At 72.5% G+C, this 56,285-nt stretch carries 51 protein-coding genes, 3 tRNA genes and 1 pseudogene (2 of these 55 cut by a window edge); 29 read left to right on the top strand and 26 right to left on the bottom strand.

All coding sequences use genetic code 11. The features are described from left to right. Positions 1-82 carry the start of a fused MFS/spermidine synthase gene (locus AB0927_RS01020; RefSeq protein WP_366665324.1) on the bottom strand. 788 nt of this gene lie to the left of the window's left edge, so the window shows 82 of its 870 coding nt (coding positions 1-82); the start codon lies at positions 80-82; its stop codon lies beyond the left edge, outside the window. Positions 83-116: 34 nt separating this feature from the next. Continuing rightward, complete coding sequence (locus AB0927_RS01015) at positions 117-524, bottom strand: hypothetical protein (protein WP_366665323.1); 408 nt, start codon at positions 522-524, stop codon at positions 117-119. A 267-nt stretch (positions 525-791) separates the two neighbouring features. Here AB0927_RS01015 and AB0927_RS01010 point away from each other — a divergent pair, with 267 nt between their 5' ends. Beyond that, positions 792-2,270: a hypothetical protein gene (locus AB0927_RS01010; protein WP_366665322.1), complete on the top strand. Its 1,479-nt coding sequence runs from the start codon at positions 792-794 to the stop codon at positions 2,268-2,270. 34 nt (positions 2,271-2,304) lie between these two features. Here the strand turns inward: AB0927_RS01010 and AB0927_RS01005 are convergent, their stop codons facing one another. Continuing rightward, entirely contained in the window at positions 2,305-2,901 is a 597-nt protein-coding gene (locus tag AB0927_RS01005; protein ID WP_366665321.1) for a histidine phosphatase family protein, read from the bottom strand. Positions 2,902-3,139: 238 nt separating this feature from the next. On the opposite strand from AB0927_RS01005, the gene AB0927_RS01000 reads away from it, so the two are divergent. The 7 genes from AB0927_RS01000 (at position 3,140) to AB0927_RS00970 (ending at position 9,493) form a co-directional block, all read left to right on the top strand. Then, entirely contained in the window at positions 3,140-4,084 is a 945-nt protein-coding gene (locus AB0927_RS01000; protein ID WP_366665320.1) for a phosphatase PAP2 family protein, read from the top strand. Position 4,085: 1 nt separating this feature from the next. Next, entirely contained in the window at positions 4,086-5,177 is a 1,092-nt protein-coding gene (locus tag AB0927_RS00995; protein ID WP_366665529.1) for a hypothetical protein, read from the top strand. Continuing rightward, positions 5,168-6,757, top strand: coding sequence for a hypothetical protein (locus AB0927_RS00990; protein ID WP_366665319.1), 1,590 nt, complete (start codon positions 5,168-5,170; stop codon positions 6,755-6,757). Before AB0927_RS00995 ends, AB0927_RS00990 begins: the two co-directional genes overlap by 10 nt. Continuing rightward, positions 6,754-8,091 carry an AAA domain-containing protein gene (locus tag AB0927_RS00985; RefSeq protein WP_366665318.1) on the top strand — a complete coding sequence of 446 codons (1,338 nt, stop codon included), beginning with the start codon at positions 6,754-6,756 and terminating at the stop codon, positions 8,089-8,091. Before AB0927_RS00990 ends, AB0927_RS00985 begins: the two co-directional genes overlap by 4 nt. A 277-nt stretch (positions 8,092-8,368) precedes the next feature. After that, the gene (locus AB0927_RS00980; RefSeq protein ID WP_366665317.1) at positions 8,369-8,737 is read left to right on the top strand and encodes a hypothetical protein; all 369 of its coding nucleotides are present in this window, start codon (positions 8,369-8,371) and stop codon (positions 8,735-8,737) included. A 149-nt stretch (positions 8,738-8,886) separates the two neighbouring features. Beyond that, positions 8,887-9,429 carry a hypothetical protein gene (locus AB0927_RS00975; protein WP_366665316.1) on the top strand — a complete coding sequence of 181 codons (543 nt, stop codon included), beginning with the start codon at positions 8,887-8,889 and terminating at the stop codon, positions 9,427-9,429. Further along, a tRNA-Lys gene (locus AB0927_RS00970) sits at positions 9,420-9,493 on the top strand. The genes AB0927_RS00975 and AB0927_RS00970 overlap by 10 nt, the downstream gene beginning before the upstream one ends. A 213-nt stretch (positions 9,494-9,706) precedes the next feature. Here the strand turns inward: AB0927_RS00970 and AB0927_RS00965 are convergent. Then, positions 9,707-10,966 (bottom strand): M6 family metalloprotease domain-containing protein, encoded by a 1,260-nt coding sequence (locus tag AB0927_RS00965; RefSeq protein WP_366665315.1) that lies wholly within the window; start codon positions 10,964-10,966, stop codon positions 9,707-9,709. Between the two features lie 322 nt (positions 10,967-11,288). Between AB0927_RS00965 and AB0927_RS00960 the strand changes: the two genes are divergently transcribed. Further along, the gene (locus tag AB0927_RS00960) at positions 11,289-13,100 is read left to right on the top strand and encodes a bifunctional diguanylate cyclase/phosphodiesterase (RefSeq protein WP_366665314.1); all 1,812 of its coding nucleotides are present in this window, start codon (positions 11,289-11,291) and stop codon (positions 13,098-13,100) included. Here the strand turns inward: AB0927_RS00960 and AB0927_RS00955 are convergent. Next, positions 13,073-14,173, bottom strand: coding sequence for an LLM class flavin-dependent oxidoreductase (locus AB0927_RS00955; RefSeq protein WP_366665528.1), 1,101 nt, complete (start codon positions 14,171-14,173; stop codon positions 13,073-13,075). The genes AB0927_RS00960 and AB0927_RS00955 overlap by 28 nt on opposite strands. 169 nt (positions 14,174-14,342) lie before the next feature. Next, on the bottom strand, positions 14,343-15,074 hold the full coding sequence (locus tag AB0927_RS00950) for an aspartate/glutamate racemase family protein (protein WP_366665313.1): 732 nt from the start codon (positions 15,072-15,074) through the stop codon (positions 14,343-14,345). 253 nt (positions 15,075-15,327) lie between these two features. On the opposite strand from AB0927_RS00950, the gene AB0927_RS00945 reads away from it, so the two are divergent. After that, a complete protein-coding gene (locus tag AB0927_RS00945) occupies positions 15,328-16,326 on the top strand; it encodes a D-2-hydroxyacid dehydrogenase (protein ID WP_366665312.1) in 999 nt (332 codons plus the stop codon). A gap of 21 nt (positions 16,327-16,347) precedes the next feature. On the opposite strand, the pseudogene AB0927_RS00940 reads toward AB0927_RS00945, so the two are convergent. Beyond that, positions 16,348-16,623: pseudogene (locus tag AB0927_RS00940) on the bottom strand (DUF3830 family protein); the annotation flags it as partial. Here AB0927_RS00940 and ehuB point away from each other — a divergent pair. From ehuB to AB0927_RS00910, 6 genes are all read left to right on the top strand, one after another. Further along, entirely contained in the window at positions 16,614-17,528 is a 915-nt protein-coding gene (ehuB, locus tag AB0927_RS00935) for an ectoine/hydroxyectoine ABC transporter substrate-binding protein EhuB (RefSeq protein ID WP_366665311.1), read from the top strand. The pseudogene AB0927_RS00940 and the gene ehuB sit on opposite strands and share 10 nt — an antisense overlap. Continuing rightward, the gene (gene ehuC / locus AB0927_RS00930; RefSeq protein WP_366665310.1) at positions 17,525-18,244 is read left to right on the top strand and encodes an ectoine/hydroxyectoine ABC transporter permease subunit EhuC; all 720 of its coding nucleotides are present in this window, start codon (positions 17,525-17,527) and stop codon (positions 18,242-18,244) included. The genes ehuB and ehuC overlap by 4 nt, the downstream gene beginning before the upstream one ends. Continuing rightward, positions 18,241-18,891, top strand: coding sequence for an ectoine/hydroxyectoine ABC transporter permease subunit EhuD (gene ehuD, locus AB0927_RS00925; protein ID WP_366665309.1), 651 nt, complete (start codon positions 18,241-18,243; stop codon positions 18,889-18,891). Before ehuC ends, ehuD begins: the two co-directional genes overlap by 4 nt. Next, a complete protein-coding gene (gene ehuA, locus AB0927_RS00920; protein WP_366665308.1) occupies positions 18,881-19,663 on the top strand; it encodes an ectoine/hydroxyectoine ABC transporter ATP-binding protein EhuA in 783 nt (260 codons plus the stop codon). The genes ehuD and ehuA overlap by 11 nt, the downstream gene beginning before the upstream one ends. A gap of 212 nt (positions 19,664-19,875) precedes the next feature. After that, positions 19,876-20,634: an IclR family transcriptional regulator C-terminal domain-containing protein gene (locus tag AB0927_RS00915; protein ID WP_366665307.1), complete on the top strand. Its 759-nt coding sequence runs from the start codon at positions 19,876-19,878 to the stop codon at positions 20,632-20,634. Between the two features lie 86 nt (positions 20,635-20,720). Then, positions 20,721-20,794, top strand: a tRNA-Lys gene (locus tag AB0927_RS00910). Between the two features lie 165 nt (positions 20,795-20,959). Here AB0927_RS00910 and AB0927_RS00905 read toward each other — a convergent pair. The 3 genes from AB0927_RS00905 to AB0927_RS00895 all read right to left on the bottom strand — a co-directional run bounded on the left by AB0927_RS00905 (position 20,960) and on the right by AB0927_RS00895 (position 24,303). After that, positions 20,960-21,565 (bottom strand): lytic polysaccharide monooxygenase, encoded by a 606-nt coding sequence (locus AB0927_RS00905; protein ID WP_366665306.1) that lies wholly within the window; start codon positions 21,563-21,565, stop codon positions 20,960-20,962. A gap of 70 nt (positions 21,566-21,635) precedes the next feature. Next, complete coding sequence (locus AB0927_RS00900; protein ID WP_366665305.1) at positions 21,636-22,859, bottom strand: SPFH domain-containing protein; 1,224 nt, start codon at positions 22,857-22,859, stop codon at positions 21,636-21,638. 154 nt (positions 22,860-23,013) lie between these two features. After that, complete coding sequence (locus AB0927_RS00895; RefSeq protein WP_366665304.1) at positions 23,014-24,303, bottom strand: peptidoglycan-binding protein; 1,290 nt, start codon at positions 24,301-24,303, stop codon at positions 23,014-23,016. A 195-nt stretch (positions 24,304-24,498) separates the two neighbouring features. On the opposite strand from AB0927_RS00895, the gene AB0927_RS00890 reads away from it, so the two are divergent. Then, positions 24,499-24,572: transfer RNA gene (locus AB0927_RS00890), tRNA-Lys, on the top strand. 70 nt (positions 24,573-24,642) lie between these two features. Here AB0927_RS00890 and AB0927_RS00885 read toward each other — a convergent pair. The 7 genes from AB0927_RS00885 to AB0927_RS00855 form a co-directional block, all read right to left on the bottom strand. Next, complete coding sequence (locus AB0927_RS00885) at positions 24,643-25,194, bottom strand: hypothetical protein (protein WP_366665303.1); 552 nt, start codon at positions 25,192-25,194, stop codon at positions 24,643-24,645. Positions 25,195-25,281: 87 nt separating this feature from the next. Further along, a complete protein-coding gene (locus tag AB0927_RS00880; RefSeq protein WP_366665302.1) occupies positions 25,282-26,061 on the bottom strand; it encodes an HAD-IIA family hydrolase in 780 nt (259 codons plus the stop codon). Positions 26,062-26,167: 106 nt separating this feature from the next. Then, positions 26,168-26,989 (bottom strand): alkaline phosphatase family protein, encoded by an 822-nt coding sequence (locus tag AB0927_RS00875; RefSeq protein WP_366665301.1) that lies wholly within the window; start codon positions 26,987-26,989, stop codon positions 26,168-26,170. Positions 26,990-27,178: 189 nt separating this feature from the next. Next, on the bottom strand, positions 27,179-28,207 hold the full coding sequence (locus tag AB0927_RS00870) for a hypothetical protein (protein ID WP_366665300.1): 1,029 nt from the start codon (positions 28,205-28,207) through the stop codon (positions 27,179-27,181). Positions 28,208-28,321: 114 nt separating this feature from the next. Further along, positions 28,322-28,594: a hypothetical protein gene (locus AB0927_RS00865; RefSeq protein WP_366665299.1), complete on the bottom strand. Its 273-nt coding sequence runs from the start codon at positions 28,592-28,594 to the stop codon at positions 28,322-28,324. 87 nt (positions 28,595-28,681) lie between these two features. Then, positions 28,682-29,020, bottom strand: a complete 339-nt coding sequence (locus AB0927_RS00860; protein ID WP_366665298.1) for a hypothetical protein — start codon at positions 29,018-29,020, stop codon at positions 28,682-28,684. 71 nt (positions 29,021-29,091) lie between these two features. Further along, the gene (locus AB0927_RS00855) at positions 29,092-30,225 is read right to left on the bottom strand and encodes an ROK family transcriptional regulator (protein ID WP_366665297.1); all 1,134 of its coding nucleotides are present in this window, start codon (positions 30,223-30,225) and stop codon (positions 29,092-29,094) included. Between the two features lie 56 nt (positions 30,226-30,281). Between AB0927_RS00855 and AB0927_RS00850 the strand changes: the two genes are divergently transcribed. The 4 genes from AB0927_RS00850 (at position 30,282) to AB0927_RS00835 (ending at position 33,340) form a co-directional block, all read left to right on the top strand. Next, positions 30,282-31,346 (top strand): Gfo/Idh/MocA family oxidoreductase, encoded by a 1,065-nt coding sequence (locus AB0927_RS00850; RefSeq protein ID WP_366665296.1) that lies wholly within the window; start codon positions 30,282-30,284, stop codon positions 31,344-31,346. Then, positions 31,346-31,852, top strand: a complete 507-nt coding sequence (locus AB0927_RS00845) for a heme-degrading domain-containing protein (protein ID WP_366665295.1) — start codon at positions 31,346-31,348, stop codon at positions 31,850-31,852. The genes AB0927_RS00850 and AB0927_RS00845 overlap by 1 nt, the downstream gene beginning before the upstream one ends. A gap of 119 nt (positions 31,853-31,971) precedes the next feature. Then, complete coding sequence (locus AB0927_RS00840; protein ID WP_366665294.1) at positions 31,972-32,847, top strand: LLM class F420-dependent oxidoreductase; 876 nt, start codon at positions 31,972-31,974, stop codon at positions 32,845-32,847. Between the two features lie 139 nt (positions 32,848-32,986). Next, the gene (locus AB0927_RS00835; RefSeq protein ID WP_366665293.1) at positions 32,987-33,340 is read left to right on the top strand and encodes a beta/gamma crystallin domain-containing protein; all 354 of its coding nucleotides are present in this window, start codon (positions 32,987-32,989) and stop codon (positions 33,338-33,340) included. Positions 33,341-33,495: 155 nt separating this feature from the next. Here AB0927_RS00835 and AB0927_RS00830 read toward each other — a convergent pair whose 3' ends face one another. The 4 genes from AB0927_RS00830 to AB0927_RS00815 all read right to left on the bottom strand — a co-directional run bounded on the left by AB0927_RS00830 (position 33,496) and on the right by AB0927_RS00815 (position 36,187). Beyond that, positions 33,496-34,353, bottom strand: a complete 858-nt coding sequence (locus AB0927_RS00830) for a fumarylacetoacetate hydrolase family protein (protein ID WP_366665292.1) — start codon at positions 34,351-34,353, stop codon at positions 33,496-33,498. Between the two features lie 136 nt (positions 34,354-34,489). Beyond that, positions 34,490-35,209, bottom strand: coding sequence for a membrane protein insertase YidC (gene yidC / locus AB0927_RS00825; RefSeq protein WP_366665291.1), 720 nt, complete (start codon positions 35,207-35,209; stop codon positions 34,490-34,492). A 95-nt stretch (positions 35,210-35,304) separates the two neighbouring features. Then, positions 35,305-35,619 carry a DUF6412 domain-containing protein gene (locus AB0927_RS00820; protein WP_366665290.1) on the bottom strand — a complete coding sequence of 105 codons (315 nt, stop codon included), beginning with the start codon at positions 35,617-35,619 and terminating at the stop codon, positions 35,305-35,307. A gap of 40 nt (positions 35,620-35,659) precedes the next feature. Further along, complete coding sequence (locus tag AB0927_RS00815) at positions 35,660-36,187, bottom strand: helix-turn-helix domain-containing protein (protein ID WP_366665289.1); 528 nt, start codon at positions 36,185-36,187, stop codon at positions 35,660-35,662. A 101-nt stretch (positions 36,188-36,288) separates the two neighbouring features. Here AB0927_RS00815 and AB0927_RS00810 point away from each other — a divergent pair, with 101 nt between their 5' ends. After that, complete coding sequence (locus AB0927_RS00810; protein ID WP_366665288.1) at positions 36,289-37,782, top strand: MFS transporter; 1,494 nt, start codon at positions 36,289-36,291, stop codon at positions 37,780-37,782. 3 nt (positions 37,783-37,785) lie between these two features. On the opposite strand, the gene AB0927_RS00805 is transcribed toward AB0927_RS00810, so the two are convergent. Then, positions 37,786-38,520: a TIGR03943 family protein gene (locus tag AB0927_RS00805; protein WP_366665287.1), complete on the bottom strand. Its 735-nt coding sequence runs from the start codon at positions 38,518-38,520 to the stop codon at positions 37,786-37,788. Continuing rightward, complete coding sequence (locus AB0927_RS00800) at positions 38,517-39,560, bottom strand: permease (RefSeq protein WP_366665286.1); 1,044 nt, start codon at positions 39,558-39,560, stop codon at positions 38,517-38,519. The genes AB0927_RS00805 and AB0927_RS00800 overlap by 4 nt, the downstream gene beginning before the upstream one ends. Positions 39,561-39,767: 207 nt before the next feature. On the opposite strand from AB0927_RS00800, the gene AB0927_RS00795 reads away from it, so the two are divergent. The 4 genes from AB0927_RS00795 to AB0927_RS00780 all read left to right on the top strand — a co-directional run bounded on the left by AB0927_RS00795 (position 39,768) and on the right by AB0927_RS00780 (position 43,850). Further along, positions 39,768-40,778, top strand: coding sequence for an SEC-C domain-containing protein (locus AB0927_RS00795; protein ID WP_366665285.1), 1,011 nt, complete (start codon positions 39,768-39,770; stop codon positions 40,776-40,778). Positions 40,779-40,876: 98 nt separating this feature from the next. Then, a complete protein-coding gene (locus AB0927_RS00790) occupies positions 40,877-41,290 on the top strand; it encodes a very short patch repair endonuclease (RefSeq protein ID WP_366665527.1) in 414 nt (137 codons plus the stop codon). Then, on the top strand, positions 41,287-42,291 hold the full coding sequence (locus AB0927_RS00785) for a DNA cytosine methyltransferase (RefSeq protein ID WP_366665284.1): 1,005 nt from the start codon (positions 41,287-41,289) through the stop codon (positions 42,289-42,291). Before AB0927_RS00790 ends, AB0927_RS00785 begins: the two co-directional genes overlap by 4 nt. Further along, on the top strand, positions 42,288-43,850 hold the full coding sequence (locus AB0927_RS00780; RefSeq protein WP_366665283.1) for a DNA cytosine methyltransferase: 1,563 nt from the start codon (positions 42,288-42,290) through the stop codon (positions 43,848-43,850). The genes AB0927_RS00785 and AB0927_RS00780 overlap by 4 nt, the downstream gene beginning before the upstream one ends. On the opposite strand, the gene AB0927_RS00775 is transcribed toward AB0927_RS00780, so the two are convergent. Genes AB0927_RS00775 through AB0927_RS00765 form a run of 3 tightly spaced genes read right to left on the bottom strand, consistent with a single transcriptional unit; the run spans position 43,841 to position 47,855 of the window. Further along, a complete protein-coding gene (locus tag AB0927_RS00775) occupies positions 43,841-44,722 on the bottom strand; it encodes a DUF6339 family protein (protein WP_366665282.1) in 882 nt (293 codons plus the stop codon). The genes AB0927_RS00780 and AB0927_RS00775 overlap by 10 nt on opposite strands. Next, positions 44,719-45,714, bottom strand: a complete 996-nt coding sequence (locus tag AB0927_RS00770) for a hypothetical protein (protein WP_366665281.1) — start codon at positions 45,712-45,714, stop codon at positions 44,719-44,721. Before AB0927_RS00770 ends, AB0927_RS00775 begins: the two co-directional genes overlap by 4 nt. Then, positions 45,711-47,855, bottom strand: a complete 2,145-nt coding sequence (locus AB0927_RS00765) for a helix-turn-helix transcriptional regulator (protein ID WP_366665280.1) — start codon at positions 47,853-47,855, stop codon at positions 45,711-45,713. Before AB0927_RS00765 ends, AB0927_RS00770 begins: the two co-directional genes overlap by 4 nt. Positions 47,856-48,822: 967 nt before the next feature. Between AB0927_RS00765 and AB0927_RS00760 the strand changes: the two genes are divergently transcribed. The 3 genes in view from AB0927_RS00760 to AB0927_RS00750 are tightly spaced (each overlapping or abutting the next) and all read left to right on the top strand, a layout consistent with a single transcriptional unit that may run on beyond the window. Then, a complete protein-coding gene (locus tag AB0927_RS00760; RefSeq protein WP_366665526.1) occupies positions 48,823-53,277 on the top strand; it encodes a DEAD/DEAH box helicase family protein in 4,455 nt (1,484 codons plus the stop codon). After that, on the top strand, positions 53,274-55,178 hold the full coding sequence (locus AB0927_RS00755; protein WP_366665279.1) for a UvrD-helicase domain-containing protein: 1,905 nt from the start codon (positions 53,274-53,276) through the stop codon (positions 55,176-55,178). The genes AB0927_RS00760 and AB0927_RS00755 overlap by 4 nt, the downstream gene beginning before the upstream one ends. Next, a protein-coding gene (locus AB0927_RS00750) for a helicase-related protein (protein ID WP_366665278.1) crosses the window boundary here: on the top strand, positions 55,175-56,285 show its start. Its footprint extends 2,135 nt past the window's final position; the window shows 1,111 of its 3,246 coding nt (coding positions 1-1,111); the start codon lies at positions 55,175-55,177; its stop codon lies off the right edge, out of view. The genes AB0927_RS00755 and AB0927_RS00750 overlap by 4 nt, the downstream gene beginning before the upstream one ends.

Genomic DNA, 56,285 nt, shown 5'->3' with positions numbered 1-56,285 from the left:
GTCGCGCGAGCCCGCCGTCGACGGCCTCCTCGACGGCGCTGACTGCGGTCGCTGCGCGCCGCGGGTTCCTGGACCTGCCCATCCGCCCATTTTCGCAGGTCCCCTGTGTGCCCTTGTCAGCGGCAGTTGTCGGCGACCTCGATCAGGCGCGCCGCCTCGCCGAGGGCCTCGCGCAGGACGGCCGGGTCGGTGGCGAAGTCGGCGTCGTCGCCGGGCGGCAGGAGCCAGTCGGCGCCCGCGACCGGGGGCTCGGGGGCGAGGCACAGGCCGCGCCCGTCGGTCTCCGTACAGGTGCTGCCCGGTACGTCCCAGCAGGCGGCTGTGCCGGCGGGCACCAGGAAGCCGAGGGTGTCGCGGTCGTCGTCGTGCAGCACGGGGCCGACCGCGTCCGCGGCGCCGCGGCGCAGGATGTCGACCGCTTCCAGGCCCTGCCGGGCCGGCACGGTCACCAGGTCGCACACCGTGTCGCCCGGCGCGGGCGGCAGCGGCGAGATACACGGTCCATTGCTCTGGCTGGTCTCCATGCCCGCCTCCACCACACGGCACTGTCGCGATCCACCCCGTCCAACGCGCGACCGCGTCAACGGCTACGGCACAAGTGCGCCGCAAAGGATGGCACTTCATGGCAGATCACGTAGGAGATATCCGCTTTTGTGGCCAAACACAGCGTGGCGGGTCCCTCACAGCGGGTACGTTCTTGCTCGCCGGAACCAGGGCATCCCCCGGGCGACGCGTCCCGGGCCCGCCCCGGTACCGGCATGGTTCGACGGTTCGCACGAGAGGACCCGGCCATGGCGTCGTCAACCGTGACCTCGTCACAGCCCGAGCGGCCACCACGGCCGAACCTCGCCTTCCGGCGGCTGCGCGGCCGGCGCTCACCGGCCGAGTTCGCGGCGCTGGTGCGGCGGGCCGCGCGGGAGATCGGTGAGCGGGTGAGCTGTGACGCGCGCTACGTGGGGCGGGTCGAGGCGGGTGAGATCCGCTGCCCGAACTACGCCTACGAGCGGGTGTTCCTCCATATGTTCCCCGGTCGCACACTCGCCGACCTGGGCTTCGCGCCCCGCTCGTCGGTCCGCGGCCGCGCGGCACGTACGGCGCCGCGGGCGCTCACCGGGCGGGAGGCCGCGGCGGCGGGCGAGGCGGTCGAGCCGCAGGACCAGCAGGACGCGCACGACCCGTATGACCCGCACGAGGTGTACGACCCCCCGGGGCCGTACCCGTACGACCATCCGAACCACGAGGAGAGCGACGTGCTGCGTCGCGCATTCATGACCGGCGGAGGCGCCACCGTGGCCGCCGCCGCGCTGGGCCCGCTGCGGCTCACCCCGGACGCCGTACCCGCCCCCCGGCGCCCGCGCCGGCCCGGGGGCAGCGAGGCGACCGTCCTGGAAGAGGCGGTCCGCCGGATCCGGCTGCTCGACGACCGGCACGGCGCGGACGGCCTCTACCGGCGCGCGGCGGCCCCGCTGCGCGCGGCGTACTCGCTGCTGGACGCCGGAGCGACCCGGCAGGCCACCGTCGAGCGGCTGCACGCGGGCGCGGGCGAACTGGCCATCTCCGTGGGCTGGCTGGCGCACGACTCCGGCCGCTTCGACGACGCGCGCTCGCACTACGCGGAGGCGCTGGCCACGGCCCGGATGACCGGGGACGAGGCGGTGGAGGCGCACGCCTTCTGCAACACCGCGTTCCTGGCGCGGGACGCGGGCCGGCCCCGGGAGGCGGTGCGGGCCGCGCAGGCCGCGCAGCGGGCGGCCCGGCCGCTCGGCTCCGACCGGCTGAACTCCCTGCTCGCGCTGCGCGAGGCGGGGGGCTGGGCGGGGCTGGCCGACCGCACCGGCTGCGCGCGGGCGCTCGCGCGGGCGCAGGCCCTGTTCGCGCGGGGGCGCTCCGACGACGACCCCGAGTGGATGAGCTTCTACGGCGAGGCCGAACTGGAGGGGCTGGAGGCGCAGTGCTGGTCCATGCTGGGCGACTGGCATCGGGCGTCCCGGCACGCCCGGCGGGCTGCGGACCTCCAGGATCCCCACTTCACTCGGAACATCGCCCTCTACACCGCCGAACTCGCCGACGACCTCGCGCGCGCGGGGCGGCCGGACGAGGCGGCGGAGGCGGGGGCGCGGGTGCTCTCGCTCCTGGACCAGGTCCAGTCGTCCCGCATCCAGACGATGCTGGCGGGGACGGCACGGGTGCTGCTGCCGCACCGGAGGGCGGCGGGGGTCTCGGACTTCCTCGACCGCCACACGGCGTACCCGAGGACCGCGAGGGCGTAGCGGCACCCGGCGGCGGGGCACGGGCCGTGGCGGTTCAGCCCGCCAGGTGGCCCACGTCGTTCCAGCTCTCCAGCGCCGGTTCGCCGTACGCCCAGCCGAGGACCGACAGGGACGTCGGGTTCAGGCGGACGCGGGCCGCGAAGTCCAGCGGGAAGCCCAGCCAGCGCGCGGCGAGGGAGCGCAGGATGTGGCCGTGGGCGAAGAGGAGCACGTCGCGGTCGGCGGAGCGGGCCCAGGCGACGACCTCGTCGGCCCGCGCGGTGACCTCGGCGACGCTCTCCCCGTCGGGGACGCCGTCGCGCCAGATCAGCCAGCCGGGGCGCAGGGCCTGGATCTCCGCGGGGGTCAGGCCCTCGTAGGCGCCGTAGTCCCACTCCATCAGCGCGTCCCAGGACTCGGCCCGTTCCCCGAACCCGGCCAGCGCGCAGGTCTCCGACGCGCGCGCCAGCGGGCTGGTGCGCACCACGGCGTCCGGCAGCCCGTCCAGCGGCGCCCGGTGCAGGCGTTCGCCGAGCAGCTTCGCGCCGTGCCGTCCCTCCTCCAGGAGGGGCACATCGGTCCTGCCGGTGTGCTTGCCGGACAGCGACCAAGCCGTCTGTCCGTGCCGGGCCAGCAGGATGCGCGGTGCCATGGGGGACCTTTCCGGGAGGCGGGCGCCGAGAAAACGCCACAGGAACAACAAAAGTCGGCCCCTCCATCATCGCTCACCCCTTCGGGGGCAACCCCACGCCCTGTCCCGGCGTCTTCGTGGGCCGGAGCCGCCCGCACCGGACGACTCCGGAGCACCCGCATGGGCCGCAAAAGGACACCGTAAAGTGGCACGGTCGCCCGCCGGGCGGCCGTACCGCGGACAGGGGGAGGGCGATCGGATGGCGCAGACCGAGACACCGGGCACCGAGGTGGCGCCCCGCACCCGGCTGCGCTGGTGGACGGAACTGCCGCTGCTCGTCCTCGTCTACGGCTGTTACTCGGCCGGCCGCCTCCTGGTACGCGGAGACGTCGACGACGCCGTGGACCACGGCCTGGCCCTGCTGCGCGCCGAAAAGCTGCTCCACCTGAACGCCGAGCACCCCCTCAACCGCCTGTTCACCCACGAACCCTGGCTCGGGATACCCGCCGACTTCTGGTACGCCTCGCTGCACTACCTGGTCACGCCCGCGGTCCTCGTCTGGCTGTTCCGGTCCCACGCCGAGCACTACCGGCGGGCCCGCGCCTGGCTGATGACGTCCACGTTCATCGGCCTGATCGGCTTCACCCTGCTGCCGACCTGCCCGCCCCGGCTGCTCACCGCCGACCACGGCTTCGTGGACACCATGGCCCACTACAGCTCGTACGGCTGGTGGGGCGGCGACGCCAGCGCGCCGCGGGGGCTGGGCGGGATGACCAACCAGTACGCGGCGATGCCGAGCCTGCACGTCGGCTGGGCGCTGTGGTGCGGGCTGATGCTGTGGCGGCACGGCCGCACCCGGCTCACCAGGGTGCTGGCCGTGCTCTATCCGCTGGGCACCGCGCTGGTCGTCATGGGCACGGCCAACCACTACCTCCTGGACGCGCTCGCCGGCATGGCCGTGATGGGCGTCGGCTACCTGTGCGCGCCGCGCGTGCTGCGGGTCGCCGACCTGGTCCGCGCCCGGCTGTTCAAGGGCTTCGCGGCCGTCAAGGGGACCGGGGCCGCCCCGGTTGTCAGTGGCGGATGCCAGACTTCCGCGGGTGAGCGAATTCCACGGCAGCGCGAGTCGCGGCCCGGCACCGCGGCCGAGCCGGACCCCTCCCCCACCGACGCGGGCGACGGGGCTCCGGCACCGGCTCGCTGAGCTGCGCGGCCCCGACGTACCGGCGAAGGCCCTGGACGCGCGCGCCCTGGCGGCGCTGGCCGCGAACCCCGGGTGCCGCAGACGGGCGATCCTGGACGGCGCCGGGGTGGACAAGGCCCGGCTGGCGAGCGCGCTCGGCGCGCCCTCCGGCTTCGGCCAGTCTCAGTTCGCGCTGACCCGGGGCAACGCGTTCGAGGCGAAGGTGAAGGCGGACGGCGGCGCCGAGCTGCTGCGCCTCGCGCACACCTGCCTCGACCCGGGCGCCGAGGCCCCGGAGCCGGCCGCCGTGCCCGACCTGACCGCGCAGGGTCCGGAGGGGCGTACGGCGCGTACGGCCCTCGCGCTGCGGGAGGCCACCCGCGCGGGCGGCTGGACACTGCTCGACCATCCGATGCTCGCCCTGGACGTGGCGGGCTCGCTCGCGTTCCTGGAGCCGGACGCGGTGGTGGTGCACCCGGACGGCAGCTGGTCCGTGGTGGAGATCAAGTCCTTCCCGATGCTGGACGGGTCGGCGGACCCGGCGAAGGTGGGCGCGGCCGCCCGGCAGGCCGCGGTGTACGTGCTCGCCCTGGAGGACGTCGCCGCCCGGCTGGACCCCGCCCCGCGGGTGCGCCACCGGGTGCTGCTGGTGTGCCCCAAGGACTTCTCCAACCTGCCGGCCGGCTCCGCCGTCGACGTGCGCAGACAGCGGGCGGTCACCGCGCGGCAGCTCGCCCGGCTCACCCGCATCGAGGAGATCGCCGACGAGCTGCCCGAGGGCACCTGCTTCGCGCCCGACCGCGGCCCGGAGGAGCTGACGGCCGCCGTGGCGGCGGTCCCCGCGGCGTACGCGCCCGAGTGCCTGTCCACCTGCGAACTGGCCTTCCACTGCCGGGACCGCGCCCGTGCGGCCGGCGCGGTCACCCGCCTCGGCCGGCCGCTGCGCGCCGAACTGGGCGGCCTGACCACGGTGGCGGAGGTCCTCGCGGCGGCCCACGGCGAGCTGGGCGATCCGGACGATCCGGCGGTCGCGGCCCTGCGCCGGGCGGCCGCCCTGCGCGCGGAGGCGCTCCAGGAGGCCCGGGGCCGGGAGGTGACGGCCGTATGTCGCTGATCGACACCCTCGCCCGGCTGGAGGCCGTCGGCAGCGGGCGGGCGCAGCCCGCCGCGACCGTACGGCACCGGCATCTGTCCGGCCGTCCGCTGGTGTTCGTGCCGCTCACCACCGCGGGCGAGGCCGGCGCCCCGCTCGGCGCGCTGGTCGGCACCGACCGGGACGCGCCCCGGCTGCTGGTCGTACCGCAGCCCCGCGACCGCGATCTGCGCTTCACGTTCCTCGCCGAGCTGGCGGACGTGATCCTGCCGTACATCGACTCCTACGCCGCCGCCGTGGAGGCCGCCGAGCGCACCGACACCGACCCGGAGACCGGCAAGCGGGTCAAGGTCGAGGTGGAGCTGTGCACGGACGCGCCCCAGCTCATCGTGCCGAGCCGCGCGGGCCTCGGGTTCGTCCGGCTGCTCGGCCGCTCCATGCGGTTCCGCCGCACCGCCGAACAGGACCCGGAGGCGCCCTATCCGGCGCCGCCCCGGGTGCCGCTGCTCGGCCGCTGGCTCACGCACTACGGGGAGCGGTCCCGGGTCCCCGGCTCCGCGCTGCTGCTCGCCCTCACCGATGTGCTCTCCCGGCACTGGGCGACCGGCCAGTCCGGTCTGGAGGACCAGCACCTGGGCGCGCTGCTGGCCTGGATCGACCCCCCGGAGGGGACGAGCGGCGCCGAGGCCGCGCGGGAGGCCGAGCTGGCCCGGGACCCGGCCGGGCAGCTGCGGTGTCCGCCGGCCGGACCGGCCACCGATCCGGCGTTCGACAACAAGCTGCTGGCCCCGGCGATCGAGCGGTACGACCGGGCGCGCACCGCCCTCGCCGCCGCCGAGGACCCGCTGGACGCCGACGACCGGCTGGCCGCGCTCACCCGGGCCGAGCGGGAGATCCGCGACCTGGTCGAGAGCCAGGTCCGGCCCGCCTGGGACGCGGTGTGGCGGGGCCTGGACCTGCTGCGGGCGCTGCCGGAGGGCGGGCATGTCGAGGAGCGCTGGACGCGGGACCGCTGGTCGTTCACCGGGCACCGGGACCGGGTGCTGGCCGGGGAGCCCCCGCAGCCGCGCCGGGACGACGCGGTGACGGCGGCGAACAAACTGGCCGCGCGCGAGCGCGAACAGGCCCGCCTGGAGGCGCAGGAGGCGCTGGACGATCCGCTGGTGATGGCGGGGCGGCGGCTGGCCGGGGAGGCGTTCACGGGCGAGGTGACCGAGGTCGTCATGGCGTACAGCGAGGGCAGACGGCCGAGCCCGCGCCCCCTGGTGACGGTCCGCACCGACGACCGGCCGCAACTGGCGGAGCGCGCGAAGGTGTATCGCTCGCTGGGCGGCCGCCCGCAGTCGGCGGAGTTCGTCGAGCGGGCGTCCGAGGACGCCCTCGTGCTGCGCGTCCTCGACAAGATGGGCCGCGGCCGGGAGCCGGAGCCCGGCTCGGTGCCGGAGAAGGGTGACCGCGTCTGCTTCACCCTCTTCGAACACGAGCAGCGCGGCGGGGCGAAGCTGCCCGGCCCCGAGGAGACCCCGTGGACGCACGGCGGGCCGCCCGGCGAGGCCGTGGCGGAGGCCGCCGATCCGATCACCGAGGAGGACGTGCTGTGACGACCGTCGACGCCGACCCCGGGGCCGCCGCCGCCCGCGCCACGGACGCGATCCTCCACGACACGCTGAGCGCCACCGAGCGGGGCGTGGTGGTCGACTCGCCGCCCGGCGCGGGCAAGTCGACCCTGGTGGTGCGGGCGGCGCTCGAACTCGCGGACGCGGGGCGCCCGCTGATGGTGGTGGCGCAGACCAACGCCCAGGTGGACGACCTCGTGCTGCGCCTGGCCGGGAAGAACCCCGAGCTGCCCGTGGGCCGCCTGCACAGCAGCGACGCGGACGCGTACGACAAGGCGCTGGACGAGCTGCCCCAGGTGCGTACGTCGGCGAAGGCGGCCGACCTCGCCGGGCTGCCGGTGGTGCTGTCCACCGCCGCGAAGTGGGCGCATGTGAAGGTGGACGAGCCCTGGCGGCACGCGATCGTGGACGAGGCGTACCAGATGCGCTCGGACTCCCTGCTCGCGGTGGCCGGCCTGTTCGAACGGGCGCTGTTCGTGGGCGACCCCGGCCAGCTCGACCCGTTCGCGATCGTCGGCAGCGAGCAGTGGGCGGGGCTGTCGTACGACCCCTCGGCCTCCGCCGTCAGCACGCTGCTCGCCCACAACCCCGGGCTGCCGCAGCACCGGCTGCCGGTGTCCTGGCGGCTGCCCGCCTCGGCGGCGCCCCTGGTCTCGGACGCGTTCTACCCGTACACCCCGTTCCGCAGCGGCACCGGCCCCGGCGACCGGCGGCTGACCTTCGCCGTGCCCTCCGACGGCTCGGGCCCGGACCGGGTGATCGACGAGGCGGCCGACTCCGGCTGGGGCCTGCTGGAGCTGCCCGCCCGGCACACGCCGCGCACCGATCCGGAGGCCGTGCGGGCGGTGGCGGCGGTGGTGCGCCGGCTGCTGGACCGGGGCGGCGCTGCGGTCTCGGAGGGCACCCCCGACCCGGCCCCCCTCACCGCCGCCCGGATCGCCGTCGGCACCGCCCACCGCGACCAGGCGGCGGCGGTCCGCTCCGCGCTGGCGGACCTGGGCGTCGCCGAGGTGACGGTCGACACGGCGAACCGCCTCCAGGGCCGCGAGTACGACGTCACGGTCGTCCTGCACCCGCTCTCCGGCCGCCCCGACGCCACCGCCTTCCACCTGGAGACCGGCCGCCTGTGCGTCCTCGCCTCCCGGCACCGCCACGCCTGCATCGTGGTCTGCCGCGCCGGCGTGGGCGACCTGCTGGACGACTACCCCTCCACGGAACCGGTCCAACTGGGCACGCTGGTGAAGTTTCCGGACGGCTGGGAGGCGAACCACGCGGTACTGGCACACCTGGCGGAACACCGGGTGAGCTGGCGACCGTGACCGCCGCCCCGGCATCCCCCCCGGCAGACCCTCAGCGCGACACCGCCCACCCGCCGGACGGAGTCCGGCACGCCGCCGGAGGCGGCCGATGGACACAGCCCCGGACGGCTGGGAGGCGAACCACGCGGTACTCGCACACCTGGCGGAACACCGGGTGAGCCGGCGGCCGTGAGCGGTACCTCGGCCTCTTGCGGGCACGCGGGACAATGGACGGTGGCCCACCAGACAGGCGGTGCCCAGCGAGCCGTACGAAGGCCGTACGAGGAGGAGAGAAGACATGGCGGAGCCCACGCCGCGTCGGAACGAACCGCGGCTACGCCCCGCGCCCCTGATCTTCGAGCCCGCGGAAGCGGCCGGCGATCCCGAGCACTTCTTCCAGCTGGAGTCCATCGAGGATCCCCGCGCGCTGCTGACCCGGGCGACGGAGCTGACCCAGGCGTTCCGGGCGGCGGCCGACCGTGCCGTGGAGTTCCAGGCCATCGCCGCGGCCCAGCTCGCCGACCCGCGCCGGTTCGACCGGCTGACCGCCGCCGACATCGCCGAGCGCGCGGAGTGGACCGAGGACTATGCCAAGAAGATGGTCGAGTTCGGCCGCGATCTGATGCGCGGGAACAGCGAGGGCCGGACCACCGCCGATCCCGTGTGATCCCCGGTGTGATCCCACGGTGTGATCCCGCCAAGCGATCCACACCTGGCATATGCCAAGCGGGCAAGATACTCCCCTCCCTCGCCGCCTGTCCCGGTTTTCCGCAACTCAGCAGAACCGGTTGCTCACTGCCGGTAGACCTGGACGGCATGAGCGGTACACCGAACGTCACCCGAGCCACCTCCGACGGCGCCGCCTGGCTCGCCTCGGCCGGGGCGTACCCGCGGCACGCGTCCGCCCCGGCCGTCCTGCCCTGCGGCACCATCTTCGACGTGGTGAGCGCGCCGGCCGTCTTCGGGCGCCGGATGCTGGACCGGCTCTGGGACGGCGGCCCCGGCTCGGGCCCGGTCGCGATGTCCCGTGGCCGGATGCTGCTGTTCTGCGCCCCCGGCACCGCCCACCGGCTGCCCTCGCTGCTGGCCTGGGAGGAGTGGGGCTCGCACCGCACGGCCGCGGTACCGCCCCTGCTCTGCCATGGCACCGGCGACGCGGTGACCGTCCCGGCCCCGGACGGCGACACCACGGCCGACCTCCGCTGGCTGGTCGCCCCGGACTCCCGTCACCCCTGGTTACCGGGCCCGGAGGTGGTGCTGTGGGCGGCGGTACGGGCGGCACGGGCGGCGGTGCGGATATCGATTTTTCCTCCCCCCGACCAGGATGCTAAGGTCTACGACGTCAGCAGGCGCCGCTAGCTCAGTTGGTTAGAGCAGCTGACTCTTAATCAGCGGGTCCGGGGTTCGAGTCCCTGGCGGCGCACGCGATAGCGATGGCGAGTTCTGACCGCAATAAGCGCGGGACGACTCGCCATCGCTGTTTTCTGCGCGGCTTCGCCGCGCGGTTGTGGGGGCTCCGCCACCCACACCCCCGAGAGGCCGGTCCAGCGGCCGTCGGCCCAGCGACCCCCTGAGCGACGGCGAGGCCCGGAGGTCACCCCCGCCGGGTCGGACCCCGTGGCCGTCGGCCGAGAGGTCACCCCCTGATCCGCTGCGTGATCTTCACCGTCCACGCCCCCGAGGCCGTCCGGTCCTCCACCTCGATCCGCACGCCCTTTCCCGGGACGGTGAAGCTCTCGCCCAGCGCGACCGGGGCGTCGGCGAGTGGGGGGTAGACGGATTCGTCCGGGCAGGCCGAGGTGCCCGGGTGGGCGTCGACCACCTCGACGGGGCCGCCGCCGGACTCGGCCCCGCTGCGCACCCGGTAGACGAGGATGCCCTCGCGGCAGGTCGCGCGGTCGTTGCCGGCGGCGGTGCGGGCCTCGAAGGCGAGGGCGCTGTCCGGACCGGTGCGCACCACGGCCAGCTTCACCCCGTCGCCGAGCCCGAAGGCGGGTGCCCCGCCCGCGCCCCGCACCGGGACGCCGGGCCCGGCGGCCAGCGGTTCCAGGGTGATCCGGGTCGGTCCCGCGCCGCGCACGCACACCACCTGGCGTGGATCCAGCCACCCGAGCCGCCACTTGTGCCAGGCGAACAGATCGGGTGAGAGTCCGAACTGGCTGCCCATCAGGTCCCAGTCGCCGACGTATGTGTCCCAGTCGCCCTTGCCGTCGGTCGGGCGGTGGTAGAGGTCGGGCAGGTCGAAGACATGGCCGGTCTCATGGGCGAGAACCAGCCGGTCCGGCGGGTGCTTCTCGAACACCGTGACGACTCTGCGTACGTCCGTGCCGTCCACGTGGAGGGGGGTGTCGAGGTTGACGACCTTGGTGGCGTCGGAGTCCACGCCGGGCGCGTCCGGGTCGGCGACGAGATACACCACCTGGTAGCGGGCGAAGTCGACCTCCTTGTCGGCGACCGCGAAGGCGTCCGACAGATAGGCGGCCCGGTCCTCGGCGGCCCAGTCCCGCCGTATGGCGTACGCCGTCGAGGGACGGGGCATACGCAACCAGTGCGTCAGCGGATGCGGGCGCAGGGTGAATCTGCCGTAGGAGGCCCGCGCGAAGTAGCGGCTGGTCTCGGGGAAGTGGTCGGCGGTCAGTTCGGCCGGGGTGGTGCGCGGGGTGCCGTCCGGGAAGGACAGGAACACCATCACCGCGTCGAGTGCCCTGGTGGGGCGGGCGTAGTCGGTGTTCCAGGTGTCGACGCCCTCGGAGTGGTGGGCCTCGGTGCGGTGCAGGGCGCAGGGGGCGACGGAGAAGGGGTCGGCGACCGACGGGCCGGTGATGATCGAGGTCGCGGCCAGCGCCGACAGCGTGGTGCACACGGCGGCGGTGCTGCGCAGCAGGGGCACGGACATGACCTCCGGACGCGGTTCGACAGACCCGCACCCAGGTTGCTGGGATTCGCCACCGCATGCACTGTTTGTCTGCCCCAGAAGGGTGAGCGCTCCCCATTTGGGCGCCGGCGCACTACGGCGCTCGCCACTCCCGATTCACTCACGGAACGTCACAACTGATCGACGGCCTCAATAACCCGTCCAGGTGCGGGCAGAAACGATCTGTCAGAAAGTCCGTCCGGTCCGGGAGACTGGACGATGGCTGGAAGGGCTCGGGGCCAGCCTCTATGATCGGCACACTTTCCGGCACGGACAGAGATCGAGTGCACTGCGGGAGCGAGCGGTGAGCGGAACGTCCGAAGGGCCGACGCCCGCGGCAGACCTCGACCGGTCAGCCGTCACAGACAGTGATCACATCACCTACGACCGTGTCTTCGGGGCGGCGCCACTCGCCATGGCCGTCGTGGACCGCGAGGGACTCGTCCTGCGCGCCAACCCGGCCTTCGGCGAGCTGATCGGCGCCGACTGGGGCACTCTCACCGGCCGGGCCGCCGCCGATCTGGTGGACCTGACCGCCGACCCCCGTTCCTGGCACGCCTACCGGGAGGTGCTGTGCGGGCGGCAGGCCAGGCTGCGCTGCACCCGCCGGCTGAAGCGTCCCGAGGGGAACTCGGTGTGGGTGCAGCTCACCGTGGCCCCGCTGGCCGACGGCGGTGCCGGCGTGCTGCTGTCCGTCGCCGACATCAGCGCCCGCCGTGAACTCCAGGCGCGGCTGAGGCACTTGCAGATGCACGACCCGGTGACCCGGCTGCCCAACCGCACCCTGTTCTTCGAGCGGCTGTCGGCCGCGCTGGAGGCGGAGTCGTACGAGCGCAGCGGCACCGGCCGGATCGGGCTGTGCTATCTGGACCTCGACGGCTTCAAGGCGGTCAACGACACCCTCGGCCACCGCGTCGGCGACCGGCTGCTGGCGGCCGTGGCCGAGCGCCTGACCAGGGTCGCCGACGAGGCCGGGTACGCCCGTGCCGTGACTCCGCTGGTGGCCCGGCTCGGCGGGGACGAGTTCGCGCTGCTGGTGGAGGACTCCACCGGCACCGAACAGCTCGCCGACCTCGCCGAGTCCGCGCTGGCAGCGCTCCAGGAGCCCTTCGACCTGGCCGGGCAGCGGCTGTCGCTGACGGCGTCCATCGGCGTCGTGGAGCGCCACGCGGCGGGCACGACGGCGACCGGCCTGATGCAGGCGGCGGACACGACGCTCTACTGGGCGAAGGCCGACGGCAAGGGCCGCTGGACGCTGTTCGACCCCGAGCGCAACGCGCACCGGATGACCCGGCAGGCGCTGTCCTCCACCCTGCGGCCCGCCATCGAGCGGGGCGAATTCGTCCTGGACTACCAGCCGTTGGTGGGCATGGAGGACGGCCGGCTGTCCGGGGTCGAGGCGCTGGTGCGCTGGCACCACCCGCAGTTCGGCACCCTGACGCCGAATCGGTTCATCGGGCTGGCCGAGGAGGACGGCTCGATCGTGCAGCTCGGCCGCTGGGCGCTCGTCACCGCCTGCCGGCAGGCCCGCCGCTGGCAGCTCGCCCACCCCGGCGAGCCGCCGATCTTCGTGAGCGTGAACGTGGCGGTGCGCCAGGTGTGGGACTCCGACCTGGTGGCCGACGTGGCGGAGACGCTCGCGGACACCGGACTGGCCCCGCATCTCCTCCAGTTGGAGCTGACCGAGTCCGCGGTGATGGGCTCGGCGGGCCGCCCGCTCCAGGCGCTGCAGGCCCTCAGCGACATGGGGGTGCGCATCGCCATCGACGACTTCGGCACCGGCTACTCCAACCTCGCCTACCTCAGCCGGCTGCCGGTCTCGACGCTGAAGCTGGACGGCTCCTTCGTCCGCGGCTTCCAGTACGAGGAGGCGCCCAAGGGGATCCCGCCCAACCCCGCCGACGAGGTCATCGTGGAGGCGATGATCCAGCTGGCCCACCGGCTGGGCCTCACGGTCACCGCCGAGTGCGTGGAGACCTCGGCCCAGGCCACCCGGCTGCGCCGGATCGGCTGCGACACCGGCCAGGGCTGGCTGTACTCCCGGCCGGTGCCGCCGGACCGCATCTCCGAGCTGCTGGGGGCGCAGGCCTACACGGCCGGCGTCGGCAACCCGTAGGCGTCCGCGATGAGTTCGTACGAGCGCACCCGCGTCTCGCCCCGGTGGGCATGCGTGGTGAGCATCAACTCGTCGGCGCCGGTGCGCTTTTGGAGGTCGTTCAGTCCGGAGCGCACCTCGTCGGCGGTGCCGTAGACCACGTTGGACGACCAGGAGGCGATGAACTCCTCCTCCATGGCGCCCAGTTCCTGCCGCTCGGCCTCCTCCGGGTCGGGGAAGAGGCCGGGGCGGCCGGTGCGCAGGCGGAGCATGTTGAGACCCATCGCGCGGGTCTGGCGGCGGGCCTCGCGCTCGTCGTCGGTGGCGAGGGCGGAGACGCCGATGAGGGCGTACGGCTCGGCGAGCACCGGGGAGGGGCGGAAGGTCCCCCGGTAGAGGTCGAGCGCGGGGATCGTGTTCTGCGCCGAGAAGTGGTGCGCGAAGGCGAACGGCAGACCGAGCATTCCGGCCAGCTGGGCGCTGAAGCCGGAGGAGCCGAGCAGCCAGACCGGCGGGCGGTGCGGGGACTGGACCCCGCCCGGGGTGCTGCCCTGCACCGGACCGGGGATCGCGTGGATGCGCCGGTAGGGGTGGCCGTCGGGGAAGTCGTCGTCCAGGAAGCGGATCAGCTCGGCGAGCTGCTCGGGGAAGTCGTCGGCGCCCTCGCGCAGGGTGTCGGAGCGGCGCAGGGCGGCGGCCGTGGCGCCGTCGGTGCCGGGGGCGCGGCCGAGGCCGAGGTCGATCCGGCCGGGGGCCAGCGCCTCCAGCGTGCCGAACTGCTCGGCGATCACCAGCGGGGCGTGGTTGGGCAGCATGACGCCGCCGGAACCGAGCCGGATGCGGTCGGTGTGGGCGGCGAGGTGGGCGAGGATCACGGCCGGCGAGGAGGAGGCGACGCCCGGCATGGAGTGGTGCTCGGCGACCCAGTACCGGTGGAAACCGCGGGCCTCGGCGAGGCGGGACAGCTCGACGCTGGTGCGCAGGGCGTCGGTGGCGGTGCGGCCCGCGCCGACGGTCACCAGGTCCAGGACGGAGAGGGGGACGGGGGCGGTGCCGTACGCCGTGGCCCGGATGCCGTCCGCCGCCGTGCGGATCTCGTCTGCCTGATCTGCCTCGTCTGCCGCCACGATGGGGCCTCCCGTTTCCGGCGTGAACTGTGCCGGAGGGTGGTAACAGGGGGATCGCCCCGCTTATTCCAGCGCCTGGCCCGCCGTCTGTCCCGCCGCTCGTCCCACCGGGCTCCCGGCCCGGCCCGGCCGCCCCTCAGACCTGGACGATCGGCTCCCGGGTGAACAGCGCGCCCAGCTCCGGCGCGTTCACCCGCCGGTCGGCGAGCCGCAGCCCCTCCCACACCGTGACCTGGTTCGCGGTGAGGACCGGCTTGGCCAGGGACTTCTCCAGGAGGCCGAGGTACGCGACGGTGTGCAGGGCGGTGTCCGGCAGCAGCAGCGCCTCCGCGCCCGCGTCGTCCGCCGCCCGCGCCAGCGTCAGCACCTCCTCCTCGCCCCAGGCGCCGGCCTCGGCGGCCGAGCCGACCCCCGAGGAGCGCACCCGCGTCACCTCCAGGCCCCCGGCCCGCAGGAACTCCGCGAACAGCGCGGTGACGTCCTCGGGGTAGGTGGCGCCGACGGCGACCCGTCGAACCCCCAGCTCGCGGGCCGCGTGCACGAAGGCGAAGGACGTCGAGGAGGCCGGCATCCCGGCCAGCCGGGCCAGCGCGCGCACCTGGTCCTGGGCGCCCTGCCAGCCGTGCACGAAGCCGGCGCTGGTGCACGCCCACACCACCGTCTCGACACCGGAGAGCCGCAGCCGCTCCATCCCCTCGCCGAGCTGCTCGGCGGAACCCAGCTCGCGCGGCGCCGGGAGGCGGTGCGCGTCCTCGCCGAGGCCGGTGTGGACCAGGTCCACCCGGATGTCGCTGCCCAGGAGCTGCTCGATGCGCGGATAGTCGTCCTCGGCGGAGTGGCCCGGGTAGAGGAATCCGAGTGAGGTCATGTCCAGCCTTCCTGCGTCCGGTCGGGCAGTACGGGACGGCCCGCGCGCCCCCCTCGTCGGACAGCGCCCGGTACGGCCCCACGGTCCGGGTACCCAGCCTCGGCGACGCAGCCCACATCGTGAGAGGCGGTCCACGCCCGTGTTGACGGCGGTGGGTTCGGGTGCGAGCGTGGTCGGTCCGTGCGTCCCAGGCGTCGGCGGAGCCTTGCCGGGGCGCCTGGGCGAGCACCCCTACGGACGCCGGGAGCCGCGCATGCCGGACGCCGGGAACCGTCCCGCCGGACACCGGGAGCCGACCCGCGCTCCGGCCGTCCCCACCCTGCTCGTGCTGGACGCCGAGCCGCCGCCCCGGCTCGGCGCCCTGACCGGGCGGGCCCGGATCGTGCACACCGACGCGGCGCACCTGGCCGAGCGGCTGCCGACCGCGGATGTGCTGCTGGTCTGGGACTTCACCTCGCACGCGGTGCGCGAGGCATGGCCCGGCGAGGGGCCCCGGCCGCGCTGGGTGCACACCGCGAGCGCGGGCGTGGACCATCTGCTGTGCCCGGAGCTGGCCGCGTCCGGCACGGTGGTGACCAACGCGCGCGGGATCTTCGACCAGCCGATCGCCGAGTACGTGGCGGCGCTGGTGCTGGCGGCGGCCAAGGATCTGCCGCGCACCCTGGAGCAGCAGCGGGAGCGGGTGTGGCGGCACCGGGAGACCCGGCGGGTGGCGGGTACCCGGGCCTGCGTGGTCGGCTCGGGGCCCATCGGGCGGGCGATCGTGCGGATGCTGAAGGCGCTCGGGGTGACGACGGCGCTGGTCGGGCGGGTGCCGCGGACGGGGGTGTACGGCCCGGCCGACCTGGACCGGCTGATCTCCCGCGCGGACTGGGTGATCGCGGCGGCGCCGCTGACGGAGGCGACGTACCGCATGTTCGACGCCCACCGGTTCGGGGTGATGCAGCCCTCGGCGTTCTTCGTCAACGTGGGGCGCGGCGCCCTCGTGGACGAGGAGGCCCTCGCCCGGGCCCTGACCCGGCGCTGGATCGCGGGCGCCGCCCTGGACGTGTTCGCCGCCGAGCCGCTGCCGGGCGACAGCCCGCTGTGGCGGCTTCCGGGGCTGATCGTGTCCCCGCACATGAGCGGGGACACGATCGGCTGGCGGGATGAACTCGGGCGGCAGTTCGTGGCGTTGTACGAGCGGTGGGCGGCGGGCAGACCCCTGGTGAACGTGGTCGACAAGACGCGCGGCTACGTGCCCGGCCACTGAGCGGCGGCCGCCGGGAATCGGGGTGGCCGCCGGGTTCTCCCGTGGGGGTTCTGTGGAGGCGAGGGGCGGGAAGAGGGCGTAGACCTCGTCACACGCGCACCTGGCGTTGTGGACGGCGGCGCGCGGCGGCGGCGCGTTCCCCGCGGCCGCGCAGGTCAGGGGCGCGCGACCGGCCGACAGGGGCGCCCGGCGCCGCGCATCGCGCCCGTCCGGCGAGCCGGTGACGCGTCGTTCGGGCCGAAAAACCAGGGTGCATACCCCGGTTCGGCTTGGGTAGCCGCGCCGCCATGGCTCCACCACATGGGAACGACGCACACACTTTCCGGTCGGCACACAGACCCAGCCGGCGGACACTGCTCGGCGGGATCGCGGCGCTCGGGGCACTGGGCGCCGCGGGCTGTGCCCGGGTGGCCGCCGCGGGCGAGAACGGCGGCGAACTGCTCGACCGGCTCCGCGCGCAGGGCGTCGTACGGCTCGGGATCGCGGGTGAGATCCCCTTCGGGTACATCGACCGGGACGGCCATCTCACCGGTGAGGCGCCCGAGTTGGCGAAGGCGGTCTTCAAGCGGCTCGGCGTCGACCGGGTGCAGCCGGTGCCGACCGAGTTCGGCTCGCTGATACCCGGCCTGAACTCGCAGCAGTTCGACGTCGTCGCGGCCGGCATGTACGTCAACGCCGACCGCTGCGCCCAGGTGATCTTCGCGGATCCCGACTACCAGATGCTGGATTCGTTCATCGTCCGCAAGGGGAACCCGAAGGGGTTGCGCTCCTACAAGGACGTCGTCGCGAAGAAGGCGAAGTTCGCGACCGGCACCGGGTACGCCGAGATCCAGTACGCGGTCGAGGCGGGCTACAAGGAGAGCGACATCCTGATCGTGCCGGACCAGGTGGCCGGGCTGAACGCCGTCGAGGCGGGCCGGGTCGACGTCTTCGCCGGTACGGCGCTCACCACGCGCGAGGTGGTGAAGAAGTCCGCCAAGGCGGAGGCGACCGCGCCGTTCGCGCCGCTGGTCAAGGGCAAGCCGCACGTCGACGGCGGGGCGTTCGCGTTCCGGCCGACCGAGACCCGGCTGCGGGACGCGTTCAACGTGGAGCTGCGCGCGCTGAAGCGCAGCGGTGAGCTGTTCCGGATCCTGCGGCCGTTCGGCTTCACCAAGGCCGAGATGACCGACCTGACGGCGAAGGAGCTGTGCGGGCAATGACCTCGGGGCTCTGGGAACTGGTACTCAAGGGCGTCTGGACCACCGTCCAGCTACTGGTGTTCAGCGCGCTGCTGGCCGCCGCGGTGTCCTTCGTGGTCGGCATGGCGCGCACCCACCACCGGTGGCTCGTGCGCTTCGTGGCCGGCGTCTACACCGAGATCTTCCGCGGCACCTCGGCGCTGGTGATGATCTTCTGGGTGTTCTTCGTGCTGCCGATCGCCTTCGGCTGGCAGCTCGTGCCGATGTGGGCGGGCACGCTGGCGCTCGGCCTGACGTACGGCGCGTACGGCTCGGAGATCGTGCGCGGCGCGCTGAACTCGGTCGACCCGGCGCAGAAGGAGGGCGGGGTCGCGCTGAGCTTCACGCCGGCGCAGCGGATGCGGCTGATCACGCTGCCGCAGGCGGTGCCGGAGATGATCCCCTCCTTCTGCAACCTGCTGATCGAGCTGCTCAAGGGCACCGCGCTGGTGTCGGTCATGGGCATGGGCGATCTGACGTTCAGCGCCAACCTGGTGCGCCTCGCGCTCCAGCAGAGCGCGGAGATCTACACGTACGTGCTGGTCATCTACTTCGTGATCGCCTTCGTGCTGACCCGGCTGATGCGCGGCCTGGAGAAGCGGCTGAAGGCCGGGGTCGGCAGGGGCGCCGGTCCGGCGGAGGCGGGGCACGAGCCGAAGCGGGCACAGACGACCGGGGTGGGCGGTGGTGTCGTATGAAGTGGGACTGGCACGCGGTGAGCGGGTTCATGCCGCACTTCTGGGACGGCCTGCTGGTCACCCTGGAGGCGCTGGCGCTGGGTTCGCTGCTGTCCTTCACCCTCGGCCTGGTGTGGACGCTGCTGATGCGGACGCCCACCAGGTGGGTGCGCTGGCCGGTCGGGGTGGTCACGGAGTTCGTGCGCAACACCCCGCTGCTGGTGCAGCTGTTCTTCCTCTTCTACGTGCTGCCGGAGTGGGGCCTGACCTTCTCCGCGCTGTCCACCGGCGTCTTCGCGATCGGGCTGCACTACTCGACGTACACCATGCAGGTCTACCGGGCCGGCATCGAGGCAGTGCCCGTCGGCCAGTGGGAGGCGGCGACCGCGCTGAACCTGCCCCGGCGGCGGACCTGGACCGCGGTGATCCTGCCGCAGGCGATCCGCCGGGTGGTACCGGCGCTCGGCAACTACGTGATCTCCATGCTCAAGGACACACCGATGCTGATGGTGATCACCGTGCTGGAGATGCTGGGGCAGGCCCGGCTCTTCTCCCAGCAGCACTTCCAGTTCACCGAGCCGCTCACCGTGATCGGCGTGGCCTTCATCCTCATCTCCTACCTGGCCTCCCTTCTCCTGCGAGCCCTGGAGCGACGCCTTGTCCGTTGAGACCCGTACCCAGCCCGCCGCCACCGCGGCCCAGCCCGCCGATCTGATCCGCCTGGAGCGGGTCACCAAGCGCTTCGGCGCGAACACCGTGCTCGACCACCTGGACTTCGCCGTCCAGCCCGGCAAGCACGTGACCCTGATCGGGCCGTCCGGCTCCGGCAAGACCACGATCCTCAGACTTCTGATGACCCTCGCCAAACCGGACGAGGGGACCATCACCGTCGACGGCGAGGCGCTGTTCCCGGCGCCGGAGAAGCAGGTCCGGGAGGTGCGCAAGAAGATCGGGATGGTGTTCCAGCAGTTCAACCTGTTCCCGAACATGTCGGTGCTGCGCAACCTCACCGAGGCGCCGGTGCAGGTCCTCGGCCTGTCCAAGGACGAGGCGGAGGAGCGGGCGCGGGAACTGCTGGACCTGGTGGGCCTCGCCGACAAGTGCGGGGCGCGCCCGACCCAGCTCTCCGGCGGGCAGCAGCAGCGGGTGGCGATCGCGCGGGCGCTGGCGATGCGGCCGCGGGTGCTGCTGCTGGACGAGGTGACCTCCGCGCTCGACCCCGAGCTGGTCGCGGGCGTGCTCGACCTGCTGCGGGACATCGCGCACAGCACCGACATCACGATGCTGTGCGTGACCCACGAGATGGGCTTCGCCCGGGACATCTCCGACCAGGTACTGATGTTCGACGGCGGGCGGGTGATCGAGTCGGGCTCCCCGGAGAAGATCTTCAGCGAACCCGAGCGGGAGCGCACCCGGGAATTCCTCGGCGCGGTGCTGTGAGCTCGGCGGGCAACGACCGAGGTCCGGCCACTGGGTCATGACCATGGCATATGCCATCGGGTCTTTGCCCCCGTCGGGGCCGCCGCCGGGGCGGGGGTGACGAGCCCGAATCTTGTCAACGCCCTCTCCCCGGCGGCCGTTTGCCCGTTATCGTGGAATCGCCGCACCGTCCGGACCGCACGGCCCAGTAAGCGAGCGCAGGGGGAACCACCGTGGCGCTGATGCACGAGCCGACCGCCCCGTACCACTCCGCCCAGGACGCGCTGCGCGTGCTGGAGTCCGTGGCGCGCACCGCCGCCGGGGTCACCGAGACCGAGCTGGCCCGGCACACCGGCCTCGGCCCCGAGCGGCTCACCCTGCTGCTGCGGATGCTGCGCCGCGAGGGGTACGTGGAGCAGATCGGCGGCGGGGCGTACGTCACCGGCGACACGCTGCGCCGGCTGACCTCGGCCCAGGACCGCGAGCGGGCCCTCGCCGACAAGCTCCAGCGCATGCTGGACCGGCTGCGCGACTCGGTCGGCGCGGCGGTCTACATCAGCCGGTACGTCGACGGCGAGGTCAGGGTCACCCAGTACGCCGCCGGGCCCGCCGCCCCCGCGGTCAACGAGTGGGTGGACTTCCGCTACTCGGCCCACGCCACCGCGGTCGGCAAGAGCCTGCTGACCCAGCTCGACCACAACGCGCGCCGCGACCACCTCGCCCGGCACAAGATGGCCCGGCTGACCTCGCGCACCATCACCAGCGACAAGCTGCTCCTGTCCCGCTTGGAGTCCCAGCCGCCGACGGTGCCGGTGCTCGACCTACAGGAGTACGCGGTGGGCACCGTCTGCGCGGCCGTCCCGATCACCGCGGGCTCCTCGGTGGGCTGCCTGGCCGTGTCCCTCCCGGTGGAGCACGCCCACCGGCTGAAGCAGGCCGCGGACACGCTGAACCGGAACGCGGCGCCGGTGCTGCTGTCACTGGCCCTGTAGCCGTCCCCGGGGTGTCACGAGCACCCGTCGGCACCAGGTATTATTTTCTCTGTCGCCAGCCGCGGAAAGCGGAGGGCGGGAGTCATGCGCCGCTAGCTCAGTTGGTTAGAGCAGCTGACTCTTAATCAGCGGGTCCGGGGTTCGAGTCCCTGGCGGCGCACGATGACGATGGCGGTCCATGTCCGCGCTTTTTGCGGACATGGACCGCCATCTCTGTTGTTCCGCGGCTTCGCCGCGCGGTGGGGGCTTCGCCACCCACACCCCCAGAACCAAGGTCAGGCCCCCCGCAGCGGCGAGGGGCCCTTCGGCGTTCCCGTGGGGGACCTCAGAACGTGACGTCCGAGCAGGCGTAGAACGCGTTGCCCGTGTCGGCGATCGTCCACACCGCGAGGATCACGTGGTGCCCGGACAGGCCGGTCGGCAGGGTGCCGCTGTGGCTCAGCGTCGCCGGCGGCTGCTGGCCGTTGTAGGGCACCGTGAGGAACGGCGTGAGGTTGAGGTCCGAGCGGGACAGCGGGTGGTTCTGGTTCCAGCCCTGCTTGGTGACGTAGTACTTGAAGTCCGTCGTGGCGTGCATGGCCGTGAACTGCCAGCGGAAGGTGTACGACTGCCCGCCGGTCACGTGGGTGGTGGGCCAGGCGGCACCGGACGGGGTGGTCGGCGAGCTGAGCTGGGCGAACCGGGCCACGCTGCCGTTGCAGAGCTGGCCGTCGGCGGGCCCGGTGGCCGGGAAGCCCTTGGGGCCCTCGACGCTCTGCGGCTCGTACTGGATGTCGCCGCAGCCCGTGACCGTGCCGTTGGCACAGAGCTTCTGCCTGCTGATGGGAAGGTCGGTGTAGCCGTGCCCGCTGGCGCCGCCGGCGGAGAGCGCGAACGCTCCGGCGGTCACCACTCCGAGCACGACTGCGGACATCTTGGTCTTGGTGCGCATGCTGCCGCTCCTGGAGAACGTGGGGAGTTCAGTGAGCCGTGCAGAGGGAAGGTCTAGACCAAGTCCCAGATTATTGCCGCCACTTGAGCATGTCCATACCAGTGGCGAAGGCGGCTTCGCCCGGTTGCCCCCGCTCCCCGCGCCCCGCGCAGAACGCCACCGCGAGGTCCCGCACCAGCACCTTGCGCTCACCGTCGTCGAGATCGACCAGGCCGCGCCTGGTCAGCCGGGTCACCGTGTCCTCCACGGAGTCCACGACCGAGCTGAGCACGCTGGCCCGCTGCCGGGCGTCCAGCGCGGCGATCCGGCGGCGCTCCATCGCGGCCGCGACCTCCGGGGCGTACTCCACCCGCAGCGGCTGCACGGAGAACACCTCAAGCCCGGCCGGGCCGGCCTCCGCCGCCACCAGCCGGGTCAGCGTCTCCCCCGCCGCCGCGAGCCCGCCCCGCCCGCCACCCGCCGGCTCCACCGGCACCCGGGCCAGCGCCGCCTCCACGCACTCGCGCAGGTACCGCTCGTGGTCCTCCAGGCCGAGCACCGCCCGCGCGGTGTCCCGCACCCGCCACACCACCAGCACCACCACCCGCAGCGGTGTGCCGCCCGGATCGGCCGCGGGGATCGCCTCGCTGCGCCAGTGCCGCAGCCGCACGTCGACCCCCCGGCGGCGCAGCAGCGGGTTGACCCAGAGCAGGCCAGTGCGCCGTACCGTCCCCCGGTAGCGGCCGAACAGGCCCACCACCCAGGCCCGTCCGGTGCGCCCCCGGGCCAGCCCGCCGAACCCGGCCGCGCCGAGCAGTCCCGCCCCGGCGTACGCCGCCCACTGCGCCGGGCCGAGACCCGCGCCCGCGGGCTCCGGCAGCCGCAGCGCCTGGGCGGCGAGCGGGGGCAGCACCCCCGCCCACCAGGAGGCGGCCAGACAGCCGGTGACCCCGCAGGCCCCGGCGAGCACCCCGGCCGCTCCGGGCAGCACCCGCGCCGGACGTTCCGTCAGCTCCGGGTCGATCCGGGGCAGCGGGCGCCGCCGCACCGGCGCCGGGCGGCTCGCGCGCGGCAGTTCGCCGGTGCCCTGCCGGCGCCCCACCACGGCGGGCTTGGGCGGCGCGCACACCGGGTCGCGGTCGGCGTGCTCGTTCCGGTCGCCGGGGTCGCCCGGCTCGTCGCGGAAGAGCAGGTGGACGGGGATCTCGGTGGTGGACTCGTTCTGGATCAGCCGGGCCGGGCGGGTGCCGGTGGCCGTGGCCCCCTGGGGCCACCCCTCGGATCCGGACGGTGTGTGCGAGGTGGTCGTACTCATGCGTGCCTCCAGCCTCCGCGCCAGATGCGTCATGAAACGTGAACAGACATGAACAGACATGAACAGGTAAGACAGGTACGGCGGTTGGGTCGGTTACGTCGGTTGTGTGCGTGGCGTCGGTGACGTCGGCGGCTAGCGCTTCCCAAAACACGGCCTAGGCGAACAGGCGGCGCCAGGTCTCCGGGCCCGGGGAGCCGTCGGCCGCGCCGCCCCGCCAGCCCTGGCTGCGCTGGAAGGCCGCCACGGCCTGCCGGTCCGCCTCGCCCCACCGCGGACCCGGCCCGTCGCCGTAGAACCGGCCGAACCCCTTGCGCGCCAGCTGGATCCCGAGCCGGGTGACGTGGTCGTTGCTCTGCCCCGGGCGGAAGTAGCCCTTGCCGGGGTAGCCGGGCACGCCGTGCGAGGCGGGGCCGTCCGCGCCCGGGGTGATGTCCCGGCCGCCGCCGGAGGTGAGCAGCTCCCAGGTGCGCGGGCCCGGCCGCCCGTCGGCCTCCTCGCCGCTCCAGCCCTGCGCCCGCTGGAACGCCTCGGTGGCCCGCCGGTCCGCCTCGCTCCAGGCCGGACCGGGGCCCTTGGGGTAGTACGGTCCCGCGCCCCGGGCCACCAGCATCCGGCCCAGCTCGGTGACGTACGCGTTGACCGCGCCGGGCCCGAAGGCGGCCGCGCCCGGGAAGGCGGTCGAGGACTTGCCGCCGGTCGCCTCGGCGCCCGCGCTGCCGGCGGCCAGGCCCTTGTAGCGGTAGGGGACGTACTTGCTGCCGTGACTCCAGTAGGGGTAGGGCGTGGTCTGGGTGCGGGTGTGCGGGGGTGTCTGCTCGTAGACCTTGTAATAGGTGTGCGTGTAGTCCGTCCAGCCGCCGAAGATCACCACGTGGGAGCCGTTCTGGGGGTCGGCGGTGTTGTGGTAGAGCAGGATGTCGCCGGGCTGGAGCTGGGACTTGGTGATCTTCACGCCGTACTTGGCGAGGCTGCCCGTCCACTGGTTGCTGCTCAGGCCCCAGGCCATGGAGACGTAGCCCGAGCAGTCCTGCCGGTAGCCGTCGGTCCAGTAGCGGCTCATGCTGTAGGGCACCTTCGCGGTCACCCAGGCCTTGGCCCGCTTGATGATGGCGCTGCGGGAGGTGCGCGGGGAGGGGCTGCCACCGGGCGGGGCGGTGCCGCCGCCGGAACCGTGCAGCGGGGCCTCGGCGCCCTGGGGGGTGTCGGGCTCGCCGTCGCCGGGGACGGCCTGGCGGTGCGGGGAGTGGCCGGCGGGGAGGGCCGCCGCCGGGTTCACCGCGCCGAGGGCGGCGGACACGGCGGCCACGACGACCATCCCCCGGGTCGCGGGGAGTCGGGCGAGGCGGCCGGGCAGCGGGCGGCGTCGGGTCCGCCGCCGGTGGACACAGCCGGGACAACCACAGTCGCGCGCGGGTTCGAACTCCTCGAACGCCGGAGCGGTCATGCGATCTGCCTCACATTCTTGGTGTTTTTGTCCGCTTGTGTGCACGTTGATCAGTTTCCCAACTGTCCACGGAACGCGCACTTTGACGGTCCGAATGATGTACGGCCCCTCGCGGACCCCTCTCGATCCCTCCCGACCCCCCTCCCGGTGGTCGGTAGCACCCCCACTGGTCAGGTAGAGTTCTCTTGTCAGCAGGCGCCGCTAGCTCAGTTGGTTAGAGCAGCTGACTCTTAATCAGCGGGTCCGGGGTTCGAGTCCCTGGCGGCGCACCGACGGAAAAAGCCCCTCGCAGCAGCGAGGGGCTTTTTCGTCTCTTCGTCTCTTCGTACGAAGCTGATCTCAGCGGGGGCGGCGGGCGCGGAGGCCCACGGCGACGGCGGCGATCGAGGCCAGCGCGAGACCGGTCACGGCCTGGGCGGTGCCCGGTCCTGAGCCGCTGGTCGCCACGGTGGCGAAGTGCGCGGCGTCGTCGGCGGGGACAGCGGAGACGCCTTTGCCTTCGGCCACCACTTTGTCTCCGGCTACGGCTTTGTCTCCGGCCGCCACTTTGTCTCCGGCCGCGACCGTGAGCACGCCCTCGACCACCCGGTCGGCGCAGGTGACCTTGACGTCGTAGGCGCCCGGACCGACCGTGGAGCCGACGCGGGTCCGGCCGGAGAGGGTGCCTTCAGTGCCGGTGAGGGGGGCGTCGCCGGTGAAGGCGCGCGAGGCGGCGACGGCCCGATTCCCGGTGCAGCCGCTGACCCGCAGGGTCACCTCGGTCCCCGGTGCGGGGGCGTCGGGCGCCGCGGCGAGGGTGCCGCCGTCCGCGGCGTGCGCCGCCTGAGCCGTCGGACCGAGCGCGGCGACGGCCAGCAGGCCGCCGCACACAGTGAGGGGTAGTGAGCCCATCGTGAACCTCCAGACATCAAGGAGGTTCCCCCGGCCGGGGCGCCCCCGCATCCCCGGGGGCGCCCTGCTGCTCCATCCGGGTGAGACTCAGACGAGGTCGACCAGGCCCGCGATGGAGTCCACGATCTGGGAGGGCAGGAAGGGGTACTGGTCCACGTCCCCCCGCTGGGTCACCCCGCTGAGCACCAGGAAGGTGCGCATCCCGGCCTCCAGGCCCGCCAGCACATCGGTGTCCATGCGGTCGCCGATCATCGCCGAGGTCTCGGAGTGGGCGCCGATCGCGTTCAGGCCCGCGCGCATCATCAGCGGGTTGGGCTTGCCGACGAAGTAGGGCTTGCGCCCGGTCGCGGCGGTGATCAGGGCGGCGACCGAACCGGTGGCGGGCAGGGCGCCCTCGGTGGAGGGGCCGACGTTGTCCGGGTTGGTGGCGATGAACCGGGCGCCGTCGTTGATCAGCCGAACCGCCTTGGTCATGGCCTCGAAGGAGTAGGTGCGGGTCTCGCCGAGGATCACGAAGTCGGGCTCGTGGTCGGTGAGGACGTAGCCGACGTCGTGCAGCGCGGTGGTCAGGCCGGCCTCGCCGATGACGTAGGCGCTGCCGCCGGGCCGCTGGTCGTTCAGGAACTGGGCGGTGGCGAGCGCCGAGGTCCAGATGTTCGGCACCGGCACGTCCAGGCCCATCCGGCGGAGCCGGGCGTGCAGGTCGCGGGCGGTGTAGATGGAGTTGTTGGTGAGGACGAGGAAGGGGCGGCCCGAGTCGCGCAGCTTCTTGAGGAACTCCTCGGCACCGGGGATCGGCACGCCCTCGTGGATCAGGACGCCGTCCATGTCGGTGAGCCACGATTCGATCGGCTTGCGTTCTGCCATGCTGTGCGTCTCCTGGCATGCGTGGGATCTACGAGCGGGGGCGCCGGAACCACGGCGTACCGACGCCCCCAGGGTAGTCAGCCGTGGCTGATCCGTACCCCGGCGATCAGCCGGTAGCCGCCGGGATGTGCAAGGGACGGCCGTCCAGGTCCCAGGCCGGGTCGAGGGCGACGCCGAGATGGGCGAGGGCGGAGGCGGCCACGTCCGGCATCCGCGCGTCGTCGCGGACCGAGCCGGGCGCGTGGGCGTCGCCGACGGCGATCACGAAGGTCTGGCGTTCCGGGACGCTGGGGCCGCCGTGGCCGCCGGCGTCGGTGTGGCCGTGGTCGGCGGTGACCATGACCAGCCAGTCCTCGTCGGCGGGCCGCGCCCGGACCGCGGCCACCATCCGCCCGACCTGGGCGTCGGCGTCGTGGATGGCGTCCAGGTACCGCTGCGAAGCGGCGCCGTGCCGGTGGCCCGCGTCGTCGATGCCGTCCAACTGCGCGAACAGGGCGTCCGGATGCCCGTCCCGCAGCCGCTCGATCACCCGGGACGCCGTACCGGCGTCGTACTCCGCGCCCGGCGTGGCCACCCGGGTGCCGACCCGCGCCGAGAAGAGCTTCTCGGCGAGCGGCGCCCAGGAGCTGATCGCGCAGGTGTCCAGGCCGGGGACGGCGGACGCGGCGCGGCTGAGGAAGTCCGGGTAGCGCGCGAACTCGTTGCCGGTGAAGGAGTTGTCCCGCACCTTGTGCTTGTCGGGCCAGACCCCGGTGAGGATCGTGGCCCATCCGGGCCCGGACAGGGTGGGCGCGTGCGGCTCGATGCCGCTCGCCGCGGTGAGTCCGGCGGCCATCAGCGCGTCCAGGTGGGGCGCGTCGGCGTCCTTGACGCGGTCGAGGAGAGCGCCGTCCAAGCCTATGACCAGCACCTTCGACGTACGGGGCACGGAAACCTCCAGCTGAGAGGGCGACATGGCACCGCCCCCGGTATGGACGTCAGGACCAGGGGCGGTGCCGTGCCAATCAATCAGCTACCGGTGGCCGACTTCCAGTCGTACGACGCCGGGTCCTCGCCGATGCCGTGCCTGTCCTTCCGTGGTCCCTCGCCGTTCGCGCGCCCGCGGCCCGGTCCCAGGTCAGCGGCGCCTGCGGGCCGTCAGGAAGGCGGCGCCGCTCACGCAGAGCAGGACACCGGCGGCGGCGAGGAGGCCGTGGGTGAGGGCGGAGCCGGTGCGGGCGAGTTCTCGGGCGCGTTCGCCGGCTTCCTGGGCGTCCCGGGCGAAGGGGAGGGAGGGGCTGGCGGCGGCGGCCGGGGGGCCGTCGGAGGGGGCGGCGCCGGTCCCCGTGGTGCCGGCGGCCTGCGGTCGCCGCGTGCCCGCGCCCACGCCCGCTCCCGCTCCCGCTCCCGCTCCGGTACTCGTGCCCGTGTCCGTGTCCGTGCCCGTGTCCGTGCCCGGCAGGTCCTGTGCGACCGGGGTCCGGTCCGCGTCCGGATCCTGGTCCGTGGACTGCTCGGGGACCGGGGAGGCCGCCGTGCCGATCCCGAACCGGTAGGCGTTGGACTCCCCGGCCCAGTCGCCGTCCCGGCCGCGGCGCTGTACGGCGGCGGCGTGGGCGGTGACCTGGTCGGGGACGGCGGCGTCGCGGGTGAGCGCGAGGCGGACCCGCACACTGACCGTCTTGCCGGAAGGCACGTCGAACCCGCCGAACCCGGGCGCGTCCAGCACGCCGACCAGCTCCTTCTCGTCGGTGCTCTCGAACGTCACCGGGCGGATCCGCGAGCCGTCGTGGAAGTCCAGCCGGGCCTTGCCGGGCTTCAGCTCGCGCCGGTCGTCGACGAGGACGACGACGGGGTGGATGTCGGCGCAGGAGCGGTGCGTGGTGTTGGTGAGGTCGATGTACCAGGTGCGGTAGCCGCCGCCGGGCCGGTACTCGGTGGGGCCACCGCGGATCCGGGTGGTCAGGGGGAACGTCCGCTCGCCGGGCACGGCACAGGGGAGCGTGGGGGTGGCGCCGACAGCGAGGGCGGCGGCCGGAGCGGCGGCGAGGGGGACGGGCGCGGCGGCCGGAGCGGCGGCGAGGGTGGCCAGAGTGGCGGCCGCGGCGAGGCCGAGGGGGCGGGGGGAGACGATGCGGCCGGGGGACAGGGACGTGCGCAGTCGCATGAACACATGACATGCCGGGTCACGCGCACGGCTCCGGGCCGCCACTCCGAGGCGGCCCGGATTGCCCTCGATCGGCCGAGGTGACCGGCCCAGGTGACCGGCCGAGGCGGTCGCTCAGGAGGCGCCGGCGCAGACGTGCTCGGCCTCGGTGGCCGTCGAGTTCCGCAGGCTCTCGGCCTGCTGGAGCTCCCGCCGCTGGGAGGCGTCGGGGTGTCCGCCGTCGGCGATGCTGCGCAGCAGGTCCGCCTTCATGGCGTTGTAGTCCCGGTCCGCCTTCTGGGCGGTGGCCAGCGCGGCGTCGCAGCTCGTCCGGGGGGCGGCGTGGGCCGCGGGCGCGGCGACGGAGAACGCGAGGAGCGCGACGGCACCGGCCGCGAACGGTCGCATGGACCTCATGGAAACCTCCGGTGTGCTCGGTCTGATCCGGTGTGACTCGCGTGGTGACTCTTCGGTGTGACGGCCCGTGAGTGCGACTCAGGAGGACAAGGTGACCGCTCGCCCGCTGTCCCGCACGTCCACGCACAGCTGGTACGGATTGGGGTCCCCCTGCCGTTCCCCGCACTTCCACCGGGCCCCGGCCGCCTGCACCTCGGCGCCGGACGTGCCCTGCCAGACCTTCGTATAGGCGGCGGCCACCTGCATGGCCGCGCCGCAGGCCACGCCCTGGCCCGCGAGCACGCCGAGCCCGGTGGCGGGATCGGCTCCGCAGTACCTGGCGCTCGCGTCCTGCGCCGCGACAGCCGGCCCGGCCCCCGTGACGCAGAGCAGACCGACCCCGAGCGCCCCAGTGACCACTCTGGCTTTCACCGACATCACCGCGCACCTCCTTCCCAGGAGCAACTTCCACCACATGAGTACCCACATCCGGGCAACCCCCGTACCCCTCACCCCTCCCCCCTCCCGAACACCCCCGCACCCAGCACCATCTCCGCCGCCCCCTCCGCCACCACGCGCTCCCCCTGCCGTACCACCGCCACCGCGACCCCCTCCCCCAGTCCCTCCCGGCGCGCCCGCGCGGCCAGCACGTCCGACACCCCGCGCACGAACGGCGCCGGATCCGCCAGCACCGTCCGCCCGCCGAGCAGCACCCGGTCGATGTCCAGCAGCCCCACCAGGTTCCCGGCGCCCACCCCCAGCACCCGCGCCGCCGTCGCCACCTCGCCCCGCGCCACGGCGGACAGGCACAGCGCCTCCAGACACCCCCGGTCCCCGCACTCGCACGGCGGCCCGTCCAGCTGGACGACCTGGTGCCCGAACTCCCCCGCCCCGGTCCGCGCCCCCCGGTGCACGCGCCCGCCCGTGACGAGCCCGGCCCCCAGCCCCGTACCGAGGTGCAGATACGCGAAGGACCCGCCCTCGCCCCCGACCGCGAGCCCGACCGCCGCCGCGTTCGTGTCCTTGTCCACGATCACCGGCACCCCCAGCCGCCCGCGCAACGCGTCCCGCAGCGGAAACCCGTCCCATCCCGGGAACCCTGTCACCCGGTGCAGCACCCCCCGCGCGTGGTCGAGCGGCCCCGGCAGGGCCACCCCCACCCCCAGCAGCGACCCGGCCCCGGCGAGCTCCTCGAAGGGCCCCAGACACGAGCGGACGAGCCCGGTCACCGCGTCCTCGACCACCCCGAGCACGGCCTCCGCCCCCGCCCCGAGGTCCAGCTCCCCCCGCCGCTCCCCCACCACGGCCCCGTCCAGCCGTATGAGCACCACGCGCAGCGCGTCGCGGTCGAGCTGCACCCCCACCGCGTGGCCCGCCTCCGGCACCAGCCGCAGCACCGTCCGCGGCTTGCCCCCCGTGGACGCCCGCCGGCCCGCCTCCGCCGCGAGCCCGGCCTCCCGCAGCCGTCCGGTGATCTTGCTGACGGCCTGCGGGGTCAGCCCGGTCCGCTCGGCCAGTTCCAGCCGGCTGATCCCCTCCGCCCCGGCCTCGCGCAGCAGGCCGAGCACGAGCGCGCTGTTGTGCGTCCGCACCACGCCCAGGTTCGCTCCGGCCCGCCCGCTGGTCACGCTGTCCTCGCTCACCCGCCCATTCTCCCCACCGCTTGCACTTTGGCAACAGCGTTGCCAAAGTGGAGGCCATGAGTACCTCCCTGCGCGTCGGCCTGATCGGCTACGGCCTCGCCGGCTCCGTCTTCCACGCCCCCCTGATCGCCGCCACCGAGGGCCTCACCCTCGACACGGTCGTCACCTCCGACCCGGAGCGGCGACGGCAGGCCCGTGACGAGTTCCCGGACGTGACGCTCGCCCAGGCTCCCGAGGAACTCTTCGCCCGCGCGGGCGAGTTGGACCTGCTCGTCATCGCCTCCCCGAACAAGACGCACGTCCCGCTGGCCACCGCGGCCCTCGACGCGGGCCTCCCCGTGGTCGTGGACAAGCCGGTCGCCGGCACCGCCGCCGAGGCCCGGACGCTCGCCGCCCGCGCCGAGGAGCGCGGCCTGCTGCTGTCCGTCTTCCAGAACCGCCGCTGGGACAACGACTTCCTGACCCTGCGCGCCCTCCTCGCGGACGGCGCGCTCGGCGACGTACGCCGTTTCGAGTCCCGCTTCGAGCGCTGGCGCCCGCGGCCCAAGGGCGGCTGGCGCGAGTCCGGCGACCCGGCGGAGATCGGCGGCCTGCTCTACGACCTCGGCAGTCACGTCGTCGACCAGGCCCTGGTCCTGTTCGGCCCGGCCGCCGAGGTGTACGCGGAGACGGACGTCCGCCGTCCGGGTGCCGAGACCGACGACGACACCTTCATCGCGCTCACCCACACCAGCGGGGTCCGCTCCCACCTCTACGTCTCCGCGACGACCCCCCAACTCGGCCCCCGCTTCCGCGTGCTGGGCTCCGAGGCGGGCTACGTGAAGTACGGCCTCGACCCCCAGGAGGCCGCCCTGCGCGAGGGCCTGCGTCCCGCGCCCGGGTGGGGCACGGAGCCCGAGTCCCTGTACGGCCGGATCGGCGCCGGCGAGTCCCCGCTGACCGGCGGCGGCACCCCCGTGCGGACCCTGCCCGGCGACTACCCCGCCTACTACGCGGCCGTCGCCGCCGCCCTCACCGGCGCGGGCCCCAACCCGGTGACCGCCCTGGAGGCGGCCGCTGCCCTCGACGTACTGGAGGCGGCCCGCAGGTCCGCCCAGGAGAAGGTGACGGTGACCCTCTGATGTCCGCACAGCAGAACTCCCCCACCATCGAGGAGCTAGAGGAGCAGGAGGAACGCCTGGTCTTCCGCCGGTTCACGTACGAGGACGCCTGGGCCCTCGGCTCCCTCCTCGTCGACCTCGCCCGCGCGCGCCGGGCGCCGGTCGCGATCGACATCCACCGCGCCGGACAGCAGCTCTTCCACGCCGCGCTGCCCGGCTCCACCCCGGACAACGACGCCTGGATCACCCGCAAGCGCCGGGTGGTCGAGCGCTACGGCGCCTCCTCCTACCTGGTCGGCTCCCGCTTCCGGGCCAAGGGCAGCACCTTCGAGGCGTCCTCCCGCCTCGACCCGGACGCCTACGCGGCCCACGGCGGCTCGTTCCCGGTCCGGGTCGAACACGCGGGCGTCATCGGCGCGGTGACCGTCTCGGGCCTGCCCCAGGTCGAGGACCACCGGCTGGTGGTGGCGGCGCTGGAGCGGTTCCTCGGCGACGCGCAGGGGTCCCCCGGCCGTTCGGCCGACTGAGCGAACCCGCGCATCGGACCGGGGAACCGGGGAATCAGCGGGAACGACCTCCGGTTGGCACTGGGAACGGACGTGATGATCACGACAGCACCGCCCCACCAACCGGAGGGACCGCACGCATGAGTGAGACCACAGGCAGCCTGAAGCAGCGCCTCGGCCGGTACGGCGTATGGGACGTCGCGCTGCGCGACGAGGACCCCGCCCGCCGCGGCGAGCAGGAGGACGCCGCCGCCGAACTGGAGGAACTCGACTACGGCGCCATCTGGCTCGGCGGCAGCAGCACCACCGCGAACGCCGTCCCGCTCATCGAGGCCACCCACCACATCACCGTCGGCACCAGCATCCAGAGCGTCTGGCAGCGGGACGCCGCCGCGACCGCGGACGACTTCGCCCGGCTGGAGTCGTCCCACCCGGACCGCTTCATCCTGGGCCTCGGCGTGAGCCACGGCCCCCTCGTGAAGGGCTACCAGCGCCCCTACTCCGCGATGGTCGACTACCTGGACGAGCTGGACAAGGCGGGCGTCCCCGCCGGCCGCCGCGTCCTCGCCGCCCTCGGCCCCAAGATGCTGACCCTGTCCGCCGAGCGCGCGGCCGGCGCCATCCCCTACCTCGTCACCCCCGAGCACACCGCCCAGGCCCGCGAGATCCTCGGCCAGGCCCCGCTGCTCGCACCGGAGTTCAAGGTCGTCCTGGAACGGGACCCGGAGCGCGCCCGCGAGATCGCCCGCGGCTACCTGGGCCGCTACCTCCGGCTCCCCAACTACACCAACAACTTCCTCCGCCTCGGCTTCACCGAGTCCGACGTCGCCGACGGCGGCAGCGACCGTCTCATCGACGCGGTCTTCGCCTGGGGCGACGACGACCGGATCCGCAGCCGCGTCCGGGCCTTCCACGAGGCGGGCGCCGACCACGTGGTGCTCCAGGTGGTGGCGGAGGACTCGGGCCACGCCCTGCCGAGGGAGCAATGGCGCAGGCTGGCCCTGCTGCTGCGGTGACCGGCCTTACCCCCGGTTATCACCCTTTTGATGCGTTTTCCCTGACAGCGGCCGGTATGGCGGCGTTCCGCCCCTAGCGTGGAGCCGACGTCGCCGACCGGGCCGGCCAGCGCGCCGGCCTTCGTGTGAAGGGGAATCCGTGATCTCGAAATGCAAGAGGGCCGCGCGTTCGGTGGCCATGACGCTCGCCGCGGCCGCCGCGCTCACCGTCGGCGTGCCGAGCGGCAGCGCCTTCGCCATCGACCACGTCCAGTGCGTCGGCGGGGAGAACTTCCTGAAGATCTGGTCGCACCTCGACGGCCGCGACAGCGTCGACTGCTACGCGAACGCCGGGAAGACCGACTTCGGCGGCTGGTGGGTCGACCGGATCTCCACGGGCAACAACGACCTGATCTACTACGACGCCAACGGCGACTCGGTGAGGATCGAGCGCTGGCACGACATCACCTTCCCGAACCGCCCGCCGCGGGTCGTCGCCATCCAGATCCTGTGACGCGCTGATCCTGTGACGCGCTGATCCTGCGACGCGCTGACGTCCCGTCGCGGGTCCGGGGAATCGACCGTCCGGGCCGTCCGGAGAAGTCGCCCGGAGCACGGGGGACCGCGCGGCACGCCGCCCGCGGACCCCCGGCGCTCCCGACGGAGCGGTTACGCGTCCGCGAACACCTGCCGCTGCCGTCCGAGCCCCTCGACCTCCAGCTCCACCACGTCCCCGGCCCGCAGATACGGCTTCGGCTCGGGCCGCCCCATCGCCACCCCCGCCGGCGTCCCCGTGTTGATCACGTCGCCCGGGTACAGCGTCATGAACCGGCTGAGGTAGCGCACCACTTCACCCACCGGGAAGATCTGCTCCGCCGTCGTCCCGTCCTGCTTCAGCTCCCCGTTGACCCACAGCCGCAGCGACAGCCGCTGCGGATCCGGCACCTCGTCCGCCGTCACCAGCCACGGCCCGAGCGGGTTGAACGTCTCGCAGTTCTTCCCCTTGTCCCACGTCCCGCCCCGCTCCATCTGGAACTCCCGCTCGGAGACGTCGTGCGCGACCGCGTACCCGGCGACATGCGCGAGCCCCTCCTCGGCCGACTCCAGGTACCGCGCCGTACGCCCGATGACCACGGCCAGTTCCACCTCCCAGTCGGTGCTGGTGGAGCCCCGCGGCACGAGCACGGTGTCGTCGGGCCCGATCACCGTGTCCGGCGCCTTGAGGAAGACGACCGGCTCGGCGGGCGGGGCGGCCCCGGTCTCGCGCGCGTGGTCGTGGAAGTTGAGCCCGATGCACACGATCTTCCCGATCCGCCCGAGCGGCGGCCCGATCCGCAGCCCCGCCGCGTCCAGCGCGGGCAGCGCGCCGGCGGCCGCCGCCTCCCGCACCCGTCCGAGCGCGGCCGCGTCGGCGAGCAGCGGCCCGTCGATGTCGTCCACGAGCGCGGACAGATCGCGCAGGGTTCCGTCGGCGTCGAGCAGCGCGGGCCGCTCCGCCCCCGCCGTACCGACTCGCAGCAGCTTCATGGTCGCCATCTCCCTCGCTCGCGGTCACCCGCCGACGGGTGCGGCCGCCGGAGGACCGGATGATCCTCCGGTTTCCGCCGGCCACCCCGCAAGCCCTTGTTCACGTACTGGACCGTGACCGTTGTACCGGCAGCGGCTACGGCCGCCGGTACAACGCGGCCCGCTCCACCGCGCTCCACGTCGTACTGGTGACGACGTACAACGCGGCGGCGAGCGGTACGACGGCCACGGTGACCAGCGTGAGGAAGGACAGGAACGGCATCACCCTGCCGACCGCGCCGAGCCCCGGCACCTCCTCGCCGCCACCGGCACCGGTCAGGACCGGGTTCTGTGCCAACTGGATTTTCGCGCGCAGGTAGTTGAAGAAGGCGACGCCCGCGACGAGGGCGAAGAGGCCCAGGTAGACCAGCCCGGCCCCGCCCAACACCCCGCCGTCGGCGAGCGCGTCGGCCCACCGTCCGCCGAGCGGCGCCGCGAACAGCCGGTGGGCGAGCAGCGAGTGGCCCGAGGCGCCGGAGAAGAGGTGGTAGAGCAGGAAGAACGCGGGGAGCTGGAGCAGGCTCGGCAGGATGCCGGACAGGGGCGAGACCTTTTCCACGGCGTGCAGTTCCAGCACGGCCCGCCGCAGCCGCTCGGGGTCCCTGGCGTGCCGCTCGCGCAGCTCGGCGATTCTCGGCTGGAGCGCGGCCCGGGCCCGCTGTCCCCGGGCTGCGGCGCGGGAGAGGGGGTGGACGAGGAGTCGTACGAGCGCGGTGAACAGGACGATCGCGGCGGCGGTCGCGGAGCCGTGACAGAGCGGTGCGAGCAGGTCGGCGAGCCGCTCGACCAGGTGCGCGAACAGGGAGAAGACGGACATGGGTGAGCCCTCCGGGGGTCTCGTCGTGCCGGATGACAGGTGAGGTCGGCAGGACGACCCGCGCGGGGGCACGGGGTGAGGTACGGGTAGGTGCCCTACGCGGTGGTCGCCGGGAGGGTCCGTCCGGGCGCCCGGGGCCTGCGGCGGCCGCGCGCGTCGGGATCACGCTGGGGCAGGAAGGCCGTACGCCGGGCCCGGTCGCGTATCGCCGTACGGATGCGGGTGGGCGGTACGACGGGGACGCGACCGGCGGCGATCAGGGTGCACAGGGCGAGCGCGGACGCCGCCGCGGCGGTCGCGGCGAGGGCGACGGCGGTGGTGAGGCCGCCGGCGTCGAGGAGCGCGAGGGAGAGCAGCACGAGCAGGGGAGCCAGCAGGAACGCGACGGCACGGCTGTGTGCGCGGCTCATCCTCATCCCCCTCCCCCGCCCGGCGTGCACCCCCGCCGGATCATGCCTGTTCGGTCTCCAACGGCTCCAGCAGCCGCTTCGGCTTGAGCAGGGCGCGGCTGACCGGATCCGCCGGGTCCGGATCGAGTCCGGGGCCCGGCTCCATGACAACGTCCGCGACCGGCACGATGGTTCCGCATCCGGCACATTCGCCGTACGGCCCGATCTCGGCGCCGCACGCCGCGTGCCGGAAGGAGCGCAGCCGACCGCCGTCGAGGTGGTCGCGGCCCCAGCTCCCGAGGGCACGCAGGGTGGGCCACAGGGCGATGCCGCGCTCGGTGAGGACGTACTCGTCCCGGGGCGGCGACTCCTGGTACCGACGCTTCTCCAGGATCCCCTCCGCGGTCAGCGTCTGGAGCCGGGCGGCCAGGACGGCGCGCGGGATGCCGAGGTGGACGAGGAAGTCGTTGTAGCGCCGTACGCCGTAGAGCGCGTCCCGTACGACGAGCAGCGTCCAGCGCTCGCCGACGATCTCGAGCGCGCGGGCGACCGAGCACTCCTGTGTCGCGTAGTCCTTGCCCAGTGCCATGCCCCCACTGTAGCCACTTTCCGACGTTGGGTTCAATGACCGAACCGACTGTGTTACGGTGGCCCGGACAGCTAGGTTCAATGACCGAACTGAGGATTGCCATGACCGGGCTCGAATCCGCCGCAGTGGACGAGGCACGAGGGACAGGCGAGGCGCCAGGGGCAGGCGAGACCCACGGGGCGCAGGACGCTCATGGGGCACGCGCCGGGGCGCTCGGCGCTCACGGGGCGCGCCCGGAGAAAGGCCCGCACGCCGGACCACCCGCTGCCGCCCCCGCGCGCCCCCGCGCCACCCTCGCCCTCACCAGCGCGGCGACCGCCGTGACCCTGATGAACTACACCGCCCCGATGGTCACGCTCCCCCAGACGGCGGCCGCCCTGCACACCCCGCTCTCCGGCCAGGCCTGGCTCCTGAACGGCACCCCGCTGGGCCTCGCCGCCCTCCTCCTGGTGGCCGGCAGCCTCGCCGACGACTACGGCCGCCGCCGGATCTTCCTCGCCGGCACCCTGGCCCTGGGCCTGACCACCGCGCTCGGCGCGCTGACCACGTCGACCTGGCAGTTCACCCTGGCCCGCATCGCCCAGGGCGCCGCCAGTGCGGCCCTGCTGGCCAGCGCCCTCGGCCTGATCGTGCACGCCTTCCCCACACCGCGCGGCCGCCTGCACGCCACCGGCGTGTGGGGCGCGTTCGTCAGCGGCGGCATCGCGGCGGGCCCCGTGGTCGCGGCCGCACTGCCGAACTGGCGCGCCGGCTACGGCGTCCTCGGCGCCGCGGCCCTGCTGCTGGCCGCGCTCGGCACCCGTACCCTCGCCGAATCCCGCGCCCCGCGCGGCGGCCGTCCCGACATACCCGGCGCGCTGACCTTCGGACTCGCCCTGGTCGCCCTGGTCGCGGCCCTGACCCTGGGCCGGGACGGCTGGCTGCGCGCGCCGGTGGGCCTGCTCCTGGCGGCGGCCGTGGCGCTGATCGCCGTCTTCGTGGCCGTCGAACGGCGCTCCGCCACCCCGATGATCGACCTGGGCCTGCTGCGCCGCCCCCGCTTCCTGGCCTCCTCGGCGGGCGGCCTGTTCACCGGCCTCTCGGTGATCGCCGTCTTCAGCTACCTGCCCGCCCTGGTCCAGCAGACCATGCGCCTCTCCCCGCTGGCCACGGCCGGCCTGCTCCTGCTCTGGTCCGGCCTGAGCTTCGCCGTCGCCCTCCAGGTCAAGCGCCTGCCCATCGCCCCACGCGTCCAACTGGCCCTGGGCTTCGCCCTGCACGCCGCCGCCGTCCTGACCATGCTCGGCGCCATCGGCTCCGGCTCCTGGACCCGGCTGCTGCCCGGTCTGGTCATCGGCGGAGTGGGCAGCGGTCTCCTCAATGGCGCCCTCCCCCTCCTCGCCGTCGACTCCGTCCCCCGGGAACGCGCCGCCATGGGCTCCGGCGCCCAGCAGACCCTGCGCTACATCGGCTCCGGCGTCGGCGTCGCCCTGACCATCGCCCTGGTCACCTCCGGCAACCACCTCGCCCACGGCACGAACCTCGCCCTGCTGGTCTCGGCGGCCCTGGCGACGGTGGGCGCGATCAGCGTCCTGGTGCTGAGGGAGGGGCGCTGAAGCTCACGGGGTGCGCGTCGTGGGCAGCGGAAGGGCGTCCTGGTAGCCGTTGACGGGCCGGGGGATCTTCTCGACCGTACGGGCGTCCAGCGCGACCGCCGCGGAACCGGTGCCCAGCGCCCCGCCGGGGTGCCAGGTCCCGGTGACCGAGACCCACGTGTTCGCGGGCAGCGCGGGTCCGCCGTAGACCCGTACCTTCACCGACTGGGCATCCGCCGCACAGCAGTTGATGATGATCCGGGTGAGATCCCAACCACCCTTCCCGTGCGGCGTGACGATGCCGGTCATCAGGACGGTGCGCCCCTTGATGGCCCGCGCGCGGTCCTGCCGGACCCGGCTGGTGAAGTCCGACAGGGTCATGGGCACCGGCGAGACCGCGGGCAACGGCGCGAACCGGCTCTGCTGAGCGACGGGTTCGGGCGGCTGCCGGGAGGCGGTGTACGCGCCGAGGGCGGGCGGCGCGTAGCAGAGCAGGCTCAGCGCGGGGACCAGCAACAGCCAGGCGACGCGGGGCACTTGGGAGTGGTCGTGCCCGTGGCCGTCGTACTCCTGCCCGCGCGTCTTCCTGTCGAGGAGCGCGCCGACGAGCCCGAGCAGCACCAGCACAACGCCGGAGACGATGAGCAGGGGCCGCATGCTCTCCTTGACGTAGCGCAGGCACAGGTCGGTGACGAGGGAGATGTGCAGCAGGCCGAGCCCGCACAGGACGAGCAGTCCCGACTGGAGCGTCCGTCTCACAGGAGGGCACCTCCGATCAGCGCGCTGCACGCGACGGCGACGACGAGGGTGGCGGCGGAGAACCGCACGGCGAAGGCCCGCCCGAAGGTCCCCGCCTGGAGGGCGATCAGCTTGAGGTCGACCATGGGCCCCACCACCATGAACGCCAGCCGCGCCACCGGCGGGAACCCGGTGAGCGAGGCGGCGAGGAAGGCGTCCGCCTCGGAGCAGACGGCGAGCAGTACGGCGAGGGCGGCGAGGAAGAGCACCGACAGACAGGGCGTCCCGGTGAAGGTGGCGAGCACGGAGCGCGGGACGGCGACGTTGAAGGTGGCGGCCGCCATCGCGCCGAGCACGAGGAACCCGCCGGCGTGCAGGAAGTCGTGCTGGAACCCGAGCCGGAACTCCTCCCACCGACTGTGCCCGGCCTGGTGCCCGGTGTGCCGTACGGCCGGCCGCAGCCACTCGTTCCGCCCGAACCGCAACCACAGCCACCCCATGACGACGGCCGTGGCGAGCGAGGCGAGCAGCCGGGCCAGCACCATGGCCGGGCTGCCGGGGAAGGCGATCGCGGTGGCGGTGAGGACGACGGGGTTGATCGCCGGCGCGGACAGCAGGAACGCGAACGCGGCGGCCGGGGTGACCCCCCGGCCGATGAGACTGCTCGCGACCGGCACGGACGCGCACTCGCACCCCGGCAGCACGACCCCCGCCACGCCCGCCACCGGCACGGCGAGCAGGGGCCGCCGGGGCAGCATGCGCCGGAACACCCGTTCGGGCACGAAGGCGTTGATCGCCCCGGACAGGGCCGTACCGAGCAGCAGGAACGGCAACGCCTGCACGGTGACCGCCAGACAGACCGTCCGCCACGCCTGCACGGCCGGGGCGTCGCCCCACCGCCCGACGAGGAAGAGAAGGGTGCCGGGCACGACGGCGGCACCGACGAGCAGCAGCGGCCAGTACCGCGGCAGCGCACCGGCACCCCCGGCCTCGTCCTCCTCCGCACCGGCCGCCCGGTGCCCCTCCTGACCGGCGTGGACCAGCTCCCCCGTCACCCGCATCCCGCCCCCGCGTCCGGTTGTCCACACGGACGGATGTCCGCCGTGTATGTCGCTGTCCGCACAGAAGATAGCGAGTGGTCCTGTGCGCCCGGGGGTGTGCCTCGCGGTATGCCCCTGACGGGCCGTTGTATGCCGGATGTCCCCCCGAGGGATCACCCCGCCGTACCGCCCTCACGTTTGTCGGCGCCCGGCAGTACGGTGTCCCCCATGCGCCCCGACACGCCTGCCGAGAACGTCGATCACACCGCCGAAGCGGCACGCCTGGAGCGGACCGCCGGCCTGTACCCGGAGGACGCCGAGGCCCTGCTCCTGCGGGCGGCGGCCCACCTGGAGCTGTCCGGCGACCGCCCCGCGGCCACCACCGTCTACGACCGCCTGCTGTCCACCCCGGCCGCCCTGGAGCACCCCTCGCTGGTACGGGCCCTGAAGGCGTCCAACCTCTGGGAGTACGGCCACGAGGCGGAGGCCAGGGCGATCATCGAGGGCATCCGTACGACGGCCCCGCGCGACCCCGGCCCCTGGGTGATCATCGCGGAGTCCCTGGAGGCCCACGACGAGCTGGAGGCGGCGGAGGACACCTTCACGCAGGCGGCGGGACTCCTGCTCCCGGACGCCGCGGAGCCCCCGCTCCCCCTCCACCCGCTCCTCTACGGCCGCCACCGCGTCCGCCGCATGCGGGGCCTGCCGCACGACGACTGGGACACCCTGGCCGACACCCTGCACACGGCCCCGGTCACCCTGGACGAACTCCACGACCCCAAGCGCGTCTGGTCCCTCGGCTCCGACAACCCCGCCGAGCTGGAGGCCGAGATCTCCCGCCTCCGCACCGAACTGGGCGCCTACCGCGAGGCCCTCTCCCGCCCCTTCCCGGTGGCCGTCCTCCACTGGCCGGCCGCGGAACTGGCGGAACTCCTCTCGGCCTACCCCACCCTCTCCACGGAGTACCCCTCCCACTCCTCCCACCTCGCGACCATAGAGTCCTCGCTGCGCGAACTCTCCACCTCCGGCACCGACAACCTGGGCATCGTCACCGGCACCGTCCCCTCCTACGAAGCCTTCGCCGCCTCCGAGGCAACCTCCCCGGACGACCCCACACTGCTGCCCCAGTACGCGACGACCCTGGCGGCGAGGGGACGTGCGGTGGCTTGGCCTCCGGGGAGGGGGGCGGGGTGTTGGTGTGGGGCGGGGAGGGACTACGCGGAGTGCCACGGGGCATAGCGCAGGACTTCCCGAGGGGCTCCACGCGGCGCACCTTCCCCTGGCAAAATGCTCCCGTGCCCCACGTCACCCCTTCCTCCGCCGCCGTCTCCGCCCGTATGAGCAGGCAGGTCAGCAAGGACACGGCGGCCGAGCTGGCCGTGCGAAAGCTCCTGCACGCGGCCGGGCTGCGCTATCGCGTGGAGTACCCGGTACCGGGCATGGCCCGGCGCCGGATCGACGTGGCGTTCACATCGACCAAGGTGGCCGTCCTCATCGACGGATGCTTCTGGCACGGTTGCCCGGAACACGCGACGCATCCGAAGTCGAACGCCCAATGGTGGCGGCAGAAGCTGGACCGCAACATCGCTCGCGACACGGAGACCACGGAGCACCTCGTGGCCGCCGGGTGGGAGGTGCTGCGGTTCTGGGAGCACGAGTCGCCCGTCACGGTGGCCCTGCGCGTCGAGGAGGCGGTCCGCCGACGCCGAGCGGCCATGGGACAGGGACGATCCAGGGGGGCGAACCGATGACCGGGCTGACGTTCGTCGACGTCTGTTCGGGAGCCGGCGGCCTGGCTCTGGGGCTGGAGCGGGCGGGCCTCACTCCGCGATTACTGCTGGACATCGAACCGTACGCCTGCGAGACGCTTCTGGCCAACAGACCGAAGTGGAACGTGGTGAACACGGACCTCCTCGACTTCGACCCCGTGGATCACCCAGAGGTGTACGACGTCGATCTGCTCGCGGCCGGTCTGCCCAGGGTGAAGTCGAACGCCACGGTGACGCGCCGCTCGTCGGACAGCGAGACCCGTCTGATCCGGGCGACCGCCTATCTCGTCCACGCCGTCCAGCCACGTGCGCTGATCATCGAGAACGTGCCCACCCTGGTCGACGAAGATTCCTTGGGGCCTGTGCGCGACTTCCTCCACGAGGAGTTGGAGCACCTCGGCTACCGGCTGACCTGGTTCGTGTTGAACGCCTGCGACTTCGGCGTCCCACAGGACCGTAGGCAGGGCATTCTCGTGGCCGTCAAACAGCGGTGGGCGGGCGCCTTTCGGCCGCCTCGGCCCACCGTTCACGAGCGCGTGTCGGTCGGCGAGGCGCTGGCGCCTTCGATGCGCTCGCGCGGTTGGCCGGATGCCGACCGCTGGGCGGCCCAGGCGACGAGCGTGGCCCCTACCCTGGTGGGCGGGTCCAAGACCCACGGTGGGCCGGACTTCGGGCCGAGCGGCACGAAAGCCAAGTGGCGCCGTATGGGCGTGTACACAAAATCGTTCGGGAACGAGCCGCCCGACGCCGACTTCACATGGGATCCGGCGCTCGGCGACGACGGCCTCGTACGGATCACGGTGGACCAGACCGCCCTCCTTCAGGGCTTTCCCGAGGGCTGGCGCTTTGTCGGCGGAAAGACCGCCCGCTACCGTCAGGTGGGCAATGCCGTGCCACCCGCCGTGGCCGAGGCCTTGGGCCGGGCCGTGGCAGACGCACTGCAAGAACCACGACTTTCCGCCGGCTACACTTCAAGCCCATGAGTCGCATCGTCAAGGAGGAGTCCTCACCTGTGGGTTTCCGCATTTTGGACCTGTTTGCGGGCCCTGGTGGGCTTGATGTGGCGGCCCATGTCCTGGGTCACGAGATCACCGGGATCGAGTGGGACGCGGGAGCATGCGCGACCCGTGGCGCAGCGGGCATGGACACCTTCAAGGGTGATGTCCGTCGATACCGCGCGGCTTTCTTCCCCCGGGCCCAGGTACTGACCGGCGGTCCTCCCTGCCAGACCTTCACCGTCGCCGGGCACGGTGCGGGCCGTAAGGCGTTGGATCAGGTACTCGAGTACATCAACCGTCTGCACAAAGCCGTAGCGGCCGAGGACCACGGGTGGGAGGAGATCTTCCGGACCTGGCGCAGAATCTCCGAGGAACTTCGCCGCAGGGAGCTCGAAGCCGGCAAGGTCAGGGCCGCGAAGCGCAAGGTCGACGAGCTCAGGACCGCGAAGCGCAAAGCCGTCAAGGGCCGGCTCGAACAGCTCGGGAACTCGAAGGACGAGGTCCGGAAGCTCCTGAAGCAGCTCAGGGACCCGAAGGAGCTCGATTTCTCTTTCGACGGCGAACTCAAGGGTCTGCTCAAGGAGTTCATCGATCTGGACGACGAGCACCACCGACTGCGAGAGAAGCTCGAAGAGCTGGGCGACGAACGCACGGGGCTGGTTCTGCAACCGCTGTGGTGGGTGATCGAGCGGAGCAAGCGACCCGGTTCGCAGCCCTATGAAGCCGTCATCCTGGAACAGGTCCGTGCGGTCATGCCGGTGTGGAGGGCCTACGCCGAGGTGCTCACCTCTCTCGGATACCGGACCCGGACCCAACTGATGCACACAGAGGCGTTCGGTGTCCCCCAGACCCGCCGGCGCGCGGTGCTCATGGCCCGGCTCGACGAGACCTCCCCCTCGAACGAGCTCTTCACCGACCTTCTCCCCGAGGTGCCCGAGACCCACGAGCATTACCAGACGAAGGGGCCCTCGAGCCCCTCGCCGAAGACACGTAGAGCGGGCGCTCCTGCTTCGAGGCCTCCGAAAGAGAAGTGGATCTCCATGGAGAAGGCCTTGGAAAGCGCCCGGATGATCTCACCGCAGAAGGTGCACAGGCGGCCCGCATACACCGTCATCTCGAACTACGGCACCGGTGGGGTTCCCGAGGAACGTGGCCGCCGCGACCACGACGATCCCTCCGCCACGATCACCGGGAAGGTGTCACGGAACCGTCTGGTTCACAAGGACACCGACGAGGACCTCGCCGACTTCGGCCGCTTCACCCACGCCGAGGCCGGCGTGCTCCAGACATTCCCTGTCGAATACCCCTGGTGCGGCAACGACGTTCCGCAGCAGATCGGCAATGCGGTGCCACCCAGGCTCGCCCTGCACGTGCTGTGCCAGGTACTCGAACCCGAACTGAGCGATGCGGAGGCCGAGGTACGGCTGGAACAGGCCGTCTCGGATCTGGAGGCGTGGAAGCCCGACGGGCCGGCGGAGATCTGCGGGCATCGCGACCTGAAGGGGCATCCGCTGGCGCAGACGCCCCCTCTTGCTCACTCCTGAGGCGTCTTACGACCTCTGACCGGGGCGGTCTCGAAGAGTTCCGCGAAGTAATCGGCGAGTACCGCGACGGACTTCTCCGGCACGGGCTCCTCATCGGGACCGAGCGGCAGTTCGTGTCGCGGCACCGGCAGCGCGGACTCGGCCTCCGCGATCCACGCGCGGAGCGCGACGGGGTCACGCGGCTCGTCCTCGGCCAGCGCGTCGTAGACCAAGGTCGCCCCGGCGGTATTGATCGCCGTCATGAGGCCATTGATCCCGCGCCCCGTACGGACGACGTCTCGGTCCAGGACACGTACCAGGGCCTGTGCGGTGGGACGGTGGTCGAGCAGATCGAGGCGCAGGGCGTTGTGGATCAGGTCCTGGTTGGCACAGGCCGCCACCACCGGCGCGTAGTCGCCGCCGTTGCGGAACATCTCCGCCGCCCACCACAGACGCGAGAAGCACTGACGGTCCGGTGCCCCCCTGAAGCGGTCCCTGTTGATGCGCGCCGGGCCCCCGCCACGCGGCGGCACAGGGGGATGCCGGAAGGCCACGTAGTCCGGGGCGACGGCCAGCGCGAGATGGTTCCAGATCCTCTGGTCCGCGGCTTCACGCCGGGTGAGGCGCAGGGCCGCGTGCAGCCGGGGCGCGAGCCAGCCGTCGGCGTCCGTCCGGTTCTCCCCGAAGTGGTGCATCGCGTCGACCAGCAGGTCCCTGAGCGGTTCGACCACCCACCGGGCGTCGTCCTCCGGAAGGGATTCGACGACCTTGGCGAGGTCGACGCCGCTGTGCCCGTGCACTCCCCTGAGAAGGTCCTCGGTGAGGAAGGGGTCGGCGGCCGTCGCGGACAGCAGGCCGAGCCGCTCGGGGAGATGATGCGGCTTCTCGATCACGCGCTGTCCTCTCGGTTCATCTTCTGCAGTGCGTGCAGGACATTGGCGAGCGCCTTGCTCGCGCCTGCACGGCGGACGGCGGCGTAGTGGACCCGGGTCTGGAGCTCCACCCATCCGGCGTCGCCGGTCCGACGGTGGTGAACCTGGCGGAGCGCTTCCTCGACATGCAGGCCCGGCACCACATCGGGGAGCATCTCGCGCAGGACCTCTCCTCGCCAGTCGGTGGGGAAGATCGGCGAACCGTCCGGTTCGATCTCGAGGTCGCCCACGGCGCTGTGGAACACCGCGGTCCAGACGTCGGTCGCCATCTGGGAGACCAAGAGCTCGTGGACCTTGTTCTCGATCCCACCGCTCTCGCCGCCGAGGAGATCGGAGAAGCCCTCGATGTCGGTGTTGACCATCACCAGGGGCAGCCGGCCCGAGGCATCGATCACCCAGGGCGCGTCGGCGTAGGGACGCAGCCATTCCCGCGCGCTCTTGGAGAAGCTCGCCTGTTTCACGTCCAGGCGCAGACCGCCCAGAGGCTCCTCGGCCGTCACGTCGACGGTCCAGTCGCCGTCCGTCTCCGTGATCGCGCGGCCCGGCACGTCGTCGACCGTGGCGACCGCGTGGACGGACAGCGAGGATCGACCCACATGGTCGTCGCGGAACAGCTCTATCTCGCCGGACCACTCCTTGCTACCCGGGGCGTCCTGACGTAGATCGACAGAGGTGCGCACATTGGTGGCGCCCTCGGTGAGCACCGCCAGCACCCGAAGATCACCCCACGGGGCGTCGGGATCGGTGGCGCCGGGCGGCAGAGTGGCGGACAGTCCGATCCGGGCCGACACCCAGTCCTCGTGCTGTGCCACGCCCAGGGCCACGGTCCGCTGGGGGACGGAGTACGCCGAGGTGTCCAGGTGATCACGAGTGCCGTCGGGCAACCTGAGGGAGGCCGCGGTCACCCGCAGGGTGATCGGACGGTTGAGTCGCTTGTACGGATAGAACTTCATGCCTCACTCCCCGCGCCGGCACGGAGTTCCAGGACCAGCCGCGTGAGCTCGGTGCGAACCGGATGGCTCGTGACATCTGTCGAGCCCCGGAAGACGGCTCGGCGCGCCCCGGGCGTGAACCGGAGCACGCCGTCCTCGACCTCACAACCCTCCACGGCGACGAGTTCCGCCCAGTCGAGCCTGGGTCGGCTGCCTGACCGCACATCGAGGAGCACCACGGGTGTCATGACGGGCAGTTCCTCCGCGCGGGGCAGTCTCACCTCGGCAGTGATCCGCCACTCCCTGCCGGCACCGATCTCGGCGTCCAGGCCGTCCAGTTCCGGCTTGCCCGGCCCGGGGACCCGCTTGGGAGCTGCGCTCTTGCGTGAGACGGTGAGCTTCTTGCGCAGCTTGGCATTCTCCTGCGACCCGGTGCTCCTCGGCCGTACGACCAGTTCCTTCACGGCCGCGTTGACCTCGGTGGTCAACCTGGCGATGCGGTGGTGCGCGCTGTGCGACCAACGGAGGGTCAGCTCCTCGGTCTGCCCCCAACGGTCGTGCTCGGGTGGTTCGGCAGCGCGCAGGAACTCCTCGGCCTCCTCGGCGAAGGGCGCGGTCTCTCCGGCGGCGCGGCCGACCAGAAGAACCGCCTGGAAGGGGTTGACACCCAGCGGCAGGTTCGCGACGCCCGACTTCTTGATCGTCATCCGGTTACCGCGCAACGAGTGGACCTGGTTGGGCACGTCGTCGCCCTCCGCATCGGTGACCAGGAGCACTCCGGGGTGTGTGCCGAGCGTTCCGGATCGCCCTCCGGACAGGGGCAGCCGGAGCGGAACCGTGCGGAGCGCGACCTGGCCGGCTTCGGTGAGCCGGTCCACGGTCGTCCCCTCGTAGAACGCGCGCAGCGCTCGGGCGCGCGAGGGCTGCTTGTCAGTGGGGTCGACCTTCTCCTCCTCGATGACGACCTCGCCGTTGCGCAGGGTACGGACCGAAGTCTCCAACAGCGGGAGCCTGCTGCCGCCTCCGGTCATGGCCGCCCAGAAGTCCCGGCCCAGCGCCTCGACCAGACGTCGGTGCATGACGCGGATGTCACGGGTTCCGTCGTCGCTTCCGCTCTCGTCCTCATCTGCGGAGTCCGGCCTGCTCTGGTCGAGGCTGGCCACGTCATGTGCACCCACGACCAGGAACGAGGTTCCCGCCTCATCGTTTTCGCGAGTGAGGTGAAGGCGTTCGACCGTCTCCTCGTCCGCCCACCAGGAGCGGACCACCTCCGCGCCGGGCGTCTCGGGGTCGGGGCGTCCCAACCAGGCCGGGCCCGCGTACGAGTTGCCGTCGACGACGCGCCACGGCAGCTCCAACCGCCCGATGACACGGCGCTCGGTGCGGCCCTCGTGAGGAACGGACAACGTGGAGTTGATCAGGACCATGCCGAGTGCGCTGGTGGCCCAGAGAGTGGCCTTGCCGAGCCCGTAGGAACCGCCCGCGTCTCGACCTGACTTGAGACTTTCCAACTGCCGGCGGACAACGGCCGCGAACTTGCCGTCGTCGTAGTCGTCGCCGGTGAGGCCGGAGGCGTTGTAGTCGTCGATCCGCAAGAGGATCAGTCGGCCCTTTTCGAACATGTCGCGCACCCCGGCGTCCACGACACGTCCCACCTTCTGATCGGCGGCCGACCGGGAGACCGCCTCGTAGTGGGGCTGCAGGTCGTCCCAGAGGATCGCGGCACGGAAAGCCTCCAGTGCCTCGCCGGTGAGCTCGTGGATCGTGTATCGCACGCGGACCGGGCGACCGTTCTCCACGAGCCGCTCGTCGAGACTGTTCTGGCACGTCTCCCTGGCGAGCACCTGGACATCCGCGTCGAAGGCGAAGGCCGCGGCGTTCCCGCCGTCGCGCCCGCCGTCCTGGTAACCGGGCCGGTGGTACCAGACGACGGGGAGTCCAGCCTGAGTGTCGGTGGTACGAGTGTGCACCGTGCCCAGGTCGGTACCGAGCGCCTTCGCGATCTCCCCCATGACGGTCGGACGCGGTACCGAGCGTCTGGTGATCCAGGCAGAGACCGCAGCCCGGGTCAGCCCCAGTTCCTCGGCCAGCTCCGCCTGTGTCTTGTGTGCGAGTTTGAGCTGGCGGGCCAGCCAGGGCCCGAACTCTTCACCGGCCTCCATGTGGCCTCCGCTCTTCGCCGTATGCCGTTGTGCCCACGATCGTGGACAGGCTAATTTGACAGCTGAGCGGACGTCAACTGACTCTTGACACAACCGGGGCGCCTCACCGGTGACCCGGTTGGCCGAAGTGTCAGAATAAGCGCCTTCGTCCATATACGGCGAGAACCCGGCGCGACCCGGCCGGACTCGATCGGAGACGCTCGGCACGACGGGCGCCGGAAAGCGGAGAGGTCAACTCCACTAATTCGTCCGGGAAATGGGCTGACACGAACGAGTGAAGCGCCCTACGATTATCCGCAGCGGAAGTGTCCGTCTCACTCGGGAAAACCCGTGTGGCAACGGGTGAGTTGTGTCTGCTTGCATTTTCATGGCCCTGAACGTGCACGCGACACAAGGATCCTCGACCGGACACGAAGGGAGCGGGATGCCATGAATTCCCCTCCTCCTTCCGCCGACTCCGACCACGGACGGAAAGCGGATTCTCGACGCCCTCGGCAGGTGATCGAGGCGTTCGACGAACTCTCCGGCCGGATCTCCGGTTTCTCCCATCGCCACGATCTCAAGACCCACGTAGCCACATCACCGCAGCTCAAGCCAAGTAGAGACACCCTCATCCGTTCCTCTCGTCCGCTTTTCGTCATACCGCCCATCGCAGGAGTCGTGAAAAGCAGTGCCCGAAACCTCGCAGTCGGTGATCCCCACCGTCCTCGAACAGTCCGCTCGTGTCCTGCAGACCTACGAAGTCGACCCGGGTCTGATCCCGGAACACGCGAACGGCGAACGGCGCATCACCCAGGGTGGATACGGCGACCGCCAGCTCTTCGAACTCGTACAGAACGCGGCCGACGAAATCGCCTGTGAACCCGGGGGAACGGTCCAGGTCGTCCTCACCGACACGCACCTCTACTGCGCCAACGAGGGCACCCCGGTGACCGCCGAAGGCGCCGAGACCATTCTCCGAATGAGCATGTCACGCAAGCGTGGTGGCCAGATCGGCCGTTTCGGTGTGGGCGTGAAGTCGGTCCTGGTCGTCACCGACACTCCGCAGTTCTTCAGCACCACCGGAGCCTTCGGATTCGACCGTGAATGGGCGTTCGAGAAGATCCGGTCGGTCCCCGGCGTCCGGGAGCGCCTGGGAGACCGGTTCGAGGCGCCGGTGCTGCGCATGGCGCGCCCCCTCGACACCGACGCCGAGCGGTCTCAGGACCCCATTCTGGACTCGCTGTTGAGCTGGGCCACCACCGTCGTCCGGCTGCCGCTGCTCAATCGGGCCGCCGATAAATTGGCGATGGACATGCACGGTGGGCGGACGACCGCCGGAACGGCGCGTGAGGAGTTCCCGCTGGGGTTCCAACTCCTCTCCCCGCACGTGGCGAAGGTCGTCCTCGAGGACCGTCGGGCCCGTCCGACCGTCCGGCGCGTGCTGACCACCGAGCAGTCCGGTGACCTGCACACCGTGTTGGAGGAGCGGACCGGGCGGTCGACCGTCAGTGCCCGCTGGCGGGTATTCTCCACGACGCACGAACCCGGTCCGGCGGCCCGAGCCGACGCCGGCGAACTGCACGACCGCCTCAGCCTCGAACTCGCCTGGGCCGTACCCGCGCTGGAGAAGGACCCGCCGAGCGGCCTCCACGTCAGCCCTCAGGCCCGGGGGCGTGGACGCTTCTGGTCCTTCTTCCCGACCAAGTACGAGATGTCCCTCAGCGGCATCCTCAACGGCGCCTGGAAGACCAACGAGGACCGACAGAACCTGCTCGACTCCTCGGCCTTCAACGAGGAGATGATCAAGGTGTCGGCGGCGTTGGTGGTCGACTCCCTCCCTCGTCTGGCCCCCGCCGAGGACCCCGCCGCCTACCTCCGCCTGCTGCCCGGCCGGGCGAAGGAGGCGATCAGTTGGGCCGACGAGTTCCTGACCCGGGAGATCTGGGAGCGTACGGCGGTCCGTCCGTCGCTGCCCGACCAGGAGGGCGTGCTGCGCGTCCCGGCCGAACTGCGCGTGCCGCCGCGTCTCGACAAGGAGCGCAACGCCAGCTGGATGCGGATGTGGCACGAGTCCCCGGGTCGCCCGTCGAACTGGCTGCACCCGAACGCCGAGGCCGACACGTTGCGTTCGGGCAAGGTCGAGCACATCCTCGGCGCTGCCGGGCAGCGGCGGGCCAGCGTACACGAATGGCTGGAGGCACTGGTCGAGTGCGGCACCGCCGAGGCGTCCGCGGCCGCGATCCGCATCCTCGCCGACCTGGTCGACAACATGTCTCCGCACGCCGAGGAGGCCCGTCGGGCGAAGGTCGTGCTCACCGAGGAGCACGGCTTCGTCGCCCCCGTACCCGGTCAGGTGTTCCGGCGCGCCGACGAGGACGGGCTGCGTGAGTCACTGACCTACGTGGTCCGCGAGATCGGGCAGGACCCGAGCCTCGCCTCCGCGCTCAACCTCCTCGGTATCCGCGAGGCGGATGCCGAGGGCCGGTTCATCAGCGTCCTCGACCGGGGCTTCGCCGGCTACACGCACGTCGAATGGGAGCGCTTCTGGGACCTGTTCCGCCAGGCCGGCGGCCACCGCCTGACCCACACGGTGCTCCGGCTCGTGCCGGACGCCCGCGAGACCCTGCGGGTACGGACGGCGGACGGGAAGTTCCGCCCGGTGCGCGACTGCATGCTGCCGGGTGTGGTGGTCGACCCGCGGCGCGATGCGAACATCGCCGTCGACATGGCGTTCCACTCCGACGACCTCGCCTTCTTCCGGGAGATCGGCCTGCGGGAACGGCCGTCGACCTCGGTCCGCCCTGAGGGCGAGGCCTGGTTCGAGGAGTACCGGGAGGCCGTCCACGCCTCCTATCTGCGCGGACTGGACCAGAGTGCGCCTCGCACCAGCCTCAACAGGATGAAGGTGGAGGGCTCGCCGATCGGTGGTCCGCTGCATCTCTTCCGGTCGCTCTCGGCGGAGTCCCGCGCGGCTTTTGTGAAGGCCCTTCCAGACGAGTCCGTGGTGGACAACTGGACGCGACAGATCGGCGCCCAGACCAACACCCGTCGGGCCGTGTCGTCGCCCATCCGTTGGATGCTCAGGAAGTACGGAACCGTCGCCACCTCCCAGGGGATCAAACCGCTGGGCGAAGCCGTCGGGCCCCAGCTCGCCGCCTACCGGGACGTGCTCCCGGTCGCCGACATCTCCCCGGAGAAGGCTCGCAAGCTGCGCCTGCCCACCACGATCGAGGAAGTCCCCGCCGAACACTGGGAGACTCTCCTCTCCGAGGTGACCCGCAGCGAGGACGACGCCTTCGTCGGCAACACCTACGTGATGCTGACCCGGTTCGGCGCGGACTTCCCCGAGGACTCGCTGACCCGGTGCCGGATCGGCGACACCTGGGACACCCGCCCCGACGACGAGATCACCGTCGCGGCCGGCACGACCGAGTACCGGGCACTGCGAGCGGAACAGCTTCCCGCCCTGCTCGTGGCGACCCCCGAGGACGCCGAGCTGATGGCGGACAAGTGGGGCATGAGGCGCTACGCCGACGCCATCACCCGGGAGACCCGCGAGGTCCCGGACGGCGACCCGGTTCCGCTCATCGAGCTGTACCCCGCCCTGCGCGGGCGGCTGAACAGCGGCAACCGGAACACCATGGTGCAGCGGTGTACCGAGCTGGAGGAAGTGACCCGCACCCAGAACGGCACCAGGCCCCGCCCGCTGGACGCGGTCCGCCAGGGCGACACCGTCAAGGTCCGCGTCCCCCTCGCCCTCGAGGCCACGCTGCGGCTGGTCGACCGTGAGCTGGAGCTCGGGCTCGGCGCCGCCGGCTGCCGGGCTGTGCTGGAGCACCAGGAGCGCATGACCAGGGACGGCGAGACGAAGGCGGCCCTGAAGGCCGTACGCGACACCGACGACGTGGTCGCCAAGATCGAGCTGTTGATCGGTGCGGAGGCCCTGCGCACGGGGCTGCCCGACGGGCTGCTGGAGGCCGAGTCGCACGAGACCGGCGGCGCGGAGCCCTCCGGGCACCGGATCGCGCAGATGGCGTTCAACGCGCACGGCGACGGAGTGCTCCAGCAGCATGCCCGCGACATCCAGGCCCGGTTCCCCAACGCACCGGTCGCTTACGGGGGTTCCTCGGCCGCCGTGGCCTTCGTATCGGACCTGCGGCTGCCTGTGGCGTTCGCGGGCTCCAGGACACCGTCGCCCCCCGCCTTCGAGACGGTGGACGGACCGCGGGACTTCCCCCACCTCCACGGCTATCAGGAGGACCTCGTCCGCAACATCACCACTCTGCTCGACCGCCTGGCCCCGCAGCGCGCCCTGCTGTCGCTGCCCACCGGCGCTGGCAAGACGCGGGTCACGTCCGAGGCCGTGATCCGCTGGGTGAAGCGGGTGGGCGATCTGGGCGGCCCGCTGCTGTGGATCGCCCAGACCGAGGAGTTGTGCGAACAGGCCGTCCAGAGCTGGAAGTTCGTGTGGAGCAAGGTGGGCGCGGAGCGCCCTCTCACCGTCAGCAGGCTGTGGAGCAGCAACGAGGTGGGCGACGTCGTCGAGCACCCGCATCTCGTGGTCGCCACGGACGCCAAGCTGGAGCGGTGCCTGGGAACGGACCAGTACGCCTGGCTGCGCCGGGCCGCCCTGGTGATCGTGGACGAGGCCCATACCGCCATCTCCAAGCGGTACACCGAGATTCTCACGCACCTGGGGCTCACGGCGTACGAGACCGAACGGCACCTTCTCGGGCTGACGGCCACCCCGTTCCGCAACACCAACGAGGAGGAGACACGTCGACTGGCCACCCGCTTCGGCAACCGGCGTCTGGACGAGGGTGTCTTCCCCTCCGGTGATCCGTATCGGGACCTCCAGGAGTGGGGAATGCTCGCGCAGGTGGAGCACCGCACCCTGGAAGGCGGCGAGATCGAGCTGAAGCCCGAGGAGAAGGCGCAGGCGGTCCGGATGGCGACGCTCTCCCGTGCGGCCGAACAGCGTCTCGCCGACGACCACGCGCGCAGCCGCCGCATCGTCGACGAGGTAGCCGGTCTGCCGGAGGACTGGCCGACCCTCCTCTTCGCGACCTCCGTCGATCACGCCAAGTACCTGGCCGCCATGCTCAACGACCGGGGAATCCCGTCCGCCGCGGTGGACTCGACGACCAGCGCGCAGGACCGGCGCAGGCGCATCGAGGACTTCCGGGCGAACCGCATCCGGGTCCTCACCAACTACGGTGTTCTGACCCAGGGGTTCGACGCTCCCGCCACGCGCGTCGTCGTGGTGGCCCGCCCCGTCTACAGCACCAACGTCTACCAGCAGATGATCGGTCGAGGTCTGCGCGGCCCGCAGAACGGCGGGGCCCCCACCTGTCTGATCCTCAATGTCAGCGACAACATCGCCAACTTCGACACCCGCCTCGCCTTCACCCAGTTCGAGCACCTCTGGAGCCGTAAGTGACCGACGTCTACCAGGACAGCCCTCCGCTCACCGCAGAGCAGCGGGCCGTGGTCGACCAACCGTGGGACGCGCGTGTGCTGGTCACCGCCGGGGCCGGGGCGGGGAAGACGCACACCCTCGTACGTCGGCTCGACGCGCTGTGTGGCCACGAGGACCCGGAGGAGGCGCTGGAGGCCGCCGAGATACTCGTGCTCACCTTCTCCCGAGCCGCCGCCCGGGAGCTGCGTGAACGGATCTCCCGGCGCGGGGAACGAGCCCGCCGGGTACGTGCCCGTACCTTCGACTCATGGGCCTACGAGGTACTCCTCCAGGCACATCCGGACGGCGATTGGGCAGCGGCCCGGTTCGACGAGCGGATCGCCGCCGCGGCCCGTGCGGTCGAGAAGGGCGCGCTGGAGATCGGCGACGCCGTCCCGCCCGCGCATGTGGTGATCGACGAGGTGCAGGACCTGCTCGGCGGGCGCCGCGAACTGGTGGAGACCCTCCTCGACCGGTATCAAGACAGCTGCGGCTTCACCGTCGTCGGCGACGCGGCCCAGTCCGTGTACGGCTTCCAGATCGAGGACCTCGTCGAACGCGCAGACGAGACCGGCCGGTTCTTCGACTGGCTGCGCTGCTCCTACCCCGACGATCTGGTGGAGCTGCGTCTCACCCAGAACTTCCGGGCCACCACACCGGAAGCCCGGGTCGCCCTCGCTCACGGCCCCCGTCTCCAGCGGATCGGCGACGCGGACGAGGCGGAGACGCTCTACGACGAACTGCGTGACCGCCTCCTGGACCCGGCGAACGGCGTGGGCGAGCTGAGCGACGAGTTCACCCTGGAGGGCCTGCGGTCCCTGACCGACACGTGCGCGATCCTCACCCGTGACAACCAGGAGGCCCTCGTGGTCTCCGGCCTGCTGCACGCGCACGGTGTCGAGCACCGGCTGCGGCGCCCGCTCGAAGAGCGTCCGGTGCCGTACTGGGTCGCCGAGTTGCTGCGCAGCACGGAGGCGACGGGCCTCACAGAGGATCGCTTCCGTTCCCTCCTCTCGCGGATCCCGCTGCCGTACGAACCGAACTTCGACGCCCTGTGGACCGTGCTGCGTCGGGTCGCGCGCGGAGCGGTCCGCGGTGTCCTCGATCCGGAGCGGCTGCGCCGCGCGGTCGCCGAGGGCAGGTTTCCCGACGAGGCGGCCGACCCCGAAGGCGCGCGGATCGTCGTCTCGACCGTGCACCGGGCCAAGGGCCTGGAGTTCGACCGGGTGATCGTCCTCACCCCACCGACGGTCGCGGAACTCCACAAGCGGTACGAGGACGAACTGGACCTCCCCGCGGAGGCCCGTGCCCTGTACGTGGCGATGACGCGCGCCCGTCAGGACCTCTACCACGTCGCCACTCCGGAACTGCCGCTGTTCAGAAGGGCGGGACACCGGCGCGACGGCCGTCGCTATCTGGGCTCGTGGCGGTCGTACGACAGGTACGGGATCGTCGCCGAGGCGGGCGACGTGTGTCGGGACAACCCGCCCGGTCGCGAGGGGGACGCCGTAGCGACCCAGGCGTACCTCCTGGAACAGGTCCGTCCCGGCCAGGAAGTGCTGTTGCTCAGACGCCACGGCCTGCCGATGGGCGAGACGCAGAGCCCGCCGTACGCCCTGGTGCACGACAGTCGGGAGATCGGCGAGGCGTCGCGGCGGTTCCGCGAGGAGTTGTTCCAGGTGCAGAAGGTGAACCGCGCATGGGACCCCTGGTGGCCGGACGAGATCCACGGCCTGCGGGTCGACACCCTGGAGACCGTGACGGGCAGCGCCGCCGCCGGTGCCAACGCCGGACTCGGTGAGCGAGGCATGTGGATCGCTCCGCGGATCACCGGCATCGGCCGGTACCGCAGCACCCCCAACGACGAGGAGCAGCGCGCATGACGTACGTGGCCGGCCGACACTCCGAGCACTACCGGGTCCGGGACGAGGAACTCCTCGCGGGGCTCCGGCGGGAGCTCCTCGGCCCTCCGGAGGGCGCCGGGTCGGACGACCGGGACGAGGTCCTCACCCAGGACGCGCCGATCGACCGCTACCTGACCGGCGTGCTGTACCCGCGTGCCTCGAAGGAGCGGGGGGCCGAGTGCGCCGCCGAACAGAGCGGCCTGGACGCCCCTCCTCTGCGGGCCCACGACGACGGCGAGGAGGATTCCGGCGCCGCGCCGGAGACCGACACGGCGGGGGACAGGCGTCCCTCGTCGATGGGACTGACCTTCGCGGTCGCCCAGGGCGTGAGCGAGATCGTGGTCTCGGCACGTGCTGCCATGTACAAGCCCGTCGACGCGGAGGGCAACCCGGTGGAGGCCCGCCGCGCCGAGGCCCGTACCACCGCTGACCAGCGAGAACTGTGGCAACGCAGGGAACTCGCCCTCCCGGACCAGAACATCGACGTCACCCGGCCGGCACCGCGGCGGGTGATCGAGCTCACCCCCGAAGTCACGTTGCACGTCAACGTCCGGCGTCCCGATCCGGACAGCGGCACGGTCACGATCACGGCCACGCTGATCAACGCCCAGAAGGTGGGTGAGTGGGACCTCCAGGACGCCTTCTCCCTCTTCCAGTGCGGTCTGACGGTCCGCGCCGCCGACGGCTCCGCGGCGTTCGTCGAGCGTCCCGCGTCGAACGCCGCCCACGATCCGGAGATCGCCACGAGCCGGCTGTTGCACCGCCACGTCCCGACCTTCGCGGTCGGTCACGGCTGTGCCGCCGAATGGGATTGGACCCCGCCGCCGATCGGCATGACCGATGTCGCCGACCGCGCCGCCGTCGCCGAGGTGCGGAGCCAGTTCGTGCCCACCGTCGAGGTGCTGCTCACCGACTCCAACCCGGAGATCGACAGCTCGGCGCTGTCCATGCTGGGGTTGGCGGAGAGGACCGACGCCGAGGTTCTGGCCGCCCTGGCGGAGCTCGCCGCAGGTTATGAGGCCTGGATCGACCGCAAGGCCGCCGAAGCGGCTGCCTTGATGGGCAGCCTCCATGAGAATTCCGCTC

This window comes from Streptomyces sp. NPDC048106 (assembly GCF_040706415.1).
GTDB lineage: Bacteria > Actinomycetota > Actinomycetes > Streptomycetales > Streptomycetaceae > Streptomyces.
The sequence above is the reverse complement of the archived record's forward strand: the minus strand, read 5'-3'. Positions and strand labels throughout refer to the sequence as shown.

Bases quoted from the DNA above. Each gene is read 5' to 3' on its own strand.
- AB0927_RS00760 (WP_366665526.1), top strand. From the start codon at position 48,823: ATGTCACGCAAGCGTGGTGGCCAGATCGGCCGTTTCGGTGTGGGCGTG.
- AB0927_RS00830 (WP_366665292.1), bottom strand. From the start codon at position 34,353: ATGAAGCTGCTGCGAGTCGGTACGGCGGGGGCGGAGCGGCCCGCGCTG.
- AB0927_RS00885 (WP_366665303.1), bottom strand. From the start codon at position 25,194: ATGGGCTCACTACCCCTCACTGTGTGCGGCGGCCTGCTGGCCGTCGCC.
- AB0927_RS00870 (WP_366665300.1), bottom strand. From the start codon at position 28,207: ATGCGACTGCGCACGTCCCTGTCCCCCGGCCGCATCGTCTCCCCCCGC.
- AB0927_RS00860 (WP_366665298.1), bottom strand. From the start codon at position 29,020: ATGTCGGTGAAAGCCAGAGTGGTCACTGGGGCGCTCGGGGTCGGTCTG.
- AB0927_RS01010 (WP_366665322.1), top strand. From the start codon at position 792: ATGGCGTCGTCAACCGTGACCTCGTCACAGCCCGAGCGGCCACCACGG.
- AB0927_RS00880 (WP_366665302.1), bottom strand. From the start codon at position 26,061: ATGGCAGAACGCAAGCCGATCGAATCGTGGCTCACCGACATGGACGGC.
- AB0927_RS00815 (WP_366665289.1), bottom strand. From the start codon at position 36,187: ATGGCACTGGGCAAGGACTACGCGACACAGGAGTGCTCGGTCGCCCGC.
- AB0927_RS00900 (WP_366665305.1), bottom strand. From the start codon at position 22,859: ATGAGTACGACCACCTCGCACACACCGTCCGGATCCGAGGGGTGGCCC.
- AB0927_RS00770 (WP_366665281.1), bottom strand. From the start codon at position 45,714: ATGAAGTTCTATCCGTACAAGCGACTCAACCGTCCGATCACCCTGCGG.
- AB0927_RS00895 (WP_366665304.1), bottom strand. From the start codon at position 24,303: ATGACCGCTCCGGCGTTCGAGGAGTTCGAACCCGCGCGCGACTGTGGT.
- AB0927_RS00865 (WP_366665299.1), bottom strand. From the start codon at position 28,594: ATGCGACCGTTCGCGGCCGGTGCCGTCGCGCTCCTCGCGTTCTCCGTC.
- AB0927_RS01005 (WP_366665321.1), bottom strand. From the start codon at position 2,901: ATGGCACCGCGCATCCTGCTGGCCCGGCACGGACAGACGGCTTGGTCG.
- AB0927_RS00810 (WP_366665288.1), top strand. From the start codon at position 36,289: ATGACCGGGCTCGAATCCGCCGCAGTGGACGAGGCACGAGGGACAGGC.
- ehuB (WP_366665311.1), top strand. From the start codon at position 16,614: ATGGCTCCACCACATGGGAACGACGCACACACTTTCCGGTCGGCACAC.
- AB0927_RS01000 (WP_366665320.1), top strand. From the start codon at position 3,140: ATGGCGCAGACCGAGACACCGGGCACCGAGGTGGCGCCCCGCACCCGG.
- AB0927_RS00950 (WP_366665313.1), bottom strand. From the start codon at position 15,074: ATGACCTCACTCGGATTCCTCTACCCGGGCCACTCCGCCGAGGACGAC.
- AB0927_RS00820 (WP_366665290.1), bottom strand. From the start codon at position 35,619: ATGAGCCGCGCACACAGCCGTGCCGTCGCGTTCCTGCTGGCTCCCCTG.
- AB0927_RS00945 (WP_366665312.1), top strand. From the start codon at position 15,328: ATGCCGGACGCCGGGAACCGTCCCGCCGGACACCGGGAGCCGACCCGC.
- AB0927_RS00975 (WP_366665316.1), top strand. From the start codon at position 8,887: ATGAGCGGTACACCGAACGTCACCCGAGCCACCTCCGACGGCGCCGCC.
- AB0927_RS00850 (WP_366665296.1), top strand. From the start codon at position 30,282: ATGAGTACCTCCCTGCGCGTCGGCCTGATCGGCTACGGCCTCGCCGGC.
- AB0927_RS00965 (WP_366665315.1), bottom strand. From the start codon at position 10,966: ATGTCCGTGCCCCTGCTGCGCAGCACCGCCGCCGTGTGCACCACGCTG.
- ehuC (WP_366665310.1), top strand. From the start codon at position 17,525: ATGACCTCGGGGCTCTGGGAACTGGTACTCAAGGGCGTCTGGACCACC.
- AB0927_RS00800 (WP_366665286.1), bottom strand. From the start codon at position 39,560: ATGCGGGTGACGGGGGAGCTGGTCCACGCCGGTCAGGAGGGGCACCGG.
- AB0927_RS00980 (WP_366665317.1), top strand. From the start codon at position 8,369: ATGGCGGAGCCCACGCCGCGTCGGAACGAACCGCGGCTACGCCCCGCG.
- AB0927_RS00840 (WP_366665294.1), top strand. From the start codon at position 31,972: ATGAGTGAGACCACAGGCAGCCTGAAGCAGCGCCTCGGCCGGTACGGC.
- AB0927_RS00990 (WP_366665319.1), top strand. From the start codon at position 5,168: ATGTCGCTGATCGACACCCTCGCCCGGCTGGAGGCCGTCGGCAGCGGG.
- AB0927_RS00905 (WP_366665306.1), bottom strand. From the start codon at position 21,565: ATGCGCACCAAGACCAAGATGTCCGCAGTCGTGCTCGGAGTGGTGACC.
- ehuD (WP_366665309.1), top strand. From the start codon at position 18,241: ATGAAGTGGGACTGGCACGCGGTGAGCGGGTTCATGCCGCACTTCTGG.
- yidC (WP_366665291.1), bottom strand. From the start codon at position 35,209: ATGTCCGTCTTCTCCCTGTTCGCGCACCTGGTCGAGCGGCTCGCCGAC.
- AB0927_RS00785 (WP_366665284.1), top strand. From the start codon at position 41,287: ATGACCGGGCTGACGTTCGTCGACGTCTGTTCGGGAGCCGGCGGCCTG.
- AB0927_RS00845 (WP_366665295.1), top strand. From the start codon at position 31,346: ATGTCCGCACAGCAGAACTCCCCCACCATCGAGGAGCTAGAGGAGCAG.
- AB0927_RS00790 (WP_366665527.1), top strand. From the start codon at position 40,877: ATGAGCAGGCAGGTCAGCAAGGACACGGCGGCCGAGCTGGCCGTGCGA.
- AB0927_RS00795 (WP_366665285.1), top strand. From the start codon at position 39,768: ATGCGCCCCGACACGCCTGCCGAGAACGTCGATCACACCGCCGAAGCG.
- AB0927_RS01015 (WP_366665323.1), bottom strand. From the start codon at position 524: ATGGAGACCAGCCAGAGCAATGGACCGTGTATCTCGCCGCTGCCGCCC.
- AB0927_RS00765 (WP_366665280.1), bottom strand. From the start codon at position 47,855: ATGGAGGCCGGTGAAGAGTTCGGGCCCTGGCTGGCCCGCCAGCTCAAA.
- AB0927_RS00780 (WP_366665283.1), top strand. From the start codon at position 42,288: ATGAGTCGCATCGTCAAGGAGGAGTCCTCACCTGTGGGTTTCCGCATT.